This window comes from Pseudomonas sp. 06C 126 (assembly GCF_001855215.1).
Classification (GTDB): Bacteria; Pseudomonadota; Gammaproteobacteria; order Pseudomonadales; family Pseudomonadaceae; genus Aquipseudomonas; species Aquipseudomonas proteolytica.
Genome location: NZ_MIFU01000093.1, coordinates 1 through 56823, shown reverse-complemented (window position 1 = coordinate 56823; position 56823 = coordinate 1). Strand labels below are relative to the sequence as shown.

54 protein-coding genes (1 of these 54 only partly in view) are annotated in these 56823 nt (G+C 61.1%); 20 read left to right on the top strand and 34 right to left on the bottom strand.

The annotated features are described in order from the left end of the window. The 4 genes from BHC62_RS17480 to BHC62_RS17465 form a co-directional block, all read right to left on the bottom strand. Positions 1-54 carry the start of a pseudouridine synthase gene (locus BHC62_RS17480; RefSeq protein WP_029292210.1) on the bottom strand. 582 nt of this gene lie to the left of the window's left edge, so 54 of the gene's 636 nt are visible here — the first part of the coding sequence; the start codon lies at positions 52-54; its stop codon lies off the left edge, out of view. A 70-nt stretch (positions 55-124) separates the two neighbouring features. Then, complete coding sequence (gene amn, locus BHC62_RS17475) at positions 125-1624, bottom strand: AMP nucleosidase (protein ID WP_169851182.1); 1500 nt, start codon at positions 1622-1624, stop codon at positions 125-127. 136 nt (positions 1625-1760) lie between these two features. Then, positions 1761-3407 carry an acyl-CoA dehydrogenase family protein gene (locus BHC62_RS17470; protein WP_070995651.1) on the bottom strand — a complete coding sequence of 549 codons (1647 nt, stop codon included), beginning with the start codon at positions 3405-3407 and terminating at the stop codon, positions 1761-1763. Between the two features lie 88 nt (positions 3408-3495). Next, complete coding sequence (locus tag BHC62_RS17465; RefSeq protein ID WP_070995650.1) at positions 3496-5862, bottom strand: 7TM diverse intracellular signaling domain-containing protein; 2367 nt, start codon at positions 5860-5862, stop codon at positions 3496-3498. Positions 5863-6148: 286 nt separating this feature from the next. Between BHC62_RS17465 and BHC62_RS17460 the strand changes: the two genes are divergently transcribed. The 4 genes from BHC62_RS17460 (at position 6149) to BHC62_RS17445 (ending at position 9669) form a co-directional block, all read left to right on the top strand. Then, positions 6149-6946 (top strand): hydroxymethylpyrimidine/phosphomethylpyrimidine kinase, encoded by a 798-nt coding sequence (locus tag BHC62_RS17460; RefSeq protein WP_038443553.1) that lies wholly within the window; start codon positions 6149-6151, stop codon positions 6944-6946. Positions 6947-6964: 18 nt separating this feature from the next. Then, on the top strand, positions 6965-7588 hold the full coding sequence (thiE, locus tag BHC62_RS17455) for a thiamine phosphate synthase (RefSeq protein ID WP_029292218.1): 624 nt from the start codon (positions 6965-6967) through the stop codon (positions 7586-7588). A 17-nt stretch (positions 7589-7605) separates the two neighbouring features. Next, positions 7606-8889: a glutamate-1-semialdehyde 2,1-aminomutase gene (gene hemL / locus BHC62_RS17450; RefSeq protein ID WP_029292220.1), complete on the top strand. Its 1284-nt coding sequence runs from the start codon at positions 7606-7608 to the stop codon at positions 8887-8889. A gap of 225 nt (positions 8890-9114) precedes the next feature. Beyond that, positions 9115-9669, top strand: a complete 555-nt coding sequence (locus BHC62_RS17445) for a tetratricopeptide repeat protein (RefSeq protein ID WP_029292222.1) — start codon at positions 9115-9117, stop codon at positions 9667-9669. A gap of 2 nt (positions 9670-9671) precedes the next feature. Here the strand turns inward: BHC62_RS17445 and BHC62_RS17440 are convergent, their stop codons facing one another. From BHC62_RS17440 to BHC62_RS17415, 6 genes are all read right to left on the bottom strand, one after another. Next, positions 9672-10784 carry a succinylglutamate desuccinylase/aspartoacylase family protein gene (locus tag BHC62_RS17440; protein ID WP_070995649.1) on the bottom strand — a complete coding sequence of 371 codons (1113 nt, stop codon included), beginning with the start codon at positions 10782-10784 and terminating at the stop codon, positions 9672-9674. Between the two features lie 9 nt (positions 10785-10793). Further along, complete coding sequence (locus tag BHC62_RS17435; RefSeq protein ID WP_070995648.1) at positions 10794-11504, bottom strand: ABC transporter permease; 711 nt, start codon at positions 11502-11504, stop codon at positions 10794-10796. Then, positions 11501-12217 carry an ABC transporter permease gene (locus tag BHC62_RS17430; protein ID WP_029292227.1) on the bottom strand — a complete coding sequence of 239 codons (717 nt, stop codon included), beginning with the start codon at positions 12215-12217 and terminating at the stop codon, positions 11501-11503. Before BHC62_RS17430 ends, BHC62_RS17435 begins: the two co-directional genes overlap by 4 nt. A 17-nt stretch (positions 12218-12234) precedes the next feature. After that, positions 12235-12993 carry a transporter substrate-binding domain-containing protein gene (locus tag BHC62_RS17425; RefSeq protein WP_070995647.1) on the bottom strand — a complete coding sequence of 253 codons (759 nt, stop codon included), beginning with the start codon at positions 12991-12993 and terminating at the stop codon, positions 12235-12237. Between the two features lie 38 nt (positions 12994-13031). Then, the gene (locus BHC62_RS17420; RefSeq protein WP_070995646.1) at positions 13032-15086 is read right to left on the bottom strand and encodes an FAD-dependent oxidoreductase; all 2055 of its coding nucleotides are present in this window, start codon (positions 15084-15086) and stop codon (positions 13032-13034) included. Between the two features lie 308 nt (positions 15087-15394). Then, a complete protein-coding gene (locus tag BHC62_RS17415; RefSeq protein ID WP_003215457.1) occupies positions 15395-15721 on the bottom strand; it encodes a DUF1820 family protein in 327 nt (108 codons plus the stop codon). A gap of 132 nt (positions 15722-15853) precedes the next feature. Here BHC62_RS17415 and miaB point away from each other — a divergent pair, with 132 nt between their 5' ends. From miaB to lnt, 5 genes are all read left to right on the top strand, one after another. After that, the gene (gene miaB, locus BHC62_RS17410; RefSeq protein WP_029292236.1) at positions 15854-17182 is read left to right on the top strand and encodes a tRNA (N6-isopentenyl adenosine(37)-C2)-methylthiotransferase MiaB; all 1329 of its coding nucleotides are present in this window, start codon (positions 15854-15856) and stop codon (positions 17180-17182) included. 237 nt (positions 17183-17419) lie between these two features. After that, positions 17420-18424, top strand: a complete 1005-nt coding sequence (locus BHC62_RS17405) for a PhoH family protein (protein ID WP_029292238.1) — start codon at positions 17420-17422, stop codon at positions 18422-18424. Then, positions 18417-18875: an rRNA maturation RNase YbeY gene (gene ybeY / locus BHC62_RS17400; protein WP_029292240.1), complete on the top strand. Its 459-nt coding sequence runs from the start codon at positions 18417-18419 to the stop codon at positions 18873-18875. The genes BHC62_RS17405 and ybeY overlap by 8 nt, the downstream gene beginning before the upstream one ends. Before the next feature lie 42 nt (positions 18876-18917). Continuing rightward, positions 18918-19757 (top strand): HlyC/CorC family transporter, encoded by an 840-nt coding sequence (locus BHC62_RS17395; RefSeq protein WP_005791724.1) that lies wholly within the window; start codon positions 18918-18920, stop codon positions 19755-19757. A gap of 8 nt (positions 19758-19765) precedes the next feature. After that, positions 19766-21289 (top strand): apolipoprotein N-acyltransferase, encoded by a 1524-nt coding sequence (gene lnt, locus BHC62_RS17390; RefSeq protein ID WP_070995645.1) that lies wholly within the window; start codon positions 19766-19768, stop codon positions 21287-21289. A 64-nt stretch (positions 21290-21353) separates the two neighbouring features. Here the strand turns inward: lnt and BHC62_RS17385 are convergent, their stop codons facing one another. Both BHC62_RS17385 and BHC62_RS17380 read right to left on the bottom strand, forming a co-directional pair. Then, entirely contained in the window at positions 21354-22115 is a 762-nt protein-coding gene (locus BHC62_RS17385; RefSeq protein ID WP_070995644.1) for a YdcF family protein, read from the bottom strand. A gap of 84 nt (positions 22116-22199) precedes the next feature. Further along, positions 22200-22517: a hypothetical protein gene (locus tag BHC62_RS17380; RefSeq protein WP_029292245.1), complete on the bottom strand. Its 318-nt coding sequence runs from the start codon at positions 22515-22517 to the stop codon at positions 22200-22202. Between the two features lie 262 nt (positions 22518-22779). Here BHC62_RS17380 and leuS point away from each other — a divergent pair, with 262 nt between their 5' ends. The 5 genes from leuS to BHC62_RS17355 all read left to right on the top strand — a co-directional run bounded on the left by leuS (position 22780) and on the right by BHC62_RS17355 (position 28860). After that, positions 22780-25386: a leucine--tRNA ligase gene (gene leuS / locus BHC62_RS17375; RefSeq protein WP_070995643.1), complete on the top strand. Its 2607-nt coding sequence runs from the start codon at positions 22780-22782 to the stop codon at positions 25384-25386. Between the two features lie 90 nt (positions 25387-25476). Further along, on the top strand, positions 25477-26082 hold the full coding sequence (gene lptE, locus BHC62_RS17370; protein ID WP_070995642.1) for an LPS assembly lipoprotein LptE: 606 nt from the start codon (positions 25477-25479) through the stop codon (positions 26080-26082). A 39-nt stretch (positions 26083-26121) separates the two neighbouring features. After that, a complete protein-coding gene (gene holA / locus BHC62_RS17365; RefSeq protein ID WP_070995641.1) occupies positions 26122-27159 on the top strand; it encodes a DNA polymerase III subunit delta in 1038 nt (345 codons plus the stop codon). Positions 27160-27308: 149 nt separating this feature from the next. Next, positions 27309-27473, top strand: coding sequence for an alternative ribosome rescue factor ArfA (arfA, locus tag BHC62_RS17360; protein ID WP_003176285.1), 165 nt, complete (start codon positions 27309-27311; stop codon positions 27471-27473). Positions 27474-27534: 61 nt separating this feature from the next. After that, complete coding sequence (locus tag BHC62_RS17355; RefSeq protein ID WP_070995640.1) at positions 27535-28860, top strand: lytic murein transglycosylase; 1326 nt, start codon at positions 27535-27537, stop codon at positions 28858-28860. Between the two features lie 98 nt (positions 28861-28958). On the opposite strand, the gene BHC62_RS17350 is transcribed toward BHC62_RS17355, so the two are convergent. The 13 genes from BHC62_RS17350 to BHC62_RS17290 all read right to left on the bottom strand — a co-directional run bounded on the left by BHC62_RS17350 (position 28959) and on the right by BHC62_RS17290 (position 41441). Next, complete coding sequence (locus BHC62_RS17350) at positions 28959-29891, bottom strand: LD-carboxypeptidase (RefSeq protein WP_070995639.1); 933 nt, start codon at positions 29889-29891, stop codon at positions 28959-28961. 153 nt (positions 29892-30044) lie between these two features. Beyond that, positions 30045-31046 carry a lipoyl synthase gene (gene lipA / locus BHC62_RS17345; protein WP_166647861.1) on the bottom strand — a complete coding sequence of 334 codons (1002 nt, stop codon included), beginning with the start codon at positions 31044-31046 and terminating at the stop codon, positions 30045-30047. A 25-nt stretch (positions 31047-31071) separates the two neighbouring features. Further along, on the bottom strand, positions 31072-31719 hold the full coding sequence (gene lipB, locus BHC62_RS17340; RefSeq protein ID WP_070995638.1) for a lipoyl(octanoyl) transferase LipB: 648 nt from the start codon (positions 31717-31719) through the stop codon (positions 31072-31074). Beyond that, positions 31719-31994: a DUF493 domain-containing protein gene (locus BHC62_RS17335; RefSeq protein ID WP_029292256.1), complete on the bottom strand. Its 276-nt coding sequence runs from the start codon at positions 31992-31994 to the stop codon at positions 31719-31721. The genes lipB and BHC62_RS17335 overlap by 1 nt, the downstream gene beginning before the upstream one ends. A gap of 85 nt (positions 31995-32079) precedes the next feature. After that, positions 32080-33237 carry a D-alanyl-D-alanine carboxypeptidase family protein gene (locus BHC62_RS17330; RefSeq protein WP_029292257.1) on the bottom strand — a complete coding sequence of 386 codons (1158 nt, stop codon included), beginning with the start codon at positions 33235-33237 and terminating at the stop codon, positions 32080-32082. A 183-nt stretch (positions 33238-33420) separates the two neighbouring features. Beyond that, positions 33421-34416 (bottom strand): septal ring lytic transglycosylase RlpA family protein, encoded by a 996-nt coding sequence (locus BHC62_RS17325; protein WP_029292258.1) that lies wholly within the window; start codon positions 34414-34416, stop codon positions 33421-33423. Then, positions 34416-35426, bottom strand: a complete 1011-nt coding sequence (gene mltB / locus BHC62_RS17320; RefSeq protein WP_029292259.1) for a lytic murein transglycosylase B — start codon at positions 35424-35426, stop codon at positions 34416-34418. Before mltB ends, BHC62_RS17325 begins: the two co-directional genes overlap by 1 nt. 17 nt (positions 35427-35443) lie before the next feature. Further along, the gene (rodA, locus tag BHC62_RS17315) at positions 35444-36547 is read right to left on the bottom strand and encodes a rod shape-determining protein RodA (protein ID WP_050492738.1); all 1104 of its coding nucleotides are present in this window, start codon (positions 36545-36547) and stop codon (positions 35444-35446) included. Between the two features lie 31 nt (positions 36548-36578). After that, positions 36579-38474, bottom strand: a complete 1896-nt coding sequence (gene mrdA / locus BHC62_RS17310) for a penicillin-binding protein 2 (protein WP_029292261.1) — start codon at positions 38472-38474, stop codon at positions 36579-36581. A gap of 15 nt (positions 38475-38489) precedes the next feature. Beyond that, positions 38490-38957 (bottom strand): 23S rRNA (pseudouridine(1915)-N(3))-methyltransferase RlmH, encoded by a 468-nt coding sequence (gene rlmH / locus BHC62_RS17305; protein ID WP_029292262.1) that lies wholly within the window; start codon positions 38955-38957, stop codon positions 38490-38492. Positions 38958-38966: 9 nt separating this feature from the next. Next, a complete protein-coding gene (gene rsfS / locus BHC62_RS17300) occupies positions 38967-39461 on the bottom strand; it encodes a ribosome silencing factor (protein ID WP_029292263.1) in 495 nt (164 codons plus the stop codon). Positions 39462-39531: 70 nt separating this feature from the next. After that, a complete protein-coding gene (nadD, locus tag BHC62_RS17295) occupies positions 39532-40176 on the bottom strand; it encodes a nicotinate-nucleotide adenylyltransferase (RefSeq protein ID WP_029292264.1) in 645 nt (214 codons plus the stop codon). After that, positions 40176-41441, bottom strand: coding sequence for a glutamate-5-semialdehyde dehydrogenase (locus BHC62_RS17290; protein ID WP_029292265.1), 1266 nt, complete (start codon positions 41439-41441; stop codon positions 40176-40178). Before BHC62_RS17290 ends, nadD begins: the two co-directional genes overlap by 1 nt. 176 nt (positions 41442-41617) lie before the next feature. On the opposite strand from BHC62_RS17290, the gene BHC62_RS17285 reads away from it, so the two are divergent. Continuing rightward, the gene (locus BHC62_RS17285) at positions 41618-42301 is read left to right on the top strand and encodes a DNA-3-methyladenine glycosylase (protein ID WP_070995655.1); all 684 of its coding nucleotides are present in this window, start codon (positions 41618-41620) and stop codon (positions 42299-42301) included. Between the two features lie 143 nt (positions 42302-42444). Then, a complete protein-coding gene (locus BHC62_RS17280; RefSeq protein ID WP_070995637.1) occupies positions 42445-43761 on the top strand; it encodes a bifunctional DedA family/phosphatase PAP2 family protein in 1317 nt (438 codons plus the stop codon). A 1-nt stretch (position 43762) separates the two neighbouring features. Here the strand turns inward: BHC62_RS17280 and BHC62_RS17275 are convergent, their stop codons facing one another. The 4 genes from BHC62_RS17275 to BHC62_RS17260 form a co-directional block, all read right to left on the bottom strand. Then, positions 43763-43969 (bottom strand): hypothetical protein, encoded by a 207-nt coding sequence (locus BHC62_RS17275; RefSeq protein ID WP_029292268.1) that lies wholly within the window; start codon positions 43967-43969, stop codon positions 43763-43765. A 107-nt stretch (positions 43970-44076) separates the two neighbouring features. Further along, on the bottom strand, positions 44077-44667 hold the full coding sequence (locus BHC62_RS17270) for an LON peptidase substrate-binding domain-containing protein (protein WP_070995636.1): 591 nt from the start codon (positions 44665-44667) through the stop codon (positions 44077-44079). Positions 44668-44688: 21 nt separating this feature from the next. Beyond that, on the bottom strand, positions 44689-45405 hold the full coding sequence (locus tag BHC62_RS17265) for an LrgB family protein (RefSeq protein ID WP_029292270.1): 717 nt from the start codon (positions 45403-45405) through the stop codon (positions 44689-44691). Next, entirely contained in the window at positions 45402-45764 is a 363-nt protein-coding gene (locus tag BHC62_RS17260; protein WP_029292271.1) for a CidA/LrgA family protein, read from the bottom strand. Before BHC62_RS17260 ends, BHC62_RS17265 begins: the two co-directional genes overlap by 4 nt. A 281-nt stretch (positions 45765-46045) precedes the next feature. Here BHC62_RS17260 and BHC62_RS17255 point away from each other — a divergent pair, with 281 nt between their 5' ends. The 3 genes from BHC62_RS17255 to BHC62_RS17245 all read left to right on the top strand — a co-directional run bounded on the left by BHC62_RS17255 (position 46046) and on the right by BHC62_RS17245 (position 49028). After that, the gene (locus BHC62_RS17255) at positions 46046-46501 is read left to right on the top strand and encodes a MaoC family dehydratase (protein ID WP_070995635.1); all 456 of its coding nucleotides are present in this window, start codon (positions 46046-46048) and stop codon (positions 46499-46501) included. A 138-nt stretch (positions 46502-46639) separates the two neighbouring features. Further along, on the top strand, positions 46640-48358 hold the full coding sequence (locus BHC62_RS17250; protein WP_070995634.1) for a C13 family peptidase: 1719 nt from the start codon (positions 46640-46642) through the stop codon (positions 48356-48358). Between the two features lie 28 nt (positions 48359-48386). After that, on the top strand, positions 48387-49028 hold the full coding sequence (locus BHC62_RS17245) for an oxidoreductase (protein ID WP_029292274.1): 642 nt from the start codon (positions 48387-48389) through the stop codon (positions 49026-49028). Positions 49029-49116: 88 nt separating this feature from the next. Here BHC62_RS17245 and BHC62_RS17240 read toward each other — a convergent pair whose 3' ends face one another. From BHC62_RS17240 to BHC62_RS17220, 5 genes are all read right to left on the bottom strand, one after another. Beyond that, positions 49117-49401, bottom strand: coding sequence for a YceK/YidQ family lipoprotein (locus tag BHC62_RS17240; RefSeq protein ID WP_070995633.1), 285 nt, complete (start codon positions 49399-49401; stop codon positions 49117-49119). Beyond that, positions 49394-50023, bottom strand: a complete 630-nt coding sequence (gene ubiX, locus BHC62_RS17235) for a flavin prenyltransferase UbiX (protein ID WP_038443595.1) — start codon at positions 50021-50023, stop codon at positions 49394-49396. The genes BHC62_RS17240 and ubiX overlap by 8 nt, the downstream gene beginning before the upstream one ends. Next, positions 50020-51369, bottom strand: coding sequence for a UDP-N-acetylmuramate:L-alanyl-gamma-D-glutamyl-meso-diaminopimelate ligase (mpl, locus tag BHC62_RS17230; RefSeq protein ID WP_029292277.1), 1350 nt, complete (start codon positions 51367-51369; stop codon positions 50020-50022). The genes ubiX and mpl overlap by 4 nt, the downstream gene beginning before the upstream one ends. 191 nt (positions 51370-51560) lie before the next feature. Then, positions 51561-52661, bottom strand: coding sequence for a hypothetical protein (locus BHC62_RS27780; protein WP_143007549.1), 1101 nt, complete (start codon positions 52659-52661; stop codon positions 51561-51563). A gap of 403 nt (positions 52662-53064) precedes the next feature. Then, on the bottom strand, positions 53065-54984 hold the full coding sequence (locus BHC62_RS17220; RefSeq protein ID WP_070995632.1) for a sigma-54-dependent Fis family transcriptional regulator: 1920 nt from the start codon (positions 54982-54984) through the stop codon (positions 53065-53067). Between the two features lie 291 nt (positions 54985-55275). On the opposite strand from BHC62_RS17220, the gene BHC62_RS17215 reads away from it, so the two are divergent. Further along, positions 55276-56796, top strand: a complete 1521-nt coding sequence (locus BHC62_RS17215; protein ID WP_029292280.1) for an aldehyde dehydrogenase family protein — start codon at positions 55276-55278, stop codon at positions 56794-56796. Positions 56797-56823: the final 27 nt, after the last annotated feature.

Here is a 56823-nt window from a genome sequence, read left to right as displayed (position 1 = left end):
ATGTGGAGGTTTCACGCCAGGGCGGCGCGAGTCGGGACGGGCAGGACGGGACATGGCAACGGAATATCTAACGGTCAGGACCGACCATGCTAGTGGCCTGACCGTTAAATAACCACCCTGCTATTTAGCGGAACGGCGGCTCGTCAAAGCTGCGCAGTTTGCGCGAATGCAACGAGTTGAGCTCGGTGCGCAACAAGTCCACCGCCTCGATGCCGATCTTCAAGTGCTGGCTCACGGCCCGCTCATAGAACGCGTTGGCCGAACCTGGCAACTTGATTTCACTGTGCAGCGGCTTGTCCGACACACACAGCAAGGTGCCGTAAGGCACCCGCAAACGGTAGCCTTGCGCGGCGATGGTGCCGCTTTCCATATCCACCGCCACCGCACGCGACAGGTTGATCAACGGCCGTTCCTGGGCCCAGCGCAGCTCCCAGTTGCGGTCGTCGTAGGTCAACACGGTGCCGGTGCGCAGGCGTTTTTTCAGCTCTTCGCCCTTCTCGCCGGTGACGTTGGCCGCCGCTTGCTGCAACGCCATCTGCACTTCGGCCAGCGCCGGGATGGGGATGTTCGGCGGCACCACGCGGTCGAGAATGCCGTCGCGCCGCATGTAAGCATGGGCCAGCACATAGTCGCCGATGGTCTGGGATTGGCGCAGGCCACCGCAGTGACCGATCATCAGCCAGCAATGGGGACGCAACACCGCCAAGTGATCGGTGATGTTCTTGGCATTGGACGGGCCGACACCGATGTTGACCAGGGTCACGCCATGGCCGTCGCTGGCCTGCAAGTGGTAGGCCGGCATCTGATAACGGTGCCAGACCACGCCTGCGGCAATGGCAGACGCTTCGCCATGGTCCATGCCTTTTTCGATGATCACGTTGCCCGGCAATACCATGCGGATAAAGCGAGGGTCGCTGCGCAATTGTTCCAGGCCATGGACGATGAACTGGTCGACGTAACGGTGGTAGTTGGTCAGCAGAATCCACGGCTGCACATGCCGCCAATCGCTGCCGGTGTAGTGCACCAGGCGGCGCAGGGAGAAATCCACGCGGGCCGCATCGAAGAGGGCCAGGGGCAGCGGATCGGTGTTTTCCCAGTCATACAGACCATCGGCGATACCATCGGTGGCGGCGGACAGGTCGGTGCTCGGGAACACCCGCGCCAGGGTCGCTGCGGTCACGCCGGAGCCGGCCAACTCGTCGCCCTGCTCCACCACGTACGGGTACGGGATATTCTGCTGGCTGACGCCCACCTCCACCGTCACGGTGAAGTCGTGCATCAGTGGCACCAGTTGTTCCAGCAGGTATTTGCGGAACGCCGCCGGATGGGTGACGGTGACGCTGTAGGTGCCCGGCAACTGCACCTTGGCGTAAGCGCGAGTGGTCTGTGGGACTTCGCCATGGCAGTGGTAGGTCAGCCGCAGTTCGGGGTAGCGAAAGAGCGCACGTTGTGCGGCGTCGGGCTCGACGCGATCCTTGAGGTATTGCTTGAGAGCCTGGTTGAGCGCGCCGGTGGCTCGCTCATGCAGAGCTGCCAGCCGATCCACGGCCTCTTCGGCAGTTTGGACGACAACAAAAGCTTCGGTCACGGTAAGCATCCTGTGTTCTGACGTGCAGGCCTTCATCTTGCCTGCATCGCCGCCAGACGCAAACTCTGAATTGGCATGCCTGGTTATCCACAGGCCGACCTAACCACCTCTGAATTGGAATGCGTTCAAATGTAGGAGCAGGCTTGCCTGCTCCAATTACATGGGATCACGTTTAGGCAGGGGTTGAGCGGGCGACGATGGCCTGCACATCCACACCTCGTGGCAAGGTGCCATACACCCGCCCCGACGACTCACCCAACCGACTGCCGATAAACCCATCGCTGACACTGGCGTTGCCCGCCTCCAGCAACAACTTGGCCTGCAACGCCACGGCGATGTCCTCAGTCAGTTGCCGAGCCCGGTACTGGATGTCCTGGGTGTCCATAAACGCCGACTTCAATTGCTCGATATGCCGCGCCAGGCGCTTATCGCCATGCCCATCGCCCAATTCGACGAACAATGTCTCCAGCACCCCTGGCTCTTTCGACAACGCCCGTAGCACGTCCAGGCATTGCACGTTGCCAGAACCTTCCCACGTTGAATTGACCGGTGCCTCACGGAACAGGCGCGGCAAGATGCTGTCTTCGACATACCCGGCGCCGCCCATGCATTCGGCGGCTTCGTTGATCATGGCCGGCGCGCGCTTGCAGATCCAATACTTGCCCACGGCTGTCACCAACCGGGCGAACTTGGCTTCTTGCTCATCCCCCAGATGGTCCAGCGCCCGGCCCATGCGTAGGCTCAAGGCCAGGGCCGCCTCGCTTTCCAGGGCGAGATCGGCCAGGACGTTTTGCATCAAAGGTTGTTCAATGAGCACGCGGCCACCGACCGAACGATGGGCGCAATGATGGCTGGCCTGGGTCAGGGCCTGGCGCATCAAGGCGCTGGAACCGACCATGCAATCGAAACGGGTCATGGCGACCATTTCGATGATGGTCGGTACGCCACGCCCCTCTTCGCCGATCATCCAGGCCAGGGCGCCCCGGAATTCCACTTCGCTGGACGCGTTTGAGCAATTGCCGAGTTTGTTTTTCAGGCGCTGGATATAGAACTGGTTACGCGTGTCATCCGGGCGGTGCCGGGGCAGCAGGAAACAGGTCAGGCCCTTGTCAGTCTGGGCCAGGGTCAGGAAGGCATCGCACATCGGCGCCGAGCAGAACCACTTGTGCCCCACCAATTCATAGGGCTGGCCAGGACCGCCAGCACCCACGGCGTAAGCGCGGGTGGTATTGGCACGCACGTCGGTGCCGCCCTGTTTCTCGGTCATGGCCATGCCGATGGTTGCGCCGGCCTTATGGGCGATGCCGACGTTGCGCGGGTCATATTCGGTGTTGAGGATTTTTGCCAGCCAGGTGTCGGCCAGGTCCGGTTGCAGGCGCAGGGCCGGCACGCAGGCGAAGGTCATGGTCAGCGGGCAGCCCGTGCCGGCTTCGGCCTGGCTGTGCAGGTAGGTCAGGGCCGCTCGGGCGACATGGGCGCCCGCCTGGGGATGGGCCCAGGGCAGCGACGGCAGGCCATGTTCAACGGCGGTGCGCATCAGTTGGTGATACGCCGGGTGGAACTCCACCAGGTCAATGCGGTGACCATAGCGATCATGGCTGCTGAACACCGGCTTGTTCTGATTCGCGAGGAACCCGGCCTCCATCAGCGGCCCGCCCGCCAAGGCGCCATAGGCATCGATACGCGCCTCGGCCCAGCCCGCGCCAAAGCGCCGCGACCATTCCTGCAGGGGCAGGTCGAGGCGATACAGATTGGCGCCGTCCAGGGACGGCGGCTGGTTGGTAACGTCGTGGGTTTCGGCGAACTGGTGCAGATTCATGACGGGCCTCCTGATAAAAGGCCACGCTGATTGAGGCCTTGAATTCAGTTAAGCATCGTCACTGCGCTTAAAAAAGTGGCATATGCGCCTAACTGCCGGCGCTTTCGCCCTCTAGCGGGCACAGCAGGCGCCGCTGCAATACGGCCTGCAACAGCTCAAAACGTACTGGTTTGAGCAACTGCTCGGAAAGGCCAATGCCATGACAATGCTGACGTGCGCCGCCCAGGGAGTCACTCAGGCCGATCACTGGCAGTTCAGCGCAGCCGGGCAAGGCCCGGATCTGGCAGCACAGGGAGAAGCCATCCTCGGGCACATCCAGCAACACCGCATCAAACGCCCCATCCTGCAGCATGGTCAGGGCCACGGGGCCGCTGTCTGCCACTTTTACCCGGTAACCGAGCTTGAGCAACATGCCGCGCAAGACCAGTTGCGTGACGCTGTTGTCGTCCACCAGCAGTACCGTGCAATCCTGGGGTGCGCGGTGCAGATCCACGGCCCGGGCCGGCTCCGGTGGCACCGCAATGACGGCCACCTCCAACTGGAAACGGCTGCCTTTGCGCGGCTCGGAATGATGGGTCAGGCGCCCGCCGAGCAATTCGATCAACTGCCGGCAGATCGCCAGGCCAATGCCCAGGCCGCCATATTCACGAGTGGTCGAGCCATCCACTTGGAAGAAGCGCTGATACAGGGTCGCTTCATCCAGGTGCGCAAAACCGATTCCGGAGTCGGTGACGATAAAGGTCAGATCCAGATGACCATCAGGCCGCGGCACGCCCACCACCCGCAGGCGCACGGCGCCTTCATGGGTGAACTTGAACGCGTTATCCAACAGGCATTCCAGGCACTGCATCAGCTTGCCTGCGTCGCCCTCCAGGCGATCGGGCAACTGCCCCGCCACATCGATGGAGAACTCCAGGCCCTTACCTTGGGCATTACCTTGGAATTGCTGGCGCAAGGTATCGAGCACCCCGCGCAGGCTGAACACTTGCGCCTGCGCGCTGAGGCGGCCGGCTTGCAATTCGGTGAGGGTGAGGATGCCATTGACCATGCGCATCATGTCCCGCGCCGAGCCGGCGGCGGTGTGCTGGTATTGCGCCAGGTCCCCGGCCAGGGGCACGGTCTGCATCAACTCCAATGAACCGATCACCCCATTCATCGGCGTGCGCAGTTCATGGGTCAGGGTCGCGAGGAATTCGTCTTTCAACTGGTTGCTGTGGGCCAGTTGCTGGTTGAGCACTTCCAGTTTCTGGCTGGCATCAAACAGGATTTGCGCCTGCTGTTCGCGCATCGCGTTGATCCGGTCAGCCAGGGCCAGGGACAACAGGGCGACTTCGATGGCCGAGCCGATCTGGCTCGCATACATGGTGAGAAACACATTGGGCAGGTAGCCCAGCACCATCATCGTGTTCACCACCCCGCCGATCAGGAACGCCGACCAGGCGATGATGAAATACCGCGCCACGCGCTGGCCGCAGCACCAGGCCTTGATCCCGGCGACAAAGATGGTCACGGTGAAAACCAGGGCCAGCGCGGTCGCCAGGCGCAGGGCCAGGGCGTAGCTGGTCATGAGCGACAACAACATCACCACCGCCCCCGTGCCCACCAGCACCAGCAGCAACCGGTCCAGCCAACGACTGTAGAGGGCGGTGTGCAGGAAGCTGCGGGCAAACAGGCTGCCGAACAACGCCGACGCGCCGATCAGGAACGGCGTCGCCGCATTCGCCCACCAGGGGTTGTCGGGCCAGAAATACTCGACCGCCGCGCCATTCACCGAGAGCTGGTACATGCCGAACGAGGCGATATAGAGGATGTAATAGAGGTAACTGGTGTCGCGCACGCTGAGGTAAATGAACAGGTTGTACACCAGCATGCCCAGCAGCACGCCATAGATCAGGCCCAGCACATAGAGGCGCAGCGGCTGGTCTTCCAGGTACGCAGTGCTCGACCACAGCGTCAATGGCGCCTGGATCGAACCTTCGCTTTGCAGGCGCAAATAGAGTGTTTTCTGTTCACCCGCCTTGAAGTCGACAGTGAACAGGTAGTTGTTCTGGCGAATCTCACGGCTGGCAAAGGGCAATGCATCCCCGGTGCGCCCGGCCAGGCGATAGCCACCGGCATCGTCAGGGACGTACAGCTCCAGATGATCAAGGGGCGGATAGGCCAGCTCCAGCAGCCAGGTGCGCTGGGCCTGGGGATCCTTGGGCAGGTAATGCAGGTCGACCTTGAGCCAGAACGCCGAGCGTGAATAGCCGGCATTGAGGGTGTCTTTATCATGGCGGGTGTAACGAGTGGCCATTGGCGCAGAACGGGCATCGGCAATGGTGACGCTACCACTTGGGTCTTCGAGTACTTGCATGACCCGGCCCAAGGGAAGGCTTCGGGTGGCCTCGTTGAACTCGACGGCGCCGGCCAGCAGCGGCAGCCCACACAAGAGAAACATCAGCAAATAGCGCATAGAGCCCCAGCGTGGCCTGTCCGGTTATGTCAAAAGCCCCCCATTCCTTTTGAGAAGACGTACACCGGCGATACATTAAGTTGTTTGGATCCACTTTAGCATAGCCGGTAAAGGCCAAAAGACACCATTGAAATAATTTTCCGGATGGCTCTAGGACGGTACTTTCAGAGCATAAATTGCTGAAAATGAATGATAGCCCGTAGCCATCTTTCCAAGTATTTCCCCATGAAATACAGGCGCCGCCCGACAGCCACGCAAAAAGCGTTTGGTGGTAAGCTCGCGCACCATGAATATCTACAGCTCTCGTCCCGTTGTCCTCTGTCTCTCCGGCCATGATCCCAGTGGTGGCGCCGGCTTGCAGGCAGATATCGAAGCCCTGCTCGCCCAAGGCTGTCACGCGGCCCCGGCCGTGACCGCGCTGACCGTGCAGAACACCGTGAATGTCAGTGACTTCCGCGTGCTCGATCGTGAGTGGGTATTGGCCCAGGCCAACGCCGTGCTTGGCGACTCCGAAGTCGCGGCGGTCAAGTTGGGCATGCTCGGTTCTACGGTGATGGTTGATACCGTGGTCGAACTGCTACAGCAGCACCCGCACCTGCCGGTGGTCTGCGATCCGGTGCTGCGCGCCGGTGGCGGCGGCAGCCTGGGCAAGGATGAAGTCGGCTATGCGATGCGCGAGCGGCTGTTGCCGTTATCGCTGATTGCCACGCCCAACCTGCCTGAAGCACGCATCCTCGCCGAACTGCCCGATGGCACGGCAGACGAATGCGCCGAGAAACTACTGCCGTTTATCAAGCACCTGTTGATCACCGGCGGCCACGGCGACGAGCATGAGGTGCACAATCGCCTGTACAGCCGCGACGGCACGCGCCGCACTTTCACCTGCCAGCGCCTGCCCGGCAGCTATCACGGCTCCGGCTGCACCCTGGCCAGCGCCCTCGCCGGCCGCCTGGCCCAGGGCGAAGGCCTGGCCAGCGCCGTGGAGTCGGCACTCAATTACACCTGGCGCACCCTGCGGGACGCCGAACAACTGGGCCAGGGGCAGTTTGTGCCGCGTCGCCTGCCACTGGATTTCTGTTCGTAATATCAAGGGGCCTGCTCGATGAAACTACGTGGCCTGTATGCCATTACCGACAGCCAACTATTGGCCGGTAAGTTCCTGTCCTACGTCGAAGCTGCGCTGGAAGGCGGCGTGACCTTGCTGCAGTACCGCGATAAAAGCAGCGACGAGGCCCGCCGCCTGCGCGAAGCCGAGGCCCTGCGTGAGCTGTGCTCGCGCTACAAGACCCAGTTGATCATCAATGACGATGCCGAGCTGGCCGCGCGCCTGGGCGTCGGCGTGCACCTCGGCCAGACCGACGGCCCGCTGACCCCGGCCCGGGCGTTGCTGGGGCGCAATGCAATCATCGGCTCCACCTGTCATAGCCAGATCGAACTGGCTGAACAGGCCGCGCGCGAAGGCGCCAGCTATGTCGCCTTTGGCCGCTTCTTCAATTCCAGCACCAAACCCGGCGCCCCGGCAGCCACCCTCGAAATGCTGGCCCAGGCCCGCGCCCGCTTGCAGGTGCCGATCTGCGTGATCGGCGGCATCTCCCTGGAAAATGCCGCGCCTCTGGTGGAGCACGGCGCCGACCTGCTGGCCGTGGTCCACGGCCTGTTCGGTGCCGACAGCCCCCAGGAAGTGACGCGCCGCGCCCGCGCCTTCAACGAACTCCTTAAATCCTGAATTCAGAGAGCCTGCCCATGTCTCGTTCCGAAACCCTGTTTGCCAATGCCCAGAAACACATCCCCGGCGGTGTGAACTCCCCCGTGCGTGCGTTCAAGAGCGTTGGCGGCACCCCGCTGTTCTTCAAGCACGCCGAAGGCGCCTACGTCACCGACGAAGATGACAAGCGCTATGTGGACTATGTGGGTTCCTGGGGCCCGATGATTCTCGGCCACAGCCACCCCGACGTGCTGGACGCGGTGCGCAAGCAACTGGAGCACGGCCTGTCCTATGGCGCGCCAACCGCCATGGAAACCGAGATGGCAGACCTGGTGTGCTCGATCGTGCCGTCGATGGAGATGGTGCGCATGGTCAGCTCCGGCACCGAGGCGACCATGAGCGCAATCCGCCTGGCCCGTGGCTTCACCGGCCGCGACAGCATCATCAAGTTCGAAGGCTGCTACCACGGGCACTCCGACAGCCTGTTGGTAAAAGCCGGCTCCGGCCTGCTGACCCAGGGCGTACCGAGTTCGGCCGGCGTGCCGGCAGCGTTTGCCAAGCACACCCTGACCCTGCCGTTCAACGACATCGCCGCCGTCGAAAAAATGCTCAGCGAAGTCGGCCAGGACGTGGCGTGCATCATTGTCGAGCCGGTCGCCGGCAACATGAACTGCGTGCCACCGGCGCCGGGGTTCCTCGAAGGCCTGCGCGAGCAGTGCGACAAGCATGGCGTGGTGTTGATTTTTGACGAAGTGATGACCGGTTTCCGTGTTGCCCTCGGCGGTGCCCAGGCTTACTACGGTGTCACACCGGACCTGAGCACCTTCGGCAAGATCATCGGCGGCGGCATGCCTGTAGGCTGCTTCGGCGGCAAGCGCGAAATCATGCAGCACATCGCGCCACTGGGCCCGGTCTACCAGGCCGGCACCCTGTCCGGTAACCCGCTGGCCATGGCCGCCGGCCTGACTACCCTGCGCCTGATCAGCCGCCCGGGCTTCCACGCCGAGCTGACCGACTACACCACGCGCCTGCTGGACGGCCTGCAACAACGCGCCGATGCGGCGGGCATCCCGTTCGTCACGACCCAGGCCGGCGGTATGTTCGGCCTGTACTTCAGTGGCGCCGACGACATCGTGACCTTTGACGATGTGATGGGCAGCGATGCCAACCTGTTCAAGCGCTTCTTCCACCTGATGCTCGAAGGCGGTGTGTACCTGGCACCGAGTGCCTTTGAGGCCGGTTTCACCTCCATCGCCCATGGCGACGCCGAGCTGAAGCTGACTCTGGACGCCGCCGAACGTGCCTTTGCCGCACTGAAGTAAGCCAGCCACAACCTGACGTCGCCCGTGGCGGCGTCAGATTTGCTACCTTGCTTACAGAAATTTCCTTCTTTTTTCGAGAAATCACCTGCAATCCGGCAGATAACTTGCCCACGCAGCAGAAAAACGAGTAAAGACTTTGTAAGCAGAGGTCTGCTTATTTCATAATGCGCGCTTATTGGATCCCCACGTGGCTCCACGCGCCCCGTCAGAGGTAAGTCGATTCCCATGAAACGCACCGGCCGCACCCTGGTTCTGGGCTGCCTGTTGCTCCTTCAACCGCTGCTTGCACTTGCACAAGCGGGCGGCAACTCGTTGTTGATCCCAGCGATGGGTCGCTGCACCCTCAATACTCAGCCAGAAAGCCAGGCCGAGGCGCTGAGCGCCTGCCAGACGCTGGCCGACGGTGGGGATGCGCAGGCGCAATACGAGTTGGGCGAATTCTTCTATGACGACAAAAACCCTGCCCGCGACCTGAACAAGGCCTTGAGCTTCTTCGAGAAAGCCTCGTTGCAGGGCCATGCCCAGGCGCAATTCAAGCTGGGCAGCATGTTCTTCCATGGCGAAGGCGTGCCGGCCAATAACGTGCAGGCGTACATCGTGCTGAAAATGGCCGCGGTCAACGGCGCCGAAGACGCGCTGGACACTGCCGACGAAGTCGCCGAACACATGCAGCGCGATGAACTGGAAGTAGCAACCCAGGTGCTGGGCCAGATTTTCCGCAACTACCTGCAGGAATTGCAGAGTGCGGATGGGCGTTCGCCGTTCTCCCCCCTGCCCTGACTTCAGGGCGATAACAGATACCCCTGTCGATAGGCCTTCGCGCCAGCGACATGGGCAATCGTCATACCCGCCGTCGCCATTCGTCGCACAGACCGGACATATAAGAGCCCTGCCCGCGCACAAGCGACGGGTGTCACGCGGTCTGTGATCGGATCGATAACATCCGCCAGGATCTGCCCCGCTTCCAGGTAATCTCCCACCTGCGCGCAAAACACCATCAAGCCTCCCACCGGGCTCTGCACCGGCTCTACCCCCGCCAACGGTGTTGGCGGGTTGAGCAATGGCGGAAGCGGCGGCGCCTGGCCATCAATCGCGCCGCGCAGAATCAGGTAGTTGATCAACCCCTGGCAATCCTGCCGCGCAAGCCCGTGATCCACATCGGCGACACCCCGCAACTCCACGGTCACAGCGAACCCAGGGGCCGAAAAGCACCCGGCAAACCGCGCCTGCATCTGCTCCCAGAACAACGTAAAGCACTCATCGAACGATTGCCCACCTGCCTCCTTGGTCAAAAAACAGGCCCTGGCGCCCAGGTAACGGGCCAAGGGCTCCACATGCGGCCAGGAATCCGGCGACAGATACAGGTGCTGCACGGCTTCGAAATCACAATGCAAGTCCAGCACTATATCGGCGTCACAGGCCAGCGTTTGCAGGGTCAAGCGCATGGATTGCAGCTGCGTGGCCGGTACTTGGCTGGCAAGCGTTTGCAACAAAGTCGAACGGATCAGTCGCAGATTGCAGGCGGGGTCATCGCCCAGCAAGCCTTGCACGCGATCGCCGACCTGCTGGCTGACATCCAGGAAGAAACGATTGAAGTTCTCCCGACTGTCGTTATCGAAGCGCCCCTGCGGCACATCCATCAACACTTGCTCCAACCCCAGCGGGTTGGCCACCGGTACCAACACAACCGACCAGCGCAATAACCCTGCCGCTTCCAGGCACGCCAGTTGCTGCTTCAGGTGCCATAAAACCAGCATTCCCGGCAGTTCATCGGCGTGCAGGGACGCCTGGATATACACCTTGCCCGCCGCCTTGGCCGGGCCGTAATGAAAGCTGTGGATCTGGCGCATCGTACCCGGTACGCCCGCCAGCAAAGGGTGCCTTTGAGTCTGCATATCGGTCTCCTATCGGCCCGCATCCAGAAAGCGCAGCCAACGTCGTTCAGCCAGGCGAAACAGCCCAACCAAGACAAAGGTCACGCCGAGGTAGAGAACCGCAGCGAAACCAAAGGATTGGAAGGTCAGGAAGGTGGCGGCGTTGGCATCCCGGGCAACCTTCAGGATGTCCGGCACCGTGGCCGTGAACGCCAACGTGGTGGAATGCAGCATGAAAATCACTTCATTGCTGTAGTAAGGCAATGAGCGGCGCAAGGCCGAAGGCATGATCAGGTGGACATACAGCTTCCAACCGTCAAACCCCAGGGACCGTGCGGCTTCGATTTCACCGCGAGGCATCGCACGAATGGCGCCCGCCAGTATTTCCGTGGTGTAGGCCCCGGTATTCAGGGCGAACGCCAACAGCGTGCAGTTCAGCGCCTCGCGGAAAAACCCGTCCAGCAACGGCTGTTCCCGCACGGTGGCGATGCTGTAGATACCGGTGTAGAAAATCAGTAACTGGATATACAGCGGCGTGCCGCGAAACACATAGGTAAAACCTTGCACCGGCCAACGCAGCCAGCGGCGGCCAGACACCCTGGCGATGGACAGCGGCAGTGCCAACAGCAAGCCTAAACACAGCGAGGCACTGGTCAGCCATAGGGTCATGGCCAGGCCGGTAACTTGTTGACCGTCTGAATAGATGAACGGCCGCCAGTATTCCAGGATCAGCTCAATCACCTTGAAGCCTCCTGTACACCGGCCCCGTAGCGGCGCGCCAACCAGCGCAAGATGGCGTTTGAAATGCTGCTGAGCAACAGGTAGATCAGCCCTGCCAGTATCAGAAAGGCCAGCAGTTGCTGGCTGCTTTTTCCTGCCACCTGGGCCACCTTTACCAAGTCCGCCAAGCCAATGATCGAAACCAGCGCCGTAGCCTTGAGCAAGACCATCCAGTTATTGCCCAGTCCCGGCAGCGCGAACCGCATCATTTGCGGGAATATCACATGCACAAAGCCCTGGCTGAAGGTCATGCCCAGGGCTTTGGCGGCCTGGAACTGGCCGCGGGGCACTGCCAGTAACGAGCCACGAAAGGTTTCGGTGAAATAGGCGCCGTAGATAAACCCCAGAGTGAGTACGCCAGCGGCGAAGGGATCGATTTCGATGTAGGCCCAGCCCAGCGCTTGCGTCAGACGACTCAAGCCCGTTTGCACCCCATAGAAAACGAACAACATCAACAGCAGGTCCGGCACGCCGCGGATCAGCGTGGTGTAGAGCTGCGCGCAGAGTCGCAAGGTTCTGACCCTGGAGAGCTTGGCACCGGCACCGATCAGGCCGAATGCCAGCCCCAGCAACAGGGACAACAGCGCCAGTTGCAGGGTGACCCAGACGCCGCGCAGCAACAACGGCGCAAAACCTTCCAGGGTCGAGGCGAATTGAGTGAAGGTAGGTAGCATGGTTGCGCCCTCGCTGATCATTGACCGCTGAACATATCCACACCCGGGAAGTAGTGTTCCTGCAACCGGGCATAGGTCCCGTCGGCATGGAGCGCGGCCAATCCTTTGTCGAGCAGCGTTTTCAACCTGCCATTGCCCTTGGCAATGCCGATGGCGCTTCGGGAGGGCATCAACTCGCTTTCAATCAAAGGTCCCAGCACGAAATTCGCGCCTTGGGCGGAACGCAAAAATCCGCTTTGTGCCTGCTGCGCATCTTGAAGGGAGGCTTGCAAACGCCCCGCGACCAGGTCGGCATACACCTGCTCCTGATCGGCATAAGCCACAATTTTCACACCCTGCGGCGCCAGCACTTGCCGGGCGTAGGCTTCCTGGGTACTGCCCTGCAAATAACCCACGGCAGTGCCGCGGGAGAGCTCAGTACCTGGCCGGAACACCATGGCGGAAGGGCTGGAAAAGACCTCCGAGGAGAAATCAATGACTTTCTGTCGCGCGTCAGTGACCGTCATTGAAGCCAGGATCGCATCGATTTTTCCCGCGTTCAGGCTCGGGACCAGTCCATCAAAGTCGCTCTCGACCCACTGACAGCGAACATTCAACTGTTCACAAATGGCATTACCGATATCAACTTCGAAACCTGCCAAAGTTCCTTTATTGTCTTTATAGGCAAATGGGGCATAGTTGGGATCGGCACCGAAGCGGATAACCGCATACTCGTTGGCAAAAGTTGGAAACGTCATAAAGAGTGCGGCGAATAACATCAGGATTATTTTTTTCATTATTGTCTTCCTCGTTATTGATGAAACAGCGGAACGAACTACACCTCGATATAGGGGACTTCTCTGCGTACAACCAGGGAGTCAGCAGGCACATCAAACTCTCGTGCCATTCGATGCCCCGAATACACGGCTGCGGCAATCGTGCCTGGCGCCACGCAGTCGCCGATCAACTTCAGTGTGCTGATACCGGCTGCGTGCACCCGTTCAGGTGCGTTGACCAAGGCCTGATACAAGTCCTGCTCGGGCTCGCGGGAGGTAACCAACAACAACGATGCAGCGGGGATGAAGCGTGTGCGGTCGGTGTACACGCAGCTGGCGACCAAGCCTTGCGGCGTACACCGCACTAGCGTATGGGACGGGACGATCGTGATATTCAATTCCAGCAGGCGCCGCTGGATGCGATGTTGCTCAAGGGTGTTGTGAGTCCAGGCGGCCACATCCGCCGCCGGAGTGACGAATATCACCTCCACGCCCCGCGCCACCAAGTGTTCGGCCAGCACGCCGCCCATGTAATAGTGATCGTCGTCGAACAGCAGCACCGGCGACGGTGGCAGGACACCGGCCATCAGGTCGTCCGGCGTCAGCACGGGCAGGCACTCCAGGCCCGATAATGATTGACGCAGGGAACGCCCCAGGCCGTCCCGCCGCCAGTGCGAGCCGGTGGCGATAAACACATGCTCGGCAGCGAAGTCCAGGACGTCCTGGGCCTGCAACGGGCTTTCCCGATAAATCTCAACCGATGCCAGACGGCTCAACGCATCCAGTCGATAGTCGATCACCCGCGCCCAACTCGCCAACCCCGGGAGTTTTGCCTCCAGCGCTACGCGCCCGCCCAACGTGCGCTGGCTGTCAGCCAACGCCACTTCCATCCCGCGCGCCCCCAGAATTCGCGCGCACTCAAGCCCTGCGGGGCCGGCCCCGACCACCAACACCCGCCCGGGTTGCTGCGCACACTTGACCGACTCGGGGTGCCAACCACGTCGCCACTCCTCACCCATGGTCGGATTCTGCGTGCAGCGCAAGGGCGTGCTGGTGTGGTCGCCACTGACACAGATATTGCAGCCGATGCACTCACGAATCTCCTCCGCGCGCCCCTCTTCAATCTTCTTCGGCAAGAAAGGGTCGGCAATCGAAGGGCGGGCGGCGCCAATCAGGTCCAGCACGCCACGGCGGATCAGAGAGACCATAGTGTCCGGCGAAGTGAACCGCCCTACGCCCACCACGAGCTTACGGGTCATGGCCTTAAGCCCCAAGAGAAAGGCCTCTTGGTAACCTTCCGAGGCAAAGCGCGCCGTCACGCTGTCGTTGGACCAATCGGCAACGTTGACATCCCACAAGTCTGGCAAGTCGGCCAGCATCGAAAAGATCTCAGCACCTTCGCCCTCGCGACTCAGGCCGCCAGCCATGTGTTCATCCACCGCCAGGCGTACCGCAACGGCGCACCGATCACCTACGGCATCGCGGGTGTCCTCAATCAATTCGCGTAACAGCCGCACGCGATTTTCCAGTACCCCGCCGTACTCATCGGTGCGGCGGTTATTGCGCGGCGTGAGGAAATGGAACGGCATGCCCAGGTCATGCCCGGCGTACACGTAGATAATGTCAAACCCCGCCTCCCGCGCCCGCAGCGCGGCGGCCCGGTGCATGACCCGCAATTGCTGGATATCGGCCCGGCTCATGGCCCGCGCCTGTACCGGGTCATAACCACGCACCGGCGTATTGGACGGTGCCCAGGGAATTTCCCGGCTGTAGCGGTTGGGCGCGGAATAGCCATTGAACGCCAACTCCACGCCGGCCAGTGAGCCGTGCTGGTGGACCGCCTCACACATGCGTGCCAGCGCCGGAATGTCGCGCTCGTCCCACAGGCGCGCCTCAATGTAGGGAGAGAACTCACTGAGTGGGCTGATTTCACATTCTTCCGTACAGACCACACCCCACCCGCCTTCGGCCTTTATGCCGCGCATGCGTGCCATGGCCGAGGGATGCACATGGCCCATGCCATTACAGTGGGGAACTTGATAAAAGCGATTACGGGTGCGCACCGGGCCAATTTGTACCGGCTCAAACAGAACGTCATAGCGAGGATCGCGCACAGGGCTACTCCCAAACAAGTAAGTTCGTTGATGGCTGCGTTAGAAAAAAACTCGACGTTAACTAATGGGTAGTGTTTAACGGGGCAATAGGATACGAATGCAGATCCATTTCAGGATCGCTTTTTTTCGATTACCCATTAAGTAAAAATCAGGCGTAAAGTGCGGCTGAAGTTTGGAAAGTCTCACGGCGTTTTATTATTTATGTATTCAGGGCCTGCTCTCTGCATAAACAAAATCTGCTATTTTTCAAACAAAATGTCTATGCATTAGAGCGCAAAATCGGAAACACCCTACAAAATAATTGAATACTACTTCTCAGGCATCGGCATCGGAAACGGCATGACATTGCTCATGCCCCGGGCCTCGCTGATTTTTGGCGTGCCCAGGCGCTCGACTTCATCGATGCGCACGATCGAATGCATCGGCACAAAGCTGCGCACCACGCCTTCGAACTGGGCCTTGAGCTTTTCCTCGCCCGGATCGACGACCAGTTGCGTGCGCTCGCCAAAGACGAACTCTTCCACTTCCAGGAAGCCCCACAGATCACTTTGATAGATCTGCTTGGCGTACATTTCGAACACCTGGCCCTGGTTAAGGAAAATCACCTTGTAGATTGGAGCTTCACGTTTGGTCATGGGGGGTGGGCAGCACATCGGCGGATATAAATGAGGGCGCGAACTATAGCATGGCACCCGATGCACAGTGCTAGGAACCAATGGGCATGCCCCCTATAATGCGCGGTTCTTTACCACCAGTTGACGATTCCCATGGCCAAGAAGCTTTACATCGAAACCCACGGTTGCCAGATGAACGAGTACGACAGCTCGCGCATGGTCGATCTGCTGGGTGAACATCAGGCCCTGGAAGTCACGGCTCGCGCCGAAGATGCCGACGTGATCCTGCTCAATACCTGCTCGATCCGCGAACGGGCCCAGGACCGGGTCTACTCGCAGCTGGGCCGCTGGCGCGAACTGAAACTGGCCAACCCGGACATGGTGATCGCCGTCGGCGGTTGCGTGGCCAGCCAGGAAGGCGCCGCCATTCGCGACCGCGCGCCCTATGTCGACGTGGTCTTCGGCCCGCAGACCCTGCACCGCCTGCCGGAAATGATCGACGCCGCGCGCATTACCAAGCTGCCGCAGGTGGACGTCTCGTTCCCGGAAATCGAAAAATTCGACCACTTGCCCGAACCACGCATCGACGGCCCGAGTGCTTATGTGTCGGTGATGGAAGGTTGCAGTAAGTACTGCACCTTCTGCGTGGTGCCTTATACCCGTGGTGAAGAGGTCAGCCGCCCGTTCGACGACGTGCTGGCGGAAATCATCCACCTGGCCGAAAACGGCGTGCGCGAAGTGACCCTACTGGGGCAGAACGTCAACGGCTACCGGGGCCAGACCCATGACGGGCGCCTGGCGGACCTGGCCGAGCTGATTCGCGTGGTCGCGGCGGTGGACGGTATCGAGCGCATCCGCTACACCACCTCGCACCCGCTGGAATTCTCCGACAGCCTGATCCAGGCACACGCCGAAGTGCCAGAGTTGGTCAAACACCTGCACTTGCCGGTGCAATCGGGCTCGGACCGCATCCTGTCGGCGATGAAGCGCAACCACACGGCCCTGGAATACAAGTCCAAGCTACGCAAACTGCGCGCCGCCGTGCCGGGCATCTGCATCAGTTCGGACTTTATTGTTGGCTTCCCCGGCGAGACCGAGAAAGACTTCCAGCAGACCATGAAGCTGATTGAAGACGTCGGTTTCGACTTCTCCTACTCCTTCGTCTACAGCCAGCGCCCCGGCACCCCGGCTGCCGACTTGGCGGACGAAACCCCGGAAGCGCTGAAAAAGGAGCGCCTGAACGCCCTGCAACATCGCCTTAACCAACAGGGTTTCGAGATCAGCCGACAAATGGTCGGTTCGACCCAGCGCATTCTGGTTACCGATTACTCGAAGAAAGACCCGGGCGAATTGCAGGGGCGTACCGAGAATAATCGGATCGTGAACTTCCGCTGCGACAACCCGACGCTGATTGGCCAGTTCGCCGACGTGCACATCGACGCGGCGCAACCGCACTCGCTGCGCGGCTCGTTGATCAACTGACGGAGCAGATCCGAAGGCAAATGCAGATCAAATGTGGGAGCTGGCTTGCCTGCGATAGCGATGTAACAGGCAGTATCTCTTTCGAACGGGGCGGCCCTATCGCAGGCAAGCCAGCTCCCACAGTGGATCTTCGTTGTTCCTGAGAGCCAAGCCCGTCCATTTAAGTGCTTTCGCACACCGGCGGCTGGCGTTATCCTCTATTTCACCTAAACAGCCAAAGGGCGGCTAAAAGCAACCTTGAACGCACCCATAGCAGAACCCCATCGTTTCCTCCTCGAGCCGTTTGAGGCTCGTCGTTTCGCCAATCTGTGCGGACAGTTCGACGAGCACCTGCGCCTGATCGAACAACGCCTGAGCATCGAGATCCGCAATCGCGGCAATCAGTTCGAGCTCATTGGTGAACCCCAGCACACCACGTCTGCAGAAAACCTGCTGCGTCGCCTCTACCGCGAAACCAAGGGTAGCGAGCTGTCGCCGGAGACGGTGCACCTGTACCTGCAGGAATCAGCCGTGGAAGACCTGGCCAACAACCCGGTGGCCGAAGCCAGCGTGGCGCTGCGTACCAAAAAAGGCATGATTCGCCCACGCGGCTTGAATCAGCAGCGCTACGTCAAGGAAATCCTCGGCAACGACATCAACTTCGGCATCGGCCCGGCCGGTACGGGCAAGACCTACCTGGCCGTGGCCTGTGCGGTGGATGCCCTGGAGCGCGAACAGGTGCGACGCATCCTGTTGGTGCGCCCGGCAGTGGAAGCGGGCGAGAAGCTGGGCTTTCTGCCCGGCGACCTGGCCCAGAAGATCGACCCGTACCTGCGCCCGCTGTACGACGCACTGTATGAAATGCTCGGCTTCGAATATGTAGCCAAGCTGATCGAGCGCCAGGTGATCGAGATCGCCCCACTGGCCTATATGCGCGGCCGCACCTTGAACAACAGCTTCATCATTCTCGACGAAAGCCAGAACACCACGGTCGAGCAGATGAAGATGTTCCTGACCCGTATCGGTTTCGGCTCAACGGCAGTGATCACCGGCGATATCACCCAGGTCGACCTGCCCAAGGGCACCAAGTCGGGCCTGGGCCAGGTCATCGAAGTGCTCAAGGACGTGCCGGGGATCAGCTTTACCCATTTCATGCCCAAGGACGTGGTGCGTCACCCGCTGGTGCAGCGCATTGTCGAGGCCTACGAGCGCTTCGAACACCGCGACGATGGCCTGTCGAAGGACAACCGTCGCGATGCTTGAGCTTGACCTGCAACTGGCCACCCAAGCGCCAGCCCCCAGCGAAGCACAGTTCCGCCAATGGTGCGCACTGGCCCTGCGCCAGCGCACCGCCGACTCGGAACTGACCATCCGCCTGGTGGATGAGCCTGAAGGCCGCGAGCTGAATCACACCTGGCGCCAGAAAGACTACGCAACCAACGTGCTGTCGTTCCCCGCCGATGTACCGGATGAATTGCTGGATATCCCGCTGCTGGGTGACCTGGTGATCTGCGTCGAGGTGGTGGAGCGCGAGGCAAAGGAACAAGGCAAGGCCCTGGAGGCCCACTGGGCCCACCTGGTCATGCACGGCTGCTTGCATCTGTTGGGTTACGACCATATAGATGATGAAGAAGCCGAAGAAATGGAAGCACTGGAACGAACGTTGCTTGCAGAGTTGGGTCATCCTGATCCCTATGCGGACGACGAACACTAATCGACACTCAACTGAAACAATCAAGGATTTAGAGTAATCGCTATGAGCGAAGACCGATCGAGCAACGGGCAAAAGTCATGGCTGGGTAAACTGACCCAGGCTTTTGCCCACGAGCCGAAAAACCGCCAGGAGCTGCTGGAGCTGCTGCGCGAGGCCCATCAGAACAAGTTGCTGGACAGCGAAGCGCTGGCCATCGTCGAAGGCGCCATCCAGGTGGCTGACCTGCAAGTCCGGGACATCATGGTCCCGCGTTCGCAGATGATCAGCATCAAGGCGACCCAGACCCCACGGGAATTCCTCCCGGCCGTGATCGACTCGGCGCACTCGCGCTACCCGGTGATCGGCGAAAGCCATGACGACGTCATGGGTGTCCTGCTGGCCAAGGACTTGCTGCCGCTGATCCTCAAGGAGAACGGCGACAGCTTCAACATCAAGGACCTGCTGCGCCCTGCGACCTTCGTGCCTGAGTCCAAGCGCCTGAATGTGCTGCTGCGCGAATTTCGCGCCAACCACAATCACATGGCCATCGTCATTGACGAGTACGGCGGCGTCGCCGGCCTGGTGACTATCGAAGACGTGCTGGAACAGATCGTCGGCGATATCGAAGACGAACACGACGTCGAAGAAGACAGCTACATCAAGCCGCTGCCCAGCGGGGATTTCCTGGTCAAGGCGCTGACGCCGATCGAGAACTTCAATGAGTTCTTCGATAGCGAATTCTCCGATGACGAATTCGACACCGTCGGCGGCCTGGTGATGAGTGCGTTTGGCCACCTGCCCAAGCGCAACGAAACCACCGAGATCGGCGCCTATCGCTTCCGCATCCTGAATGCCGATAGCCGTCGCATCCACCTGATCCGCCTGACACCTATTGCCCGCTAAGGACTGATATGCGCCGTCTCACCGCACCCGGCTGGCCCGGTAACCTGCTGGCCGTGGTGGCCGGTGCTATCACCACCCTGGCGCTGGCGCCGTTCGATATCTGGCCGCTGGCACTGGTGGCGGTCGGGGTGTTCTATGCCGGCATGCGCCAACTGACACCACGCCAGGCCTTCGGGCGTGGCTGGTGTTTCGGTTTTGGCCTGTTTGGGGCGGGCACCAGCTGGATCTACTACAGCATCCATCACTTTGGTGGCGCTTCGGTGTTGCTGGCCGGGATGTTGATGCTCGCGTTCACCGCAGCGATCGCCCTGTTCTTCGCTCTACCCGCCTGGCTCTGGGCGCGCTGGCTGCGCCGCAACGAAGCGCCCCTGGCCGATGCCTTGGCGTTTGCCGCGCTGTGGGTGGGCCAGGAAGCGTTTCGCGGCTGGTTCCTCACCGGCTTCCCCTGGCTGTACTCCGGTTACAGCCAACTCGACGGGCCGCTGGCCGGGCTCGCGCCGCTGGGCGGGGTGTGGCTGATTTCGTTTGCCCTGGCCCTGAGCGCTGCGCTGATCGTCAACCTGCCCCGCATGCTGGCGGCCCGGCGCAACGTGTTTGTCGGCGCCGGCCTGGTACTGCTGGTCGCACCGTGGGCCATTGGCCTGGCACTCAAGCACCATGCCTGGACCAGCCCCGCAGGCGAGCCGCTGACCGTCGCCGCGATTCAGGGCAATGTCGAACAGAGCATGAAGTGGGACCCGGCGCAGCTCAACGAGCAACTGGCGCTGTATCGCGACATGAGTTTTGCCTCCAAGCGCGTCGACCTGCTGATCTGGCCGGAAACCGCCGTGCCAGTGCTCAAGGAGTCCGTCGAGGGCTACCTGGGGATGATGGGCAAGTTCGCCGCTGACCGAAACGGTGCAATGATCACCGGCGTGCCGATTCGCCAGGAAGTGCGCCATGAAAAGCGCTACTTCAATGGCATCACCGTGGTCGGCCAGGGCGATGGCACCTATCTGAAGCAGAAGCTGGTGCCCTTTGGCGAATACGTACCGCTGCAGGATGTATTACGCGGCCTGATTGCGTTCTTCGACCTGCCGATGTCGGACTTTGCCCGCGGCCCTGAAGATCAGGCGCTGCTGCAAGCCAAGGGCTATCAGATCGCGCCGTACATCTGCTACGAAGTGGTCTACCCCGAGTTCGCCGCCAGCCTCGCCGCCCGCAGCGACTTGCTGCTGACCATCAGCAATGACACCTGGTTCGGCACCTCCATCGGCCCCTTGCAGCACCTGCAAATGGCCCAGATGCGCGCCCTTGAGGCTGGCCGCTGGATGATCCGCGCCACCAACAACGGCGTGACCGGCCTGATCAACCCGTACGGGCAGATCACCGAGCAGATCCCGCAGTTCCAGCGGGGCATCCTCTACGGTGAAGTGGTACCGATGCACAACCTGACGCCGTACCTGCAATGGCGCTCGTGGCCGCTGATCATTCTGTGCCTGGGGCTGTTTGGCTGGGCGTTGCTGGCCGGGCGCATGGCCAAGACGGTCTAGGCAGAAAAACACAAAACCCAATGTGGGAGCGGGCAAGCCCGCTCCCACAGGTTGATGTGCGGCGTTAACGGTAGAACAGCCGGTAACCTACCTGTCCCACCGCCTCATTGATCAACTGCCCGCTCTGCCAGATCGACTTGAACTCCGGCATCCAACCACCCAGCGGCCGGGCATTGTCCACACCCAGGAAGCCGACCGGCGCCGGCACTACGGTAAAGCCGGCCTTCTCGAAGCTCCACACCGAACGGGGCATATGCCAGGCCTGGGTCACGAGCACCACGCGCTTGACGCCCTGGGGCAGCAGGATCTCGGCACTCATCTGCGCATTTTCCCAGGTCGTGCGGCTGCGTTCTTCCTTCCAGCGCACGGCTACGCCAAAGTCTTGTTGCATCGACACCGCCATCAACTCCGCCTCGCTGGGCGGCGTGCCATAGTGCAGGCCGCCGGTGGTCAGCACCGGCAACCCCGACGCCTTGGCCAATCGCGCCGCATACCGCTGGCGCTCAAGGCCGACACCGGTCGGTTGGTCTGCGCCCCAGGCCGGATCGCCCCGCTCGCGACCCGAGCCCAACACCACAATGGCATCGGCCCGTTGCGCCAGGCTGGCCCAGTCTTCCACGGCCAATGGTGGTTCGGTTTCCAGCGCCCGTGCGCCCCACTCCACCATCACCGGCAGGCTGATCAGCCACATCCCGCCAAACCCCAAGGCAAAGCACAGCCCAGCCAAGCGCGGGCGGCTGCGACGAAACCACCAGGCAAGGGCCAGCAGCAGCAAGAGAATGCCGGGCGGCAGCAATAATTGTTTAATGAAATAACGAATAGGCATCGAGCATCTCCAAAGATGCCCGAAGCCTAAGGTGTAACGGGGTTTAGCGACAATCTTTACACGCGGCGGATAACGCTGATCAGGTTACTTGAATCGTGCAGACCGCAGCTTTTCCGGGCCACGGCTGGCCGACAAGTCCTTGAGCCATACCACCTTGGACGATCGCACCGCCTCCCTGGCTGGCACAGGAGCCACCCATTGCGGGATTGGGCGCGCGTTCAAGTCCAGGTAGGCCTTGATCACTTCAAACTCTGCGGGGCTCAAGCCTCGCAGTTCCAGCTCATCAGGCCGTTCGTCACGCAATCGGCCAGCGGTTCTGGCTGCGTCCAGTGCTCGACCCAAACGGTCGATCAGTCCTTCATACACTTCAGGTTTCGTTCTCATTCGCTGCGAATCAACCATCCCCTCACCTCATTAAAGATAAGTCTCACTCCCCAATAAACAGCGTAGCTGCGCTGACGCAACCAACCGCGCGCCGCGACCAACGGCCTGCGCTGCGCAATCAGGGTTTCCCTCGATAGAGTGGGGTCATGTATGCTACGGCGCTTCCTGTAACTCCACTTCCCGCAGGGTTTGGGCACGGACGCGCCGCTTTTTGGTGTCGATCAACCCGGACAATGCACCGAAGAGGATTAGGCCACCCCTATTCAGTTCAAAAGTAGCCATGCACGAACAATATCAGCCCCGTGAAATAGAAAATGCCGCCCAAACTTTCTGGGATGAGCAAAAGTCCTTTGAAGTCAGTGAACAGCCAGGCAAGGAGACTTACTACTGCCTATCGATGTTCCCTTACCCCAGCGGCAAACTACACATGGGGCACGTGCGTAACTACACCATCGGCGACGTGATTTCCCGCTATCAGCGCATGCTCGGCAAGAACGTCCTGCAACCTATGGGTTGGGACGCCTTCGGCATGCCTGCGGAAAACGCCGCGATGAAAAACAACGTAGCGCCCGCCAAGTGGACCTACGAAAACATCGCCTACATGAAGTCCCAGCTGCGCAGCCTGGGCCTGGCCGTGGACTGGTCCCGCGAAGTGACCACCTGCAAGCCGGACTACTACCGCTGGGAACAATGGCTGTTCACTCGCCTGTTCGAAAAAGGCGTGATCTACAAAAAAAGCGGCACCGTGAACTGGGACCCGGTCGACCAGACCGTCCTGGCCAACGAGCAAGTGATCGACGGTCGCGGCTGGCGTTCCGGCGCGCTGATCGAGAAGCGCGAAATCCCGATGTACTACTTCAAGATCACCGCCTACGCGGATGAACTCTTGTCGAGCCTCGACGACCTGCCGGGCTGGCCTGAACAGGTCAAGACCATGCAACGCAACTGGATCGGCAAGTCCAAGGGCATGGAAGTGCAGTTCCCGTACAACGTCGATTCCATCGGCGCCGAGGGCGCACTGAAAGTCTTCACCACCCGTCCGGACACCCTGATGGGCGCGACCTACGTCGCCGTGGCCGCGGAACACCCGCTGGCCACCCTGGCCGCCAAGAACAATCCTGAGCTGCAGGCTTTTATCGCCGAATGCAAAGGCGGCAGCGTGGCAGAAGCCGACGTCGCCACCCAGGAGAAAAAAGGCCTGCCAACCGGCCTGTTCGTCGAGCACCCGCTGACCGGTGAAAAACTGCCGGTGTGGGTCGCCAACTACGTGCTCATGCACTACGGCGATGGCGCAGTAATGGCCGTACCGGCCCACGATGAGCGCGACTTCGAATTCGCCACCAAGTACAACCTGCCGATCAAGTCGGTGGTACGCACCAGCTCCGGCGACAGCAACCCGGCCCCGTGGCAAGACGCCTACGGCGAGCACGGCACCCTGATCAACTCCGGCGAGTTCGACGGCCTGGACTTCGCAGGCGCTTTCGACGCCATGGAAGTCGCCCTGATCAAGAAAAACCTTGGTGCCTCGCGCACCCAGTTCCGCCTGCGCGACTGGGGTATCAGCCGCCAGCGCTACTGGGGCTGCCCGATCCCGATCATCCACTGCGAAAGCTGTGGCGATGTGCCAGTGCCGGAAGACCAACTGCCGGTGGTACTGCCAGAAGACGTGGTGCCAGACGGCGCCGGCTCGCCGCTGGCGCGCATGCCCGAGTTCTACGAGTGCACCTGCCCCAAATGCGGCCAGCCTGCCAAGCGTGAAACCGACACCATGGACACCTTCGTCGAGTCCTCGTGGTACTACGCCCGCTACGCCTCGCCACACTATGAAGGCGGCCTGGTGGAAAAATCCGCAGCCGACCACTGGTTGCCGGTGGATCAGTACATCGGCGGTATCGAACACGCGATTCTGCACCTGCTCTACGCGCGCTTCTTCCACAAGCTGATGCGCGACGAAGGCCTGGTGAGCTCCGACGAGCCGTTCAAGAACCTGCTGACCCAAGGCATGGTGATCGCCGACACTTACTATCGCCGCGAAGCCAATGGCGCCTACACCTGGTTCAACCCGGCGGACGTCGAGTTGGAGCGCGACAGCAAGGCCAAGGTGATCAGCGCCAAGTTGAAATCCGACGGCCTGCCGGTGGAAATCGGCGGCACCGAGAAAATGGCCAAGTCGAAGAACAACGGCGTTGACCCGCAGTCGATGATCGATCAGTTCGGCGCCGATACCTGCCGCCTGTTCATGATGTTCGCCTCGCCGCCCGATATGAGCGCCGAATGGTCGGACTCCGGCGTCGAAGGCTCGCACCGCTTCCTCAAGCGCGTCTGGCGCCTGGCCCATGCCCATGTCAGCCAGGGCTTGCCGGGCAAACTGGACGTGGCGTCGCTGAACGATGAGCAAAAACTGATTCGCCGCAGCACTCACCTGGCCATCAAGCAAGCCAGCCAGGACGTGGGCCAGCATCACAAGTTCAACACCGCTATCGCCCAGGTGATGACGCTGATGAACGTGCTGGAAAAAGCCCCGCAGGTCACCGAGCAGGACCGCGCGCTGGTACAGGAAGGCCTGGAAACCGTCGTGCTGCTGCTGGCGCCGATTACTCCGCACATCAGCCACGACCTGTGGAGCCAGTTGGGCCACAGCGGCGCGGTGATCGACGCTACATGGCCGGTCGCGGATGACAGCGCCCTGGTACAGGACACGCTGCAACTGGTGATTCAGGTCAACGGCAAACTGCGCGGCCAGATCGACATGCCCGCCAGCGCCAGCCGTGAGGAAGTCGAAGCCGCTGCTCGCTGCAATGAGAACGTGCTGCGCTTCACCGAAGGCCTGACGATCCGAAAAGTGATCGTGGTGCCCGGCAAACTGGTCAATATCGTCGCTAGCTAATCGGATCGGGCGCCGGGGCAAGAGCCCTGGCGCCGAACAAAACCTCCAGGGCCTCGATAAGGCCCACATGGTTTCAAGGGGAGCAATAAAATGATCAAACGCAACCTGCTGGTTATGGGCCTTGCCGTATTGCTGAGCGCTTGCGGCTTCCAGCTGCGCGGCACCGGCACCACGGAACTGGCGATCAAGGAACTGGATGTCAGCGCACGCAACGCCTATGGCGAAACCGTGACCCAGCTGCGCCAAACCCTGGAAAACAGCGGCGTCAAAGTCTATCCCGGTGCAGCTTACAAGCTGGCGCTGATCGACGAGAAAGAAACCCAGCGTAATATCAGCTACGCCAGCGCCGGCCGCTCTTCGGACATCGAGCTGAGCAACATTCTCATGTTCCAGATCCAGGGCCACGACCAACTGCCGCTGATCAGCGACAAGTTGCAAGTGCAGAAGGTCGTGACTCATGACGGCAACAATCTGGTCGGCTCGGACACCGAGGTCAATCAGGTGCGCACTGAAATGCGTCGTGACCTGGTCCAGCGTATGGTGCTACGCCTGCAAATGATCAGCCCGGCCCAACTGGATGCCCTGCAGCAGACTGCCGACGCCAAGGCCAAGGCGGATGCCGAAGCGCTGAAAGCCGCGCAAGACTATGAAAACAGCATCCCCAAGCAATCGCCTGTTGAAGTCCCAGCCGAGTAAACCAGACGGGGCGCGTCAAGCGCCCCGTTCATCCTGCCTATGAAACTCGCTCCCGCCCAACTCGCCAAACACTTGCAAGGCAACCTCGCGCCTGTATACATCGTCAGTGGCGATGATCCGCTGCTGTGCCAGGAAGCCGCCGACACCATTCGCCAGGCTGCGCGCCAGCAAGGCTTTGATGAACGCCAAGTGTTCAGCGCCGATGCCAGCTTCGACTGGGGCTCCCTGCTCCAGGCCGGGGCCAGCATATCGCTGTTTGCCGAAAAACGCTTGCTGGAGTTGCGCCTGCCCTCGGGCAAGCCTGGGGATAAAGGCGCGGCAGCCCTGATGGAATACTGTTCACGCCCCGCCGAGGACACGCTGTTACTGATCAGCCTGCCCAAGCTCGATGGCAGCGCGCAGAAAACCAAATGGGGCAAGGCCTTGGTGGAAGGGGCGCAAACCCAGTTCATCCAGATCTGGCCGGTCGACAGCAGCCAGTTGCCGCAGTGGATTCGCCAGCGCTTGTCGCAAGCCGGGCTGTCTGCCACCCAAGATGCTGTCGAGCTGATTGCGGCTCGGGTCGAAGGCAACCTGCTGGCCGCCGCCCAGGAAATCGAAAAGCTCAAGCTGATGGCCGAAGACGGGCAGATCACCGTTGAAACCGTGCAAGGTGCGGTGGCCGACAGTGCAAGGTTTGACGTATTCGGGCTGGTGGACGCGATCCTCAATGGCGAACCGGCGCATGCCCTGCGCATGCTCGAAGGGCTGCGCGGCGAAGGTGTGGAGCCGCCAGTGATTCTCTGGGCCCTGGCCCGCGAACTGCGTGTGCTGGCCAATATTGCCCTGCAATACAGCCAGGGCACGCCACTGGACAAATGTTTCAGCCAGGCCCGCCCCCCGGTCTGGGACAAACGCAAGCCCCTGATGAGCAAGGCGCTGCAACGGCACTCGGCGCAACGCTGGGCGCAATTGTTGCTCGAAGCCCAGCGCATCGATGCGCAGATCAAGGGCCAGGCTGCCGGGTCGCCGTGGATGAGTTTGAGCCGTTTGTCGCTGCTTATGTCCGGCCAACGCCTGACACTGCCTGCCGAATAATAAATCCTCCAGAGCAACACAAAACCAATGTGGGAGCGGCATTTCACATTCAGACCGAGGCCATGTCCTACATCGCGCCGGGCTGGACAGCCGGCCAACTTCGGCAGATGATTCGCAGCGCATTACCCACCCATCGGAGAGCACCGATCATGAGCAAAAAGCCATCCAAGCATGGCCCCAACAAGGCCAAATCCATCATCGCCCAGCCGTTGTTCCGCAGTCGCCAGGAACGAGCCGGCAAAGGCAAAGGCAGCTACCGCCGCGAAGCCTTCCAGTCTAATAGCTGGGAGGCTTCTTACTTTCTGGCTGCCTGAAGGCAAGTGCCCCTCTGGCATGATAAGGTCTGCACCTGATTCGTATTTCCTGGACCTGTGCATGCCCTCTAGTCTTTCCCGTCGTTGGCACCTTCGCCAATTGATTGCTGCCTCCAGCCTGATCCTGTTAGTCGCCTGCGCCGAAAAACCCACCGCCGCCGACGCTCAGCCCCTGCCCACACTCCAGACCGCACCGGTTGCTGCACCCGCCGTAGTTGCGCCCCTGGCCGTGACCAATCTCGATATCCAACCGACCCAGACCTTCGCCGAATGGCAGGCGGGTTTTCGCGTCGAAGCCCTGAAGGCCGGCATTACGCCTGCAGTGTTCGACAGCGCCTTCGCCAACGTCACCCCTGACATGGCGATCATCCGTGCCGACCGCAGCCAACCGGAGTTCTCCCGGCCGGTGTGGGAATACCTCAACGGTGCCCTGTCGGCGTTGCGCGTGCGCAATGGCCAGGCATTGCTGATCAAGCATGCCGATATCCTGCAAAGCATCGAACAACGCTACGGCGTGGACCGCCAGGTATTGGTCTCGGTGTGGGGCATGGAAAGCAACTTCGGCTCCTTCCAGGGCAACAACTCGGTGATCCGCTCCCTGGCGACCCTGGCCTACGAAGGCCGCCGCCCGGCATTCGCCCAGGCGCAATTGCTGGCCGCGCTACAAATCATCCAGCATGGTGATATCCCAGCCGAACAGATGCGCGGTTCCTGGGCCGGTGCCATGGGCCAGACCCAGTTCATTCCAACCACCTATAACACCCACGCGGTGGACTTCGACGGTGACGGACGCCGCGACATCTGGAACAGCTCCGCCGACGCCCTCGCCTCCACCGCGCACTACCTGCAAAGCTCTGGCTGGCAGAAGGGCCAACCGTGGGGCTTTGAAGTGCAGCAATTGCCAACGAACTTCGACTACGCCCTGGCCGATGGCGTGGTGCGCAAGCCGGTGGGCGAATGGTTGAAACTCGGGCTGCAGGTGCCGGCCGGCGCCAGCGTGTCGCCCAACGTAGACACACTGTCCGCTGCCCTGCTGCTGCCGGCAGGCCACCGTGGCCCGGCATTCCTGGTGCTAGATAACTTCCGCGCGATCCTCAAGTACAACAACTCGTCGTCCTACGCCCTGGCAGTCGGCCTGTTGTCCGAGCGTTTTGGCGGGGGCGGCGTGATTCGCGGGGATTGGCCAACGGACGAACTGCCACTGACCCGCTCCCAGCGTATCGAGTTGCAGACGGTGTTGAGTGCCAAGGGTTATGAGGCGGGCAACCCGGATGGGATTATCGGAGCCAATACGCGCAAGGCGATTCGTGCGGCGCAGCAGTCGTTGGGCTGGCCGGCGGATGGGTACCCGACGGTGAAGTTGCTGGAATCCTTGCAGAGCCGCTAGAACTGCGTAAAGCGGCTACCGCCTTCGCGAGCAAGCCCACTCCCACAGGGGCAAATGCGGGCTTGCTGGCGATAACGGCCTGACAGACGACTAAATACTCAAGGTTTGAGCACCACATCCTGCTCCAGCACCAACCGCTGTTCCCCCGCATCCAGGCGCACCAAGGCGCCCATCGGCAAGGTCAGGTTCGGGTCGCAATGACCGCTGCGCCAGCCGGACAGGACCGGGATGCATAACGATGCGAACGTCTGTTTCAGCAGCCTGTCCAGCGCCGCGCTATCTACCCCCGCTACATCCCCCACCAGCACACCGCGAACCTGCGCCAACTTGCCCGCCAGGCGCAAATGCGTCAGTAGGCGGTCGATACGGTAGATCGGTTCGTTGACGTCCTCGATAAACAGGATGATGCCCTCGGCATCGATTTCGAACGGCGTGCCCATCACGGCCGCGATCATTGACAGGTTGCCCCCCAGCAGGCGCCCACTGGCGATGCCTGGCTCAACGGTGGTCAACGGGTAGGCCACCGGGTGCGCCAGCACACTGCCAGCCCCCAGTTGCCCACGCAGCAGGCTGAACAGCGATGATTCGGTGGGTTGTTGCTTGTCACCGAGCAGGTCGGCATTGAGCATCGGGCCGTGGAAGGTCACAAAACCGGCGTAGCGGCTGATCGCCAAGTGCAGCGCGGTGATATCGCTGTAGCCGACGAAGGGCTTGGGGTTGGCGGCCAGCAGGGCGAAATCCACGCCGTCGAGCAAACGTGGAGTGCCGTAGCCACCGCGCAGGCAGAAGATGGCGTCGATATCGGGGTCGGCGAAGGCTGCATGCAGGTCGCGCAGGCGTACTTTATCGCTGCCGGCCAGGTAGTCGTCGCGCTCGTACACCCCCGAGAAGATCCGCAACTCGTAGCCACGGGTACGCATCCATTGCCCGGCCTTTTCCACATCAAGCGCGGCAGGGCCGGCGGGGGCGATCAGGCCGATAGTGCCTTCAACTCGCAACGCGGGTACGACGGCACTCGCTTGAGCGGTCATCCATGTTCTCCCTATCTGTAGCGCAGAACCCAATGTGGGAGCGGGCTTGCTCGCGATGCAGGCGCCTCGGTATATCAGTTGCACCGAGGTGATGCTATCGCGGGCAAGCCCGCTCCCACACAAGCCCGCATTCCACATTGATTGCGGTGCGGCTTACGAAACCAGGCTCGCCTTGACCAGCTTGGCCTGCTCGTCGGCGTGGTACGACGAACGCACCAGCGGACCTGACGCGACGTTCTTGAAGCCCATCTTGTAGCCTTCTTCGGCAAACCAGGCAAAGGTGTCCGGGTGCACGAAGCGCTGTACCGGCAAGTGGCTACGCGATGGCTGCAGGTACTGGCCGAGGGTCAGCATGTCGATGTCATGCTCGCGCATGCGCTTCATGACTTCGATCACTTCATCGTCGGTTTCGCCCAGGCCCAGCATCAGGCCGGACTTGGTCGGGATGTGCGGCATCATCTGCTTGAATTTCTGCAGCAGGGTCAGCGACCACTGGTAGTCCGAACCCGGGCGCGCAGCCTTGTACAGGCGTGGCACGGTTTCCAGGTTGTGGTTGAACACATCTGGCGGCTCGGCAGCGGTGATTTCCAGGGCGACATCCATGCGGCCGCGGTAGTCCGGGACCAGGGTCTCAAGCATCACGTTTGGCGACAGCTTGCGGATTTCGCGAATGCAGTCGGCAAAGTGCTGGGCACCGCCGTCACGCAGGTCGTCGCGGTCTACCGAGGTGATGACCACGTACTTAAGCTTCAGGTCGGCAATGGCGATGGCCAGGCTTTCTGGCTCGTTGACGTCCAGTGGCTTCGGCCGGCCATGGCCTACGTCGCAGAACGGGCAACGACGGGTGCAGATATCACCCATGATCATGAAGGTGGCGGTGCCACCGGAGAAGCACTCACCCAGGTTCGGGCAGGAGGCTTCTTCACACACGCTGTGCAGCTTGTGCTTACGCAGCAGCGCCTTGATACGGTCGACTTCCGGCGAAACCGGGATGCGGACGCGGATCCAGTCGGGCTTTTTCGGCAGTTCGGTGGTCGGAATGATCTTCACCGGGATGCGTGCAACCTTCTCGGCGCCGCGCAGCTTGACGCCGGCTTCCACCTTGGCACGCGGAGCCGGGGCCGGACGGTCGGTAATGTCCAGCGTCGGGATCATGGTTTGCACAACATCAGTAGTCATATCAGTCGATTCCGCCCGTCAGGGTCGTCTGCTCAGCATAGTCGAGGTGTTTGACGAGCTGCGCGCGCAGCCGGGCACTAACCTCGGCAAATTCTATGGGTGTTGCGTGATCGCTCAACTGGGTCATGGCCAAACCGGCGTAACCACAGGGATTGATCCGGCGAAACGGCGCCAGGTCCATGTCCACGTTCAGGGCCAGGCCATGAAATGAACAACCATGGCGGATGCGCAGGCCCAGGGAAGCGATTTTCGCGCCGTCGACATACACACCGGGTGCATCGGGCTTGGCCGCTGCCGCTACGCCGTAGCTGGCCAAGAGTTCGATCAGGCAGTTTTCCATGCGACTGACCAGCTCGCGCACGCCATAACCCAGCTTGCGCACATCCAGCAGCAGATAGGCCACCAGTTGCCCGGGCCCATGGTAAGTCACTTGGCCACCTCGGTCGACCTGCACCACCGGAATATCACCCGGAAGTAGTAGATGTTCGGCCTTGCCAGCCTGGCCCTGGGTGAACACCGGCGGGTGTTCCACCAGCCAGATTTCATCAGGAGCCGAAGTGCCGCGCTCGTTGGTGAAGCGCTGCATGGCGTGCCATACGGGCTCGTAAGCCATCTGGCCGAGCTCGCGAAAGCCCAGGACCTGGGACATCACAACACCATATGTACGAAACCGGTGGCTCGCAGTTCGCTGTTGATGTCGTAGAGCTGGTCTTGACCGGTTGCAACGATGTGCAACTGGATCGTGGTGTACTTACCGTTGGTGCTCAAACGCTCATCCACACGGTTGTCGTTGATCGTTGCGTGTTTACGCATGATTTCAAGGATCTTGTCTTTGTTGCCCACACCGGTATCGCTGATCACCTTGACGGGATAATCCGTCACTGGGAATTCGATCTTTGGCGCCTTTACTTCTTTATCGGTCATGGCGTAACGGCCTCGTAAGCGGTAAGCCGTGGCGACGGGCAAAGCCCCGCGTCGGATCAACGCGGGGCTTTGCGGGTGCACACAATCAGTTGAACAAGCCGTAGAAGAATAGACGGATGCTATCCCACACGCGGCGGAAGATACCACCTTCCTCAACGGCGTCGAGCGCGATCAGATCGGCGCTGTGTACGACTTTGTCGTCCAGCTTCACTTCGACTTTACCGATCACATCGCCCTTGGCGATAGGCGCGGTCAGTTGTGGGTTCATGGTCATGCTGGCAGCCAGTTTCTTCAGCTGGCCTTTAGGCATGGTCAGGGTCAGATCATCAGCCAGGCCGGCCTTGACTTGACGCTCGGTGCCTTTCCAGACCGGAGCCTGGGCCAGTTCAGCGCCCTTCTGGTAGAAGGTCTGGGTTTCGAAGAAGCGGAAACCGTAGGTCAGCAGCTTCTGGGTTTCAGCCGCACGAGCCTGCTCGCTGTTGGTGCCGAACACTACGGCGATCAAGCGCTGGCCATCACGTACAGCCGAGGACACCATGCAGTAGCCGGCTTCGTCGGTGTGGCCGGTTTTCAGGCCATCCACAGTCTTGTCACGCCACAGCAGCAGGTTGCGGTTAGGCTGCTTGATGTTGTTCCAGAAGAACTCTTTCTGGGAGTAGATGGCGTAGTGCACCGGGTCGACGCGAATGATCGCGCGCGCCAGGATCGCCATGTCATGGGCCGACGAGTAGTGGTCTGGGTTCGGCAGGCCGGTCGGGTTCATGAAGTGGCTGTTGGTCATGCCCAGGTCAGTCACGGTTTTGTTCATCATGTCGGCGAATGCATCTTCGCTGCCGGCAATGTGCTCGGCCAGGGCGACGCTGGCGTCGTTACCGGACTGGATGATGATGCCGTGCAGCAGGTCGCTGACAGTCACCTGGGAGCCGACCTTGATGAACATCCGCGAACCGCCGGTACGCCAGGCGTTTTCGCTGACGGTCACCGGATCGTTTTCACCGATCTGGCCACGACGGATTTCCAGGGTCGCGATGTAGGCGGTCATCAGTTTGGTCAGGCTGGCCGGCGGCAGGCGCTGGTCACCATTGTTTTCGACCAGCACGTTGCCGCTGGCGGCATCCATGAGCACGTAGGACTTGGCAGCCAGTTGCGGTGGCGCTGGCATCATTTCGACGGCCCAGGCAGCGGGCGCGATGATCAGCGGGACAAGCAGGCACAGGCGTTTGGCTAAGGTGGTGATGTTCATCCGTCTCTCGAAATTGCTTATGGAAACTTGCCCTCGCGGGCAAAACTATTCAGACAACCCGTTGCCAGGCTGTCGCGTATTCAGTTGCCAGCTCAACCCTTGCCTTCGGGTTTTTATTATTCGACGAGCCTGCAACCAGGGCCCCGGCACGCAAGCGCACCAGCACCCTAGATCCGCTACTGCTTATTCGGCGCTGACCACGCTGGGCTGACCCAGGTTGGCCAGTCGCACGCTGTTCTGCACCTGGGCAATCTCGCCCGCCGAGCCGATGGGGCCCAGGCGTACACGGTGCAGGGTTTGCTGGTTACGCACGATGGAGCTGATAAACACCGGCGCGCTGACCATCCCGCTGAGCTTGGACCTTAACAGTTCTGCCGCATCCGGGTTGGCGAAAGCGCCGACTTGCAGGTATTGCCCGCCCGCCGCACTGCCCGGCGCCGCCTGTGGCACGGCCACGACTGGCGCGGCGTGTTGCTGGGGCGGCGGCGTCCACTGCTCGACCTTGCCCGCCGAGGCGGTGATCTGCGGTTGCGCGCTTTGTGGCTCGTTGAGCATCAATGGCGCCGGCTTGCCGCGCTGCGCCCAATACTGGGCAGGGTCGATGCCTTCAACCTTGACCCGCGCCGTGCCGGTTTCGGCATAGCCGAGTTTTTTCGCGGCGGCGTAGGACAAGTCGATGATTCGGTCGGAATAGAACGGTCCACGGTCGTTGACCCGCAGGATCACCGTGCGGTTGTTGTCCAGGTTGGTCACGCGCACATAGGCAGGAAGCGGCAGGGTCTTGTGGGCCGCGCTCATGCCGTACAGGTCATACACCTCGCCGTTGGCGGTGTTCTGGCCGTGGAACTTGGTGCCGTACCAGGACGCCGTGCCCGACTGCACGTAGTTCTTGGACTCTTGCAGCGGGAAGTAGGTCTTGCCCAACACCGTGTAGGGGTTGGCTTTGTAGTTGCCGGTATGCAGGGTCGGCGTGGCATCCGGGATACGCGAGACGTCGACGTCCCACCACGGCGCGCCGTCCTTGTGGGCCCGGTTGATGTCCAGCCCCGGCTGCGCGCGGACTACCGGGCCACCGGCCTTCTGCACCGGCGCTCGGCTGGTGGAGCAACTGACAACCAGCAAGGACAATGCGGCCAGCGCCACCAGCTTGAGCGGTTTATTGATCGGCGATACCCGCATTACTTGACGCCCCGTGCTTGAACCAGCATGTCTGACAGCTGATGCACGGCCATGGCGTACATCACACTGCGGTTATAACGCGTGATTGCGTAAAAATTCTTCAGGCCCATCCAATATTCCGGGCCGTCTGCACCTTCCAGGCGGAAGGCGGTAACCGGCATATCATCGCGCAGCGCATCATGACTTGACCAGCCCAGCGCCCGCAACTCCCCGACGGTTTTCACCGGCTCGATGCCCTGGGTCAGGCCCTCATCGGCGCGATCGCCCGTGACGTCCGCACGGATCACCACCGGTTCGCCACCTACCCAGCCATGACGCTTGAAGTAACTGGCAACGCTGCCAATGGCATCATCGGGATTGCTCCAGATATTGATATGGCCATCACCGTCAAAATCCACGGCGTAGGCGCGAAAGCTGCTGGGCATGAACTGTGGCAGGCCCATGGCGCCGGCGTAGGAGCCTTTGAGGGTCAATGGGTCGACCTGCTCCTCGCGGGCCAACAGCAGGAACTCACGCAGTTCCTTGCGGAAAAACTCGGCACGGGGCGGGTAATCGAAGCCCAGGGTCGACAAGGCGTCGATCACCCGGTAACTGCCGGTATTGCGCCCGTAAAAGGTTTCAACGCCGATGATCGACACGATCACCTGGGCCGGCACGCCATATTCCTGCTCGGCGCGGGCCAGCACGGCCTCGTGCTGCCGCCAGAAATCCACGCCCCTGGCCACGCGGGCGTCAGTCAGGAACATCGGACGATATTCCTTCCACTGCTTGACGCGCTCGGCGGGCCGCGAGATCGCGTCGAGGATCGACTGCTTGCGCTGCGCCTCGCGGAATACGCCCATCAATTGTTCGCCGGCGAAACCATAGTCACGGGTCATCTCACCGACAAATTCGGCGACCTGGGGCGAGCCGTCGTAATCGCCGGCCAGGGCGGGCGGCGAAGCGCCAAAGGCGCCCAACAGGCCCAGACAGGACGCGTATCGAGCAGCCCAGCCGCGCATTGCTTGCATTGACATCTTCACCTTATTCAAACCTGTGCGATCCACTTGCGATGGGTATGGATCGACATCAAAACCCCAAACGCTGACAGTAATGTCACCAGCGAAGTTCCGCCGTAGCTAATGAACGGCAACGGCACCCCAACCACCGGCAGCAGGCCACTGACCATACCGATGTTGACGAAAACGTAAACAAAAAAAGTCATTGTCAGCGCACCGGCGAGCAATTTGCCGAACAACGTCTGCGCTTGCGCGGTAATCACCAGGCCACGCCCGATCAACAACAAGTAGATCAGCAGCAGTGCGCAGATGCCCACCAGGCCGAACTCCTCGCCCATCACCGCAATAATAAAGTCGGTGTGGCTTTCCGGCAGGAAGTCCAGGTGGGACTGGGTGCCCAGCAACCAGCCCTTGCCAAACACACCGCCGGAACCGATCGCGGCCTTGGACTGGATGATATTCCAGCCGGTGCCCAGCGGATCGCTCTCGGGATCGAGGAAGGTCAGGACTCGCTGTTTCTGATAGTCATGCATGAAAAAGAACCACATGGCGACAGCCACCGGCACGGCCGCCACCAGCACGCTGACGATCCAGCGCCAGCGCAGGCCGCCCATGAACAGCACGAACGCACCGCCGGCGAGGATCAGCAGGCCGGTGCCGAGGTCCGGCTGGCGCACAATCAGGATGAAGGGAATGCCGATCAGGATCAGGCTTATCCCCACATGCTTGAGCTGCGGCGGCAAGGTGCGCTTGGCCAGGTACCAGGCGATGGTGGCCGGCATCAGGATCTTCATGAATTCCGACGGCTGGAAGCGAATCACCCCGGGGATATTGATCCAGCGGGTGGCACCCATGGCGTTATGCCCCATGACGTCCACCACCACCAGCAACAGTACGCCGGCGACGTAGCCCAGCGGCACCCAGCGCGCCATGAAGCGCGGCTCCAGCTGGGCGATCACGACCATCGACAACAGGCCCAGGCCAAACGACGACGCCTGCTTGATCAACAGATCCCAGTTCTTGCCACTGGCCGAATACAGCACGAACAGGCTGCCGGCCGCCAGGGTCAGCAGCAGGATCAGCAAGGGGCCATCAATGTGCATGCGCTGCAACAAGGTGGCGCGGCGACGCATCACATCCTCACTGGAGAGAATGCGGTCAAAATTACTCTTCACGGGCCGTAGCCTCCGCGCTTGAAGGGTTGGCAAACTCAGGCCTGAGCTTGCCGTCCTGGTCCAGCAACCAGGCGTCCATGATCTGGCGCACCACCGGGGCGGCCACGCCGGAACCGGACTCGCCGTTCTCGACCATCACCGCCACGGTGATCTTCGGGTTGTCGGCCGGGGCAAAACCGACGAACAAGGCGTGGTCGCGATGGCGTTCCTGGACCTTGGAGCGGTCGTACTTCTCGCCCTGCTTGATTGCCACCACCTGGGCGGTACCGCTCTTGCCGGCAATCCGGTACTGCGCGCCAGCGGCGGCCTTGCGCGCCGTGCCCCGGGCACCGTGCATGACTTGCTGCATACCGTGGTTGACCTTGGTCCAGTCGGACGGGTCGCGCAGGATGATGTCCGCAATCGGGTTTTCATCCACCGGTTTTTCACCCTCGATGGTCTTGGCCAGGTGCGGGCGAATCCACTTGCCCTTGCTGGCCACCAGCGCCGTGGCCTGGGCCAGTTGCAAGGGGGTGGCCTGCATGTAGCCCTGGCCGATCCCCAGGATCAGGGTCTCGCCCGGGAACCAGGCCTGGCGACGGGTGGCGCGCTTCCACTCCCGGGAAGGCATCAGGCCCGGGGATTCTTCAAACATGTCCAGGGATACTTTCTGACCCAGGCCGAACTTGCCCATGTAGGTCGACAAACGATCAATCCCCAGCTTATGGGCCAGGTCATAGAAGTAGGTGTCGTTGGAACGCATGATCGCCGTGTCCAGGTCCACATAGCCGTCGCCGGTGCGGTTCCAGTTACGGTACTTGTGATCGTAGTTGGGCAACATGTAATAGCCCGGATCGTAGACCCTGCTGGAGGCGGTGACCACGCCCGCGTCCAGGCCGGCAATCGCCACTGCCGGCTTGATGGTCGAGCCCGGCGGATACAGACCGCGCAGCACCCGGTTGAACAGTGGCCGGTCAATGGAGTCGCGCAATTCGGCATAGGCCTTGAAGCTGATCCCGGTCACGAACAGGTTGGGGTCGAAACTCGGCTGGCTGACCATCGCCAGCACCTCGCCCGTGTTCGGATCCAGCGCCACCACCGCGCCACGACGCCCGCCAAGGGCCATTTCTGCGGCCTCCTGCAGCTTGATATCCAGGCTCAGGACAATGTCCTTGCCGGGAATCGGGTCGGTCCGCTTGAGCACCCGCAGCACGCGGCCGCGGGCGTTGGTCTCGACTTCCTCGTAACCCACCTGGCCGTGCAACTGCGGCTCGTAGAAACGCTCGATACCGGTTTTGCCGATATGGTGCGTACCGCTGTAATTGACCGGGTCGAGGGTTTTCAGCTCTTTCTCGTTGATCCGCCCCATGTAACCGACCGAGTGGGCAAAGTGCGCCCCTTGCGGGTAGTGGCGCACCAACTGCGCCACCACTTCCACACCCGGTAGGCGGAACTGGTTCACCGCAATCCTGGCGATCTGTTCTTCGGTCAGCTCAAACAGGATCGGCACCGGTTCGAACGGGCGGCGCCCCTGTTTCATGCGTTTTTCGAAGATCACACGGTCTTCCGGGGTCAGTTGCAGCACCTCGACGATCACATCGAGGACCTGCGGCCAATCACCGGAGCGTTCGCGGGTCATGCTCAGGCTGAAACTGGGCCGGTTATCGGCGATCACCACACCATTGCGGTCGAAAATCAGGCCACGGGTCGGCGGAATCGGTTGCACATGCACCCGGTTGTTTTCCGACAACGTGGAGTGATACTCGTACTGGATCACCTGCAGGTAATACAGACGGGCGATCAACACGCACATCAACGCCACCACCGCGATAGCGCCAAAGATCACCCGCGCGCGTACAAGGCGTGCGTCTTTCTCGTGGTCCTTGATGCGGATCGGCTGGGTCATCAGGCAGGGCGCAGACTATTTGTGGTAAGGGTGCCCGGACAGAACTGTCCAGGCGCGATACAGCTGTTCACCGATCAGGATCCGCACCAGCGGATGGGGCAACGTCAGGGGCGACAGCGACCAGCGCTGATCGGCCCGCGCGCAGACTTCCGGCGCCAGCCCCTCGGGGCCGCCGACCATGAAGTTGACCGTACGCGAGTCCAGGCGCCAACGATCCAGCTCCACCGCCAACTGCTCGGTGCTCCAGGGCTTGCCGTGCACCTCAAGGGTGACGATGCGCTCGTTGGCACCGACCTTGGCCAGCATCGCCTCGCCTTCCTGACGGATAAAGCGCGCCACGTCGGCGTTCTTGCCCCGGGTGTTGAGCGGTATTTCCACCAGTTCCAGCGCAAGCTCGGATGGCAGACGCTTGGCATACTCATGCCAGCCTTCTTCCACCCACTTGGGCATGCGTGAACCGACAGCAATCAGACGCAGGCGCACAGCCGTTCCTTATTCCTGGTCTTTGTTGAGCTTGTCGAAGTGCGCGTGACCGACTTCCGGGCTGTGGTGCTTGCCATCGGCGGCACGGCTCTGCTCGGCGCCTTTCCACAGACGCTCCAGGTCGTAGAACTGACGAGCGTTGCTGGTCATCATGTGTACGATCACGGTGTCCAGGTCAGCCAGCACCCAGTCGCTGTCGCCCTTGCCTTCTTCACCCAATGGCTTGACGCCCTGGGCTTTGACGGCTTCGCGAACCTTGTCCAGCATCGCGCCGATCTGGCGGTTGGAGGTACCGGTGGCGATGATCATGAAGTCGGTGATGCTTTGCTTGTCACGCACGTCCAGGACCTGAATGTCCTGGGCCTTCACGTCTTCCAGGGCCGCGACGGCCAGCGCTACCAGCGCTTCACCCTCAGGAGCCGGGACCAACAGGGCTTGCACCGGCAACGGTGCGCTCTTGAACGTGCCTTTGCGCTTAACTTTGCTTACGTCTTTGTTCGTCATATAAAACTCGTTTTGCTCAATAGTTCGGGCGCTTCAATACACGAGTATTCGTGCCTTCAAGCGCGCCTTTTCAGTTCGACGCACGGTAAAGCCCGTGCGCATCGATGTAGGCCAGGACCGCGTCAGGCACCAGGAAACGTACCGACTTACCGCTGGCCAGCAGTTGACGGATCTGGGTGGCGGACACCGCAAGCGGGGTCTGCCAGACGAATGCAATATTCCCGCTCGGCCCGGTCAGGGCCTGTGGGTCACTTACCGACCGCGCTGCCAGCAGGTTGCGCAAGGCATCCGGCGGTTCGCTGTCGGCATCCGGGCGTTGCAAAACCAGGATGTGGCAATGCTGGAGCAACTCTTCCCAGCGATGCCAAGTGGGCAGTCCGCAAAATGCGTCCCAGCCCAAAAGCAGAAACAACTGGTCATCGGCGGCCAACTCGGCCCGCGTCTGTTCCAGGGTGTCGATAGTGTAGGACGGTTTATCGCGCTTGAGTTCGCGGTCGTCCACCACCAACGGGGCAATGCCGGCCACCGCGCATTGCACCATCGCCAGGCGCTCCTGCGCGCTGACTTGCGGCGTGTCCCGGTGCGGCGGCCTGGCGTTGGGGATCAGCCGCAGCTCTTGCAGCCCGAGGGTATCCGCCACTTCCAGGGCACTGCGCAAATGGCCGATGTGCACGGGGTCGAAGGTACCGCCGAACAGCCCGATGCGTTTACCCATCAAGTGCGCACATGACCGTCACCAAACACCACGTACTTCTCGCTGGTCAGGCCTTCCAGGCCAACCGGCCCACGGGCATGCAGCTTATCGGTGGAAATCCCGATCTCCGCCCCCAGGCCATACTCGAAGCCGTCGGCAAAGCGTGTCGAGGCGTTGATCATCACCGAAGCGGAGTCCACTTCGTTAAGGAAACGCCGGGCATCGCTGAAATGCTCGGAAACAATGGCGTCAGTATGCTTGGAGCCGTAGGTGTTGATGTGCTCGATGGCCTGGTCCAGATCGTCGACGATCCGAATCGACAGGATCGGCGCGGTGTATTCGGTGTACCAATCCTGCTCGGTGGCCTCGATCACATCGCTGCCCAACAGCGCCCGGGTACGCTCGCAACCCCGCAGTTCCACGCCCTTGTCGCGGTAGATCGCAGCCAGCGGCGGCAACACGCGCTCGGCAATACCGGCGTGGACCAACAGGGTTTCCATGGTGTTGCACGGCGCATAGCGATGGGTCTTAGCGTTATCGGCAATGCGGATCGCCTTGTCGAGATCGGCCGCCACATCGATAAAGACGTGGCAGACGCCATCCAGGTGCTTGATCACTGGCACCTTGGCATCACGGCTGACGCGCTCGATCAGGCTCTTGCCACCGCGCGGCACGATCACGTCGACAAACTCAGGCATGGTGATCAACGCGCCCACGGCCGCGCGGTCGGTGGTTTCCACCACTTGCACCACTTCGGCGGGCAACTCTGCCACGGCCAGGCCCTGCTGGATGCAGGCGGCGATAGCGCGGTTGGAGTTGATGGCCTCTGAGCCGCCACGCAGGATGGTGGCGTTACCGGACTTCAGGCACAGGCTAGCAGCGTCGATGGTCACGTTCGGGCGCGACTCATAGATGATGCCGATCACGCCCAGGGGCACGCGCATCTTGCCGACCTGGATGCCTGACGGCAGGTAGCGCATGTCGCGGATTTCGCCGATGGGGTCAGGCAGCTTGGCCACCTGGCGCAGCCCTTCGATCATGTCGTCGATACGTGCCGGCGTCAGCGCCAGGCGATCCAGCAATGCCGGTTCCAGACCATTGGCCCGGCCGTTGGCCAGGTCCAACTCGTTGGCGGCGGTCAACTCGGAGCGCGAGGCATCCAGAGCATCGGCGGCAGCCAGCAGGGCACGGTTCTTCTGCGCGGTGCTCGCACGGGCGATCAACCGCGAGGCCTGACGGGCAGCGCGACCCAGGCGGGTCATGTAGTCAAGAACGGACTCAGTCATGGTCTGGTGGGGTCTTGGCAAAGAGGAAAGCGGCAGATTATAGCTGTCGCGCCGTCCTACGGACAGCGGTGAGGGGCGGATGGTCGAAATGAACTGTAAAAACTCGACGTTCAGCGGTGATAAAGCCTGGAGTTGATATCATCCTGTCACATTTGGCCTCGCAACCGCCCTTCGTTATGTCCAGCTCACCCCCCAAGTACCCCGCCAAGCCCCTGCCTGATGGGTTTTTCGACCGCGACGCACAAACGCTCGCGAAAGATTTGCTGGGCAAAGTCATCCGTCATCGTGTCGGCGAGGTGTGGCTGTCGGCGCGAATTATTGAAACCGAAGCCTATTACCTGGCCGAAAAAGGCAGCCATGCGTCCCTCGGCTACACAGAAAAGCGTAAGGCTTTGTTTCTGGATGGCGGCCACATCTATATGTACTACGCCCGTGGTGGCGACTCCCTGAACTTCAGCGCCCAGGGGCCGGGCAATGCCGTGCTGATCAAGTCGGCCTACCCGTGGGTGGATGAGGTTTCAGGGCCTGCAAGCCTGGCACAGATGCTGTTGAACAATCCCGACGCCAGCGGCCGCCCGCGCCCGGCCCACAAGCTCTGCGCCGGGCAGACGTTGCTGTGCAAGGCCCTGGGTTTGAAAGTGCCGATGTGGGACGCCAAGCGCTTCGACCAGGCGCTGCTCTACGTGGAGGATGTGGGCCTGGCGCCCACGCAAATTATCCAGACCACCCGCCTGGGCATTCCCGGCGGGCGCGATGAACATCTGATGTATCGCTTCGTCGATGCTGACTTCGCACCCTATTGCACGCGGAACCCGTTGCGACGCGGCCAGGTCGAAGGCCGCGATTACGTTTTGATTTGAATATCTGAAACAACCGTTTCTGCTGGAAATGGCATCTGCAACACAGCCGATGCCCTGTAGGAGCTGGCTTGCCAGCTCCTACAAGGGTCGCCGGTGTTTTGAGAAGCGCATTCCAGGTAGCGGTTCATTGATGGAGTGATTGTATGGGCCCATGGCTCGATGGCATTACCGGCTGGCTGACCCTCAATCCGCAATGGCTGGCGGCAGCGGTGTTTATCGTCGCCTTTGTGGAATGCCTGGCCATCGCCGGGATTATCGTGCCGGGTACGGTGCTGCTGTTCGCCATTGCCGCACTGGCCGGAAGCGGCGCGCTGTCCCTGGGCGAGACCTTGCTGCTGGGCTTGCTCGGCGGGCTGCTGGGCGATGGGATTTCCTACTACCTGGGTCGGCATTTCCACCAGAACATCCGGCGCCTGCCCGGCCTGCGTCATCATCCCGAATGGATGGACGGGGCCGAGGCCTACTTTCAGAAGTACGGCATCGTCAGCCTGCTGGTAGGACGCTTCATTGGCCCACTGCGCCCCATGCTGCCCATGGTCGCCGGGATGTGCGACATGCCATTCCCGCGCTTTGCTGCCGTCAGCGTGCTGGCCGCCGCCGGCTGGTCGGTCGCCTACCTGTTGCCTGGCTGGGCCGCAGGTGCAGCGTTCCGCCTGCCGCTGCCCGAAGGGTTCTGGCCTGAGGCTGGGGTGGTTGCCGCCTGCCTGGCCGTGTTGTTCGGTATCGCCCTCAACAGCACCCTTCGCGGCCACCGCCGCGCCACACTGTGGGTGGGCTGCGCCAGCCTGGCCTTGTTGATTGCGATGTTTATCGGTTATCCGTACCTGAACCACTTTGACCAGGGATTGATGGCCCTGGTCCAGGAGCATCGCAGCCCAACCATGGACCGAGTCATGGTGATGATCACGCAGTTGGGTGAGTTCAAGAAGATGTTCGTCGCCAGCGCCGTGCTGACCGGCCTGCTGTTCCTGGCTCGGCAATGGCGCCAGGGGATCTTTGTCGGCGCCACACTGCTGGGCGCCGCGCTGATCAATACCGGGAGCAAGCTGCTCTTTGCCCGTGGTCGACCAGAAATCCTCGTCGACCCACTGACCAGCTTCAGCATGCCCAGCGGTCACGCCTCGGGCTCGTTTGCGTTCTTCCTCGCGTTGGCGGTGCTGGCCGGTCGCGGCCAACCGATTCGCATGCGTCTGGCCTGGCTGCTGCTGGGGGCGATCCCGGCCGCCGCCATTGCACTGTCAAGGGTGTACCTGGGGGCGCACTGGCCGAGCGATATCCTGGCTGGCACCTTACTGGCAATGACGGTTTGCGCCTTCAGCCTAACGCTGAGCCAGCGCCAGAGCTCGCTACCGCCCATGGCGCCAAAGGTCTGGTGGCTGATCGTGCCGGGATGCGTGGCGGTTCTGGGGTTCTTTGCCCTGACCGGGACCTCCCACGCTTTGCTGCGCTACGCCTACTGATCTAGGCAGGACCGACCCAGTCCACGGGAGTGCTACGCCGCTCAGCACAGCGCTCCCGGCGTTCGAACAACATCTCATCGGCGATTTCGGCAGCCCGCTCGGCAATGTACTCCGGGCCACGATCGCCAGCCTGCTGAATCAATTGCGCGGTCACACTGACAAAAAAAGCATCCCAGATCGGCTGCTCCGATGGCGGCAATCGAATCATGTTCATTCCCTGATAGTAGTGGCTGAAGCTCCACTATTTCAGGCGATGGGCACCTGGCATCGAAGAAAAATCCGAACCTTGCGCGGATCAATCCGAGACAACCCGGCTCAGGGAAACAGTTCACCCTGCAACTCATCCAGCAGCAATTGGATCGCATCCAGACGCTGCTGGGGATCGTCGAGTTGCAGCAACTTGATCTTGTCTGCATCGGTGAACGGCAACAAGTAGGCCAGGCGGTTGCCCAACACCTGCTGCCCCTGCGCATCGGCGCCCATGTCCAACGAGGCGACCATCGGGTGCTCCGCCAGGGCCTCAAGCAGCGCCAACAAATCAGCATCCTCCTCGTCCAACGGGCGCTCGGGGAGGTCTTCCAGCCACTCGACATCTGCTACCAACAGTTGATCGCGCTGCACATCCGCCTCGCGTACCCGAAACCTGCGCCCACCCTCGACCCGAATCCCCAGCAAGCCATTGTCCTGCTGCTTGAAATCACGAATCAGCGCTTCGCAACCAATCACTGCATAGCCGTCGGGCGCCAGGCCGACTTCCTGGCCATCAAGGATGCAGACCACACCAAAGCCTTCGCCCTTTTTCATGCAGCGGCCGATCATGTCCAGGTAGCGCGCCTCGAACAGTTGCAGGTCGAGGGTGCAGCCTGGAAACAGCACCGTATTGAGAGGGAACAGCGCCAGACTCATAAAGCGTTCCTTAAACCCGATTTAAATCACCAAAGACACGGCCAGTGGCAGGAACACTGCCGTGGCCACGCCCATCAAACTCATCGCCAGAGCGGCAAAGGCCCCGCACTCTTCGCTTTCCTGCAAGGCCACCGAGGTGCCGACCGCGTGGGCGGTCATGCCCAGGGCCATGCCCCGTGCCTCAGGGCTGTGCACCCCCAGGCGAGACAGGAAAGCCGGCCCGATCATCGCACCGATCACCCCGGTGATCAGCACGAACACCGCCGCCAACGCCGCGACGCCGCCGATCTGCTCGGCCACCAGCATGGCGATGGGCGAGGTCACGGACTTGGGCGCCATGGTCATCAGCACCATATGTTCGGCACCAAACCACCAGCCGAGCCACACACACAGGCCGGTGGCAAACACCCCGCCCACCATCAGCGTAGTAAAAATCGGCCAGAACAACTGGCGGATCCGCCGCAGGTTCAAATACAGCGGCACCGCCAGCGCCACGGTGGCCGGGCCCAGCAGGATGCTCATGATCTCGGTGCTTTTGCGGTACTCGACATAGGTCAACCCGCACCCCAGCAGCACGCCGATCACCAGCAACATCGAGACCAGTACCGGCTGCAGGAAGATCCAGCGGGTTTTCTCAAACCCCGCCAGTACCAGTTGATAGGCGCCCAACGTGATGCCGATACCAAACAAGGGATGGTGGATCACCGCCGCCCACGCGCCCTGCCAATCGAAGGTCATTGCCCCTCCTCCCGCCGCGCCTGGCGCTTGACCAGTTTTTGCATCATCACACCAACAACGCCCATGGCGATTACCAACGACAGGACCAACGCCCCGACGATGGCCCAGAAATCGGCGGCAATGTCCTTGGCATATACCATCACCCCCACCGCTGGCGGCACCAGCAGCAGTGGCAGGTAACGCAGCAGGCTGCTGGCCGCCAGGCTCAGCGGTTCACCGACCTCGCCGCGCCACACCAGATACGCCAGCAGCAACAGCAGGCCGACAATCGGCCCCGGCAAGATCGGCAGGAACAAGTGATTGATCGCCGTGCCCAGCAATTGAAACAACACCAGCCAAGTCAGACCGCGTAACAGCATGGGTTTTCTCCCCCCAAAAGCCCGTGGGCATTATAAGCACGCCGCTCCTATGAACAGGCATTCGCCAAAAGCATGGTGGGTTGACCGGGCCATTTGCCCATGATGATCTACATTGGTTCTCGGGAATCCACCTAAAACAATAACCCCCTGTAGGAACGAGCTTGCTCGCGAAAGCCGTCGACGATAACGGGTGCACCCAGGCAGTACGCGGTGACATTGGGTTTTTCGCGAGCAAGCTCGCTCCTACAAGGGAATAGATTGATGAACCAAGGAGAGTCGCAATGCCTTTCGTACCTGTAGCGCAACTCAATGAATATGTCGGCAAGGAACTGGGACGTTCCGCATGGCTCACCATCGACCAGGAGCGTATCAACCTGTTCGCAGAAGCGACCGGCGATTTTCAGTTCATCCACGTCGATCCGGTCAAAGCTGCCCAGACCCCATTTGGCAGCACCATTGCCCATGGCTTCCTGTCGCTGTCGCTGATCCCCAAGTTGATCGAAGACATCCTGATCATGCCCGAGGGCCTGAAGATGGCAGTCAACTACGGCCTGGACAGCGTGCGCTTTATCCAGCCGGTGAAGGTCAACTCCAAGGTGCGCCTGGCAGTGACCCTCACCGACGCCACCGAGAAAAAGCCGGGGCAGTGGCTGCTCAAGGCCACCTGCACCTTGGAAATCGAGGGCCAGGAAAAACCCGCCTACATCGCCGAATCATTGTCACTGTGCTTCGTCTGATACATCTGTAGGAGCCGGCTTGCCGGCGATAGCGCCAGCAGTCGCGCCATCGCCGACAAGTCTGTATTAGCACACAGACCACTAGGTATAGCTTCCCCCGCTGCGGCATACTCGGCGCTCAATTATCCGGATCCCGCTATGCGCCCAATCGTTCCCCTTGCTCTGGCCTTGTTGCTCACCGCTTGCGGCGACGGCGAACCCCTGTTGCCGCCCGACGCACGGCTGCCGGACGGCGGGCGTTATCGCGGGGATGTGGTCGATGGGCTGTTGCAAGGCCAGGGCCGGGTGGACTACCCCAACGGCAGTTGGTACGCCGGGCAATTCGACAAGGGCCAGTGGCATGGCCAGGGCGAATGGCACGGCAGCAATGGCGAAGTCTATAAAGGTCAGTTCCAGCAAGGTCTGTTCGATGGCCAGGGCACCCTGACCACCGCAGCCAACACCTATGTCGGCGGCTTCAAGCAAGGCCGGCGCAACGGCGAAGGCACCCTCCGAGAGGGGCAGATGACCTATCGCGGCGAATTCAAGGACGACCAGTATTCCGGCCTCGGCCGCCTGGAGTTGGCGGACGGCAGCCAATACCAGGGGCTGTTCGCCCACGGCAAACCCAACGGTGAAGGCCAGCGCAACGACGACAGCGGCAACCAGTTCAGCGGTCACTTCGTCAATGGCCAACTGGAAGGCAACGGCACCTTCAACAGTGCCGAAGGCGACATGTACATCGGCCACTTCAAGCAGAACCAACTCAATGGCAAGGGCCGCTACGAAAACGCCGACGGCGATGTGTGGACCGGCGAGTTCCGCGAAGGCGCCCTCAGCGGCAAAGGCGAACTGACCGGTGTGGATGGCAGCCATTACATCGGGCAATTCAGTGATTGGCGCTTCACCGGTGAAGGGCGCCTGAACCTCAGCGATGGCAGTTTCTACATCGGTGGCTTCGACAACGACAGCTATCACGGGCAAGGCACCCTGGTGCTCACCGATGGCACGGTACAGGCCGGGACCTGGGCCAATGGCCTGCGCGTACGCGATGCCGACGGCAAGCTGTTGCCCGATACCCTGGAGGTCGGGGTACTGGCCCAGGGCCGTTTGCTCGATAACGCCCTTGCCGCCGTGCCGGCGTCGACCCCGGCGGTCGAGTTGTACACCCTGGTGGTGGCCGGCGACGGCAAGCAAAGCGTATTCCTGCGCGAGGCCGACTATGTCAGCAACCTGCTGGCCAGCCGTTTCGGCGCCCGCGGGCAGATCCGCCTGGTCAACCATCGCGACCACATCGCCGACCGCCCGATGGCAACCCGCGAAAGCCTGCGCCGTGCCGTGCAGACCCTGGCCGAGCGCACCGGCCCCGAAGACCTGGTGTTTATCTACCTGACCAGCCACGGCACCCACGAACACCAACTGGTGCTCGACCAACCCCGCATGGAGCTGGCCGACCTGCCGAGCGACGAACTGGCGGCGGTGATGGCGCCGCTGAAAAGCCGCGACAAGGTCATCGTGATTTCAGCCTGCTATTCCGGTGGGTTTATCCCGGCGCTCAAGGATGATCACACCCTGATCATGACCGCCTCGCGCGCCGATCGTGTGTCGTTTGGCTGCTCGGAAGAAGCCGACTTCACCTACTTTGGCGATGCCTTGTTCGCCCAGGCCCTGACCCAGACCGACGATTTGCAACATGCCTTCAAGCTGGCCCAACGGCATGTGACCGAACGCGAAATGGCTGACAACTTCGAAGCCTCCGAACCACAGATCTGGGCCCCCAAGAGCGTCATCGCCCGCTGGCAATTATTACGCAAACAGCAGGCACGAAAGGCGCTGGAAAGCGTCTCTATCAATAGCAAGGAAGCAAAGAGCAACTAAGCTGAAACTGTATCAAGGGGGAAATACCATGTACTTGACGCCTCAGCATATATTGCTTGCCGGAGCCTCGGGCTTGACCGGGGAACATCTGCTGGACCGCCTGCTCAACGAGCCCACCGTCACCCGCGTATTGGCGCCCAGCCGCCGCCCGCTGGCCGAACACCCGCACCTAGAAAACCCGGTCGGCGATCCCAACGTATTGCTGCCACAACTGAGCGGCCGGGTCGACCTGGCCTTCTGCTGCCTGGGCACCACCTTGAAAAAGGCCGGCTCGGAGGAAGCCTTTCGCGCGATCGACCTGGACCTGGTGGTAGCGTTCGGCAAGCGCGCACGGGAGATGGGCGCACGGCACCTGATTGTGATCAGCGCCATTGCCGCCGATCCAAAGTCCTCGGTGTTCTACAACCGGGTCAAAGGGGAAATGGAGCAGGCGTTGCAGGCCCAGGACTGGCCGCAGTTGACCATCGTGAGGCCTTCGCTGCTGCTGGGCGAACGGCTGGAGACCCGGCTCGCGGAAAAGCTCGCGGGGCCGCTGTCGCGGCTGATTCCCGGCAAATATCGCGGCATTGAAGTGTGTGAACTGGCCCGGGCCATGTGGCGCCTGGCGCTGGAAGAGCAGGATGGAGTGCGGATTGTCGAGTCGGACGAGTTGCGCAAGCTCGGCAAGTGAGTCTGCTCAACGGTTTTGCACCGGCCCAATGTGGGAGCGGGCTTGCTCGCTCCCACATTTCAGGTCGGTGTTACACCTTGGCTCAGCGTTACAACCCACCCGTCGCATTGAACCCAACCCCCAATACCGTCAACGCCGACAGCGGCAACAGCAGTGTGTCGAGCAACGCACTGGCCGGCAGATCAAGGCCCGGATAGCTCGGCGCTTCGGCGCCAAAGCGGTCCATGGCGCAACAACCACCCTGCATCGCATACAAGTCCAGGCGCGTCCCCGCATATACCACTGGCGCGCCGGGTTTGGCCGCATCCAGGGTGCGCGCGGTGGCGCAGCCCATCAGTTGCAGTGCCAGCACCATCAACAAGAGTTTATTCATCACTGCTCAAATGATGCTCACCCCAACGCGGCAACATGTCCTGGGGGATATTCAGCAGGTTGAGAATCCGCGCCACCACGAAATCCACCAGGTCATCGATGGTCTGTGGCTGATGATAGAAGCCCGGCGATGCCGGCAGGATGGTCACGCCCATATTCGACAGCTTGAGCATATGCTCCAGGTGAATGCTCGAGTAAGGCGCCTCGCGCGGCACCAGGATCAACTGGCGGCGCTCCTTCAAGGTCACGTCCGCCGCGCGCTCGATCAGGTTATTGCAAGCGCCGGTGGCGATCGCCGACAACGTGCCGGTGGAGCATGGCACCACCACCATCGCCGCAGGCGCACCGGAGCCGGAGGCCACCGGTGACATCCAGTCTTCCTTGCCATAGACCTTGATCTGCCCTGCCGCCGCACCAGTGTATTCGGTGAGGAAGGCCTGCATCATCTGCACCTTGGGCGGCAGCGAGACGTCAGTCTCGGTGGCCATCACCAATTGCGCGGCCTTGGAAATCAGGAAATGCACCTCGCGGTCTTCACGCACCAGGCAATCGAGCAAACGCAACCCATAAGGCGCGCCGGACGCGCCGGTCATCGCCAGGGTAATGCGCTCCGGGCCGCTCATCGCAGCGCCTCGGCCAGTTTGCCGTGCAAGCCGCCGAAGCCGCCATTGCTCATGATCACCACGTGGGTCCCCGGTTTGGCCTGGCTCTTGACCCGCTCAATGATGCCTTCCAGGGAATCGCTGACAATCGACGGCACGCTGCAGAGTTTGGCAACGGCCGCCAAGTCCCAGCCCAGGTTGGCCGGCGCGTACCACACAACCTGGTCGGCATCGTTGACGCTTTCCGGCAGGCCGTCGCGGTGTGCACCGAGTTTCATGGAGTTGGAACGCGGCTCGATGATCGCGATCACCGGCGCATCGCCAACGCGCTTGCGCAGGCCGTCGAGGGTGGTGGCAATCGCCGTAGGGTGGTGGGCAAAGTCGTCGTAGATGGTAATCCCATTCACTTCGGCAACCTTTTCCATGCGCCGCTTGACGCTCTTGAACGCGCTCAGCGCCGCAATGCCCATGGCCGGCACCACGCCGACATGACGCGCCGCCGCGAGAGTGACCAAGGCGTTGGCGACGTTGTGCTGGCCGGTCATGTCCCAGTCGACGATGCCTTGGGGCTCGCCCTCGAACAGCACTTCGAACCGGGACCCGTCCTCGCGCAGCAACTTGACCTGCCACTGCCCGCCCGCGCCGGTGGTTTGCACTGGCGTCCAGCAGCCCATGTCGATCACCCGCTGCAAGGCCGGCTCGGTGGTCGGATGGATCACCAGGCCTTCGCTTGGGATGGTGCGCACCAAGTGATGGAACTGCCGCTCGATGGCCGGCAGGTCGGGGAAGATGTCTGCGTGATCGAACTCCAGGTTGTTCAGGATCGCCGTGCGCGGACGGTAGTGAACGAACTTGGAGCGTTTATCGAAGAAGGCACTGTCGTATTCATCGGCCTCGATCACAAAGAACGGGGTATCACCCAGGCGTGCCGACACCGAAAAGTTCTGCGGTACGCCGCCAATCAGGAAGCCAGGGCTCATGCCCGCGTGCTCCAGGACCCAGGCCAGCATGCTACTGGTGGTGGTCTTGCCGTGCGTACCGGCAACCGCCAGCACCCAGCGCCCTTGCAGCACATGATCGGCCAACCATTGCGGGCCGGAGACATAGGGCAAACCTTTGTTGAGCACGTATTCCACGGCGGGGTTGCCACGGGACATGGCATTGCCGATCACCACCAGGTCTGGGGCCGGGTCAAATTGCGCCGGATCGTAGCCCTGGGTCAATTCAATGCCCTGGGCCTGCAATTGCGTGCTCATGGGCGGATAGACGTTGGCGTCGGAGCCCGTGACGTGATGGCCCAGCTCTTTGGCCAGGACAGCCATTGAGCCCATGAAGGTGCCGCAAATACCGAGAATATGAATGTGCATAGTGGACCTCGTAAAACATCGAGGCAGGTTAGCGCAGGGCGTGGAAAATCGCACTCTTTTACTGCGCCCCGAAGAGTTGCAATCAAGCCTGGTACTTGGCCATTGCTGCACAGTACCAAGCTTGATTGCGCACCCTTGGTGAAATAAACAAATGCACTCTAGCTAACGAATCAGAAACAATGAAACTTGCCTCACGCCGTCTGAGACTTTCTCGTCTCCACCTCCCGCACAGCCAGAAGCCTGCCTATGCCATTACTATTGAGATGTTCATACCTTTTATCCAGCGCATCCAATCTGGCACTAACACTTTTCGACCCGACTGCTGAATCATCCTTATATGGCTTGTAAATAAAGCCGTTTTGCGCCGAAACTTCCACCATGTTTTTTTCGGCCACATCGTAAATCTTTTCCATCAAATCAATGCGTTCATTTGTATCAACTGGCCATGTCGAACTTTTTTCCAGGGCCTTGCCATCTCCCCCTTCAACCATGGCCTGAATCGTATTGACGGCATACGTCATTTTTAACTCAGCATTTTCTGTACGCGACTTAAGCAATGCAGCATCTTGTTCTACCGCACCACTTCCCGCCGCAGGAGCCGCATTAACCGTCTGGCTTGGAGCAGGCTGATGAGCCGGAGGAAGTAGCGGGGTATTGGCAGCAAAATTACCTTTGATGGTTTCGCCCGTCCAGACAGACCCCGCGTAGGTACCAATACTCAGCGGAGTGCTGACAAGTCCGTTTACGGAGGCGTTCACAAAAGCATCCCGCGTGACGGTTTTCAAGCTAGTGTCCGTTTTGAACACCCCGGCCTTGACCAGACGATCAGCTGAAACCAGATTGGACGCCACATCACCGAATGTTTTCGGTTTGGCAACAGCGGGTTTGGCCGGGCCAGTGAGTGATAAGCCTGGGTGCTGCGTTTTGAACACCATCTCCCTGAATTTAGTCACCCCCTGGGTGTTTGAGGGGCCTACTGGCCGGGTAGGGCCCAGAACAGAGGTCGGTTTATAAGCATTTGCTATCAAATTAGTCTTGGGGGGCTTTGGACTTACAAAAGAATAAATTTTGGAGGCCCCTCCCTTAAACCCCCTCTTAGTCCGTGTATTGATTCCATCCAAGGATTCACCAGCGGTATTCCCCTCGCTGGATGCTTGCGTCTTCTGCTTATCCCCGGACGCGCTCCAATCTGAGGCCCCTTTCGTGCCGGCAGCTGCCTGCTGGCCCGGCGCCTCGGATACCCGGTCCTTTACCTGAAAGGAGGTTGAAACAGGGGAGCCTGTAATATTCATGTTTTCACCCATCGTATAGATATGTAACTATTAATTTTACTTATCCCTAAACCAAACAACCAACGCAATGACTCATCCCTTACCCCTAAGTATAAAAAACACAACACTTAGTTCCACCCAACACATATTTAAAATCGGATATGAAATTTTGCCCCAAGCAAAACAACCGCCCATTACTTCGAACAGCACCCAAAGCAAAAAAATATTAAATAGCCACTACCAGAAAATTATTTCCAGCCAGCCGCCCGCCGCATAAGCTTCATAAGAACTTCATATCAAACAAATTTATGCACTACAAAATGCGATCAAAACATCGCCGACTTGCCCACCGGTACCTTTTGTAAAAGGCGAGCGTGGGCGAGTCTTCCAAAAGACAGTAAGAGAGCAGGGATCTCCCTTGACGTCACTCTGCTGCGGAGCGCAAAGCGATACCATGCTTGCGTAACTTGCGGTATAGCGTATTACGACTAACACCCAACTGTTCTGCTGCCTGGGTCATATGCCAGCGCTGCTGTTCGAGCGTGGTCAGCAGTGCCAGGCGCTCTGCGTCCTCCAGCGGCTGTTTTTCCCGCGGTACGGTAATTTGCACCTGGGAGGGCACCTGGCGAATCATTGCCGGCAAATCGCCCAACCCTATCCGCCCACCGTCACACAGCGCAGTCAGGGTACGTAGTACCGTACGCAGTTGCCGGACGTTCCCCGGCCAGGAAAAGTCCAGCAGCGCCTGACGGGCATCGCCATCCAGTTCTATCCCCTGCCCTTCTGCCTCTTGGGCCAGCACAAAGTCCAGTAGCTGCGACTTGTCGCTACGCTCACGCAACGCCGGCAACGCGACCTCCAGACCATTGAGGCGATAGTACAAGTCCTCACGGAAGGTGCCGTCGGCCACCCGCATCAACAAATCACGGTGGGTTGCGCTGATGATGCGCACGTTCACTGCTTGCGGTTCACCGCCGATGGGCACCACCAATCGGTCTTCCAGCACCCTTAATAGCCGGGTTTGCAGGGCCAAAGGCATATCGCCGATTTCATCGAGAAACAAGGTGCCACCGTCAGCCTGTTGCAGCTTGCCACGCATGCCTTCCTTGCGGGCCCCGGTGAAACTGCCGCCGCGATAACCGAACAGCTCGCTCTCGATCAGGCTTTCAGGGATGGCTGCGCAGTTCAGGGCCACGAAGGCTTTGTCGGCGCGCTGACTGGCATGGTGGACGGCCTTGGCAAAGGCCTCCTTGCCGGAGCCGGTTTCGCCATTGACCAACAACGGTACGTCCCGCTCAAACACCCGCAAGGCCTTGCGAAAGTCGCTCTGCAGCGCCTCATCTCCCAGGCAGATCCCCGCCAGCCGGGGCCGCTCGACCGGCGGCGGCGCCGACACCACCGGGCTCGGGGCGCGCCGCGCCTCGCCACGCAGTACCGCAAACACGCTGCGCCCGTCGCGGGTACGCAAAGGCCAACTGGCGCTGGCATTGGCGCGACCGAGCAATTGATCCAGGGTGCAGTCGAAAAACATCTCCACCGGCAGGCCCAGCAAGCGCCCCCGTGGCAGGCCCAACAAGTTTTGCGCACTTTGGTTGAGCGCACAGATCCGCCCTTCGCCGTCGAATGCCAGCAGCCCTTCACTGAACAGGCCCACGGATTCGGCCTGCAGGTGGAAACGCAGCAACCAGTGATTTTCGAAGTGCCGCAGGAAATAACAGCTCTCGATCATCTTCGCCGAAAGATTGACCAGCGCCATGGTGTGGAACTGGCTCTGGCGCGATACCGCTTCGCGGGCCGACGACACGTCAAGCACCGCCAGCAGGTCGCCATGGGGATCAAACACCGGGCTCGCCGAGCAGGTCAGCCCGGTATGGCGACCGCGAAAGTGTTCATCGCGATGAATGGTCAGGGCCTGGCGCTCCACCAGGCAGGTGCCGATACCGTTGGTGCCTTCGCAGGCTTCGCTCCAGTCGGCTCCGAGCCATAACCCGGCGCCCTCGAATACCTTGCGTTCGCTGGGCGCGGTGACGCAATTTAGGATCACCCCGCGCGCATCGGTCAGCAGCACCGCGTGGCCGGCGCCGGAGAGTTGTTGATGCAAACTGTTCATTTCGTTGCCGGCGATGTGCAGCACTTGCTGCAGGCGCTCGCGGCTTTCCAGCAGGCGCTCATGCTCGAGCACCGTGGGCGCGACGGTCAACGTCGGGTCGAGGTGATAGTCCTCTACGCAGCGCAGCCAGGAACGGGCAATCGATGGGTCGCTGCCAGGACCGTGCAACGGGTCTTGCCCACGGGTGACGGTCAGGACTTGCCGGGCATGGCGGCTGAAATGATCGTTGTGCATGTTCTTATTGTTCTCCTGTTGCGCGGGACACACCGCGGACCGGGACGCCCAGCATCCTCCAGGCCTGGGCGCATTGCAATCCCGCGGCGACCCATGGGTCACAAGCTGTATCGCTTGTGGCACAAAGTGTCACCCTGACTGTACCGCCCGTGTCACAGCAAAGCCTTGCAACAAACCCCAAGCCCTTGATTTACCTGCGCTGCAGGGCGCTGGCCCGACCTTTGCTCTACGCTTTATCAAGCGCAGCAATGCTGCACTCCAATAAACATAAGAAGTCAGGAGATACCCACCATGCGTTACGCACACCCTGGTACCGAAGGCGCTATCGTTTCGTTCAAGGCCAAGTACGGCAACTACATCGGTGGCGAATTTGTGGCACCGGTCGATGGCAACTACTTCACCAATACTTCGCCGGTGAACGGCAAGCCCATCGCCGACTTCCCGCGCTCCACGGCCAAGGATATCGACAAGGCGCTGGACGCCGCCCACGCCGCCGCTGATGCCTGGGGCAAGACCTCGGCCCAGGACCGTTCGCTGGTGCTGCTGAAAATCGCCGACCGCATCGAACAGAACCTGGAACTGCTGGCCATCACCGAAACCTGGGACAACGGCAAAGCGGTACGCGAGACCCTCAACGCCGATATCCCCCTGGCCGCCGACCACTTCCGCTACTTCGCTGGCTGCATCCGCGCCCAGGAAGGCAGCAGCGCCGAGATCAACGAACACACCGCCGCCTACCACTTCCATGAGCCCCTGGGCGTGGTCGGGCAGATCATCCCGTGGAACTTCCCCCTGCTGATGGCCGCCTGGAAACTCGCGCCAGCCCTGGCCGCCGGCAACTGCGTGGTACTCAAGCCCGCCGAGCAGACCCCACTGGGCATCAACGTGCTGATGGAAGTGATCGGCGACCTGCTGCCACCCGGCGTGCTGAACGTGGTTCACGGTTTCGGCAAGGAGGCCGGCGAAGCCCTGGCCACCAGCAAGCGCATCGCCAAGATCGCCTTCACCGGCTCCACCCCGGTGGGCTCGCACATCATGCATTGCGCGGCCGAGAACATTATTCCGTCCACCGTTGAGCTGGGCGGCAAGTCGCCGAACATCTTCTTCGCCGACATCATGAAAGCCGAGCCGCAATTTATCGAAAAGGCCGCCGAAGGCCTGGTGCTGGCGTTCTTCAACCAAGGCGAAGTGTGCACCTGCCCATCCCGCGCGCTGGTGGAAGAGTCGATCTACGACGACTTCATGAAAGTGGTGATGAAGAAGGTTGAGTCGATCAAGCGTGGCGACCCGCTGGATACCGACACCATGGTCGGCGCCCAGGCGTCCGAGCAGCAGTTCGACAAGATCCTCTCGTACCTGGAAATCGCCAAGGGCGAAGGTGCCGAGTTGCTGACCGGCGGCAAAGTGGAAAAACTGACCGGCGATCTGGCCACCGGCTATTACATCCAGCCGACCCTGCTCAAGGGCACCAACAAGATGCGCGTGTTCCAGGAAGAAATCTTTGGCCCGGTGGTGAGCATCACGACCTTCAAGGATGAAGCCGAAGCACTGGCGATCGCCAACGACACCGAGTTCGGCCTGGGTGCAGGCTTGTGGACCCGCGATATCAACCGTGCGTACCGCATGGGCCGGGCGATCAAAGCCGGGCGCGTGTGGACCAACTGCTACCACCTGTACCCCGCGCATGCAGCGTTTGGCGGTTACAAGAAGTCTGGTGTGGGTCGTGAGACACACAAGATGATGTTGGATCACTATCAGCAGACCAAGAACCTGCTGGTGAGCTACGACATCAACCCACTGGGTTTCTTCTAAGTTTCGTCAGCACCACACTCCCACACT

Excerpts from the sequence above, each read along its gene's own strand:
- holA (WP_070995641.1), top strand. The coding sequence starts at position 26,122 with ATGAAACTCGCTCCCGCCCAACTCGCCAAACACTTGCAAGGCAACCTC.
- lipB (WP_070995638.1), bottom strand. The coding sequence starts at position 31,719 with ATGTCCCAGGTCCTGGGCTTTCGCGAGCTCGGCCAGATGGCTTACGAG.
- BHC62_RS17415 (WP_003215457.1), bottom strand. The coding sequence starts at position 15,721 with ATGACCAAACGTGAAGCTCCAATCTACAAGGTGATTTTCCTTAACCAG.
- BHC62_RS17255 (WP_070995635.1), top strand. The coding sequence starts at position 46,046 with ATGCCTTTCGTACCTGTAGCGCAACTCAATGAATATGTCGGCAAGGAA.
- BHC62_RS17385 (WP_070995644.1), bottom strand. The coding sequence starts at position 22,115 with ATGCCTATTCGTTATTTCATTAAACAATTATTGCTGCCGCCCGGCATT.
- nadD (WP_029292264.1), bottom strand. The coding sequence starts at position 40,176 with ATGGGTAAACGCATCGGGCTGTTCGGCGGTACCTTCGACCCCGTGCAC.
- BHC62_RS17325 (WP_029292258.1), bottom strand. The coding sequence starts at position 34,416 with ATGCGGGTATCGCCGATCAATAAACCGCTCAAGCTGGTGGCGCTGGCC.
- BHC62_RS17335 (WP_029292256.1), bottom strand. The coding sequence starts at position 31,994 with ATGACCGATAAAGAAGTAAAGGCGCCAAAGATCGAATTCCCAGTGACG.
- mltB (WP_029292259.1), bottom strand. The coding sequence starts at position 35,426 with ATGCAAGCAATGCGCGGCTGGGCTGCTCGATACGCGTCCTGTCTGGGC.
- BHC62_RS17330 (WP_029292257.1), bottom strand. The coding sequence starts at position 33,237 with ATGAACATCACCACCTTAGCCAAACGCCTGTGCCTGCTTGTCCCGCTG.
- BHC62_RS17215 (WP_029292280.1), top strand. The coding sequence starts at position 55,276 with ATGCGTTACGCACACCCTGGTACCGAAGGCGCTATCGTTTCGTTCAAG.
- BHC62_RS17440 (WP_070995649.1), bottom strand. The coding sequence starts at position 10,784 with ATGCAGACTCAAAGGCACCCTTTGCTGGCGGGCGTACCGGGTACGATG.
- lnt (WP_070995645.1), top strand. The coding sequence starts at position 19,766 with ATGCGCCGTCTCACCGCACCCGGCTGGCCCGGTAACCTGCTGGCCGTG.
- BHC62_RS17430 (WP_029292227.1), bottom strand. The coding sequence starts at position 12,217 with ATGCTACCTACCTTCACTCAATTCGCCTCGACCCTGGAAGGTTTTGCG.
- rodA (WP_050492738.1), bottom strand. The coding sequence starts at position 36,547 with ATGCGTCGCCGCGCCACCTTGTTGCAGCGCATGCACATTGATGGCCCC.
- BHC62_RS17240 (WP_070995633.1), bottom strand. The coding sequence starts at position 49,401 with ATGAATAAACTCTTGTTGATGGTGCTGGCACTGCAACTGATGGGCTGC.
- BHC62_RS17270 (WP_070995636.1), bottom strand. The coding sequence starts at position 44,667 with ATGAGTCTGGCGCTGTTCCCTCTCAATACGGTGCTGTTTCCAGGCTGC.
- rsfS (WP_029292263.1), bottom strand. The coding sequence starts at position 39,461 with ATGACGAACAAAGACGTAAGCAAAGTTAAGCGCAAAGGCACGTTCAAG.
- arfA (WP_003176285.1), top strand. The coding sequence starts at position 27,309 with ATGAGCAAAAAGCCATCCAAGCATGGCCCCAACAAGGCCAAATCCATC.
- leuS (WP_070995643.1), top strand. The coding sequence starts at position 22,780 with ATGCACGAACAATATCAGCCCCGTGAAATAGAAAATGCCGCCCAAACT.
- BHC62_RS17280 (WP_070995637.1), top strand. The coding sequence starts at position 42,445 with ATGGGCCCATGGCTCGATGGCATTACCGGCTGGCTGACCCTCAATCCG.
- mrdA (WP_029292261.1), bottom strand. The coding sequence starts at position 38,474 with ATGACCCAGCCGATCCGCATCAAGGACCACGAGAAAGACGCACGCCTT.
- BHC62_RS17425 (WP_070995647.1), bottom strand. The coding sequence starts at position 12,993 with ATGAAAAAAATAATCCTGATGTTATTCGCCGCACTCTTTATGACGTTT.
- BHC62_RS17290 (WP_029292265.1), bottom strand. The coding sequence starts at position 41,441 with ATGACTGAGTCCGTTCTTGACTACATGACCCGCCTGGGTCGCGCTGCC.
- BHC62_RS17260 (WP_029292271.1), bottom strand. The coding sequence starts at position 45,764 with ATGCTGTTACGCGGTCTGACTTGGCTGGTGTTGTTTCAATTGCTGGGC.
- miaB (WP_029292236.1), top strand. The coding sequence starts at position 15,854 with ATGGCCAAGAAGCTTTACATCGAAACCCACGGTTGCCAGATGAACGAG.
- BHC62_RS17395 (WP_005791724.1), top strand. The coding sequence starts at position 18,918 with ATGAGCGAAGACCGATCGAGCAACGGGCAAAAGTCATGGCTGGGTAAA.
- mpl (WP_029292277.1), bottom strand. The coding sequence starts at position 51,369 with ATGCACATTCATATTCTCGGTATTTGCGGCACCTTCATGGGCTCAATG.
- BHC62_RS17245 (WP_029292274.1), top strand. The coding sequence starts at position 48,387 with ATGTACTTGACGCCTCAGCATATATTGCTTGCCGGAGCCTCGGGCTTG.
- BHC62_RS17350 (WP_070995639.1), bottom strand. The coding sequence starts at position 29,891 with ATGACCGCTCAAGCGAGTGCCGTCGTACCCGCGTTGCGAGTTGAAGGC.
- lptE (WP_070995642.1), top strand. The coding sequence starts at position 25,477 with ATGATCAAACGCAACCTGCTGGTTATGGGCCTTGCCGTATTGCTGAGC.
- BHC62_RS17250 (WP_070995634.1), top strand. The coding sequence starts at position 46,640 with ATGCGCCCAATCGTTCCCCTTGCTCTGGCCTTGTTGCTCACCGCTTGC.
- lipA (WP_166647861.1), bottom strand. The coding sequence starts at position 31,046 with ATGATCCCGACGCTGGACATTACCGACCGTCCGGCCCCGGCTCCGCGT.
- ybeY (WP_029292240.1), top strand. The coding sequence starts at position 18,417 with ATGCTTGAGCTTGACCTGCAACTGGCCACCCAAGCGCCAGCCCCCAGC.
- hemL (WP_029292220.1), top strand. The coding sequence starts at position 7,606 with ATGTCTCGTTCCGAAACCCTGTTTGCCAATGCCCAGAAACACATCCCC.
- thiE (WP_029292218.1), top strand. The coding sequence starts at position 6,965 with ATGAAACTACGTGGCCTGTATGCCATTACCGACAGCCAACTATTGGCC.
- BHC62_RS17355 (WP_070995640.1), top strand. The coding sequence starts at position 27,535 with ATGCCCTCTAGTCTTTCCCGTCGTTGGCACCTTCGCCAATTGATTGCT.
- BHC62_RS17220 (WP_070995632.1), bottom strand. The coding sequence starts at position 54,984 with ATGCACAACGATCATTTCAGCCGCCATGCCCGGCAAGTCCTGACCGTC.
- BHC62_RS17265 (WP_029292270.1), bottom strand. The coding sequence starts at position 45,405 with ATGACCTTCGATTGGCAGGGCGCGTGGGCGGCGGTGATCCACCATCCC.
- amn (WP_169851182.1), bottom strand. The coding sequence starts at position 1,624 with ATGAAGGCCTGCACGTCAGAACACAGGATGCTTACCGTGACCGAAGCT.
- BHC62_RS17470 (WP_070995651.1), bottom strand. The coding sequence starts at position 3,407 with ATGAATCTGCACCAGTTCGCCGAAACCCACGACGTTACCAACCAGCCG.
- BHC62_RS17380 (WP_029292245.1), bottom strand. The coding sequence starts at position 22,517 with ATGGTTGATTCGCAGCGAATGAGAACGAAACCTGAAGTGTATGAAGGA.
- BHC62_RS17445 (WP_029292222.1), top strand. The coding sequence starts at position 9,115 with ATGAAACGCACCGGCCGCACCCTGGTTCTGGGCTGCCTGTTGCTCCTT.
- BHC62_RS17465 (WP_070995650.1), bottom strand. The coding sequence starts at position 5,862 with ATGCGCTATTTGCTGATGTTTCTCTTGTGTGGGCTGCCGCTGCTGGCC.
- BHC62_RS17275 (WP_029292268.1), bottom strand. The coding sequence starts at position 43,969 with ATGATTCGATTGCCGCCATCGGAGCAGCCGATCTGGGATGCTTTTTTT.
- ubiX (WP_038443595.1), bottom strand. The coding sequence starts at position 50,023 with ATGAGCGGCCCGGAGCGCATTACCCTGGCGATGACCGGCGCGTCCGGC.
- BHC62_RS17285 (WP_070995655.1), top strand. The coding sequence starts at position 41,618 with ATGTCCAGCTCACCCCCCAAGTACCCCGCCAAGCCCCTGCCTGATGGG.
- BHC62_RS17460 (WP_038443553.1), top strand. The coding sequence starts at position 6,149 with ATGAATATCTACAGCTCTCGTCCCGTTGTCCTCTGTCTCTCCGGCCAT.
- BHC62_RS27780 (WP_143007549.1), bottom strand. The coding sequence starts at position 52,661 with ATGAATATTACAGGCTCCCCTGTTTCAACCTCCTTTCAGGTAAAGGAC.